Source organism: Oceanobacillus sojae (assembly GCF_007991515.1).
In the GTDB taxonomy this organism is placed as follows: Bacteria; Bacillota; Bacilli; order Bacillales; family Amphibacillaceae; genus Oceanobacillus; species Oceanobacillus sojae.
The window spans coordinates 115,344-173,014 of sequence record NZ_BJYM01000004.1; the positions used below are offsets into that span (position 1 = coordinate 115,344).

Genomic DNA, 57,671 nt, shown 5'->3' on the forward strand with positions numbered 1-57,671 from the left:
ACATATCATGAAAGTCAAGCTCTGTAACTGAAACATTAAAAGACTGACGCAGCTTATTGATCATTCGCTTTAAAACAGATCGTTTCTCTTTTAACGAATTCCCTTCATACAACATACATTCTACTTCTGCATAGAGAATCATTTTCGTTCGATTTCTTCCATTACATAGGCTTCAATAATGTCGCCCTCTTTAATATCATTGAAGTTTGTTAATGTGATACCACATTCATAGTTTTGCTGTACTTCTTTTACATCGTCTTTAAAGCGTCTCAATGCCTGTAATTCCCCTTCATAAAGAACTACTCCATCACGAATCAGGCGAACACTGGAATCTCTGGTAATTTTACCGTCTGTTACATAGCTTCCGGCGATAGTACCAATACGTGACACTTTAAATGTTTCACGAACCTCCGCTTGACCAATCACTTTTTCTTCGTATTCTGGATCAAGCAGACCTTTCATTGCAGCTTCAATTTCTTCAATCGCACTGTAAATAACACGGTGCAGACGTAAATCAATTTTTTCAGATTCTGCAGCTCTTTTTGCATTGACGTCAGGACGAACATTGAAGCCAATAACAATCGCATTCGATGCTGAAGCTAAGATAATATCAGATTCAGTAATCGCTCCTACACCTGTATGAATGATTTTAACATTAACGCCTTCTACTTCTATCTTACGTAGAGAAGCAGCTAATGCTTCAACAGATCCTTGTACATCCGCTTTTACAATAATATTTAATTCTTTCATTTCACCTTGCTTAATTTTTTCAAATAAATCATCTAAGCTTACTGTTGATTGCCCGCCACGATTCTCATCAATTCGTTTTTGTTGACGTGCAATACCAATTTGACGCGCCTTTTTCTCATCAGCAAACGCAAGGAATTGGTCGCCTGCCTGAGGTACATCTTGTAAACCGGTAATTTCAACTGGCGCAGATGGTCCAACTTGATTCACACGTTGTCCTACATCATTTACCATTGCCCGAACTTTACCATACGTACTTCCGACAACGAGCGGATCTCCTACATGCAAGGTACCATTTTGAACAAGCAGTGTTGCAACAGATCCTCTGCCTTTATCTAATTGTGCATCAATCACTGTACCGAAAGCTCTGGCATCCGGGTTTGCTTTTAATTCTTCTACCTCTGCAACTAATAAAATCATTTCCAGCAGGTCGTCAATACCTTCTCCTTTAATCGCTGCAAGGTTAACAAAGATAGTACTTCCACCCCAATCTTCAGGGATCAATTCATGCTCTGTCAGTTCCTGCATCACACGGTCCGGATTAGCGCCTTCTTTATCCATTTTATTGACTGCTACAATAATTGGTACTTCAGCAGCTTTTGCATGGTTAATAGCTTCAATTGTCTGCGGCATTACGCCATCATCTGCAGCAACAACTAAAATAGCAATATCTGTTACCTGCGCGCCACGGGAACGCATACTTGTAAACGCTGCGTGACCCGGTGTATCTAAGAATGTAATTTTCTTACCTTCATTTTCAACTTGGTAAGCTCCGATATGCTGTGTAATTCCGCCAGCCTCGCCAGCAGTAACTTTTGTATGGCGAATAGCATCTAATAATGTTGTTTTCCCGTGGTCAACATGTCCCATAATGGTAACAACAGCCGGACGCTCTTGCAACTTGTCACTATCATCTTCTTCAATATATTTATCAAGGTCAGTATCTTCTAAAATAATTTCTTTTTCAACCTCGACATTAAATTCATCACAAATTAACTCTACAGCATCATCTTCAAGGTCTTGGTTTTTTGTAGCCATAATACCCATAAACATTAATTTCTTGATGATTTCTGCAGGTTCCTTATGAAGTTTTTCTGCTAAATCCTGTACGGTCAATATACCGTGGTACGTAATTTTACTTGGAGTCTCTTTCACTAATGACTGCTCCTTTTGTGGTTTATGTTGTTTACCTTTATTAGAGGTTTTTTGTTTTTTATTTTTCGAGTTATCTTTTTTAGTATTCCGATTTGTATCTGGTTTATTTACTGCATTTTTGTTCTTTTGTTGTTTGTTTTGATTTACTTGATCATTTTTCTTTTTATCCTGTTTTGGCTGCGGATTAAATTTTTCATCCAATTGTTTAATTTCATTATCGGAAATCGTAGACATATGATTGGAAACATCTACATTCTTTTCTTTCAAAAATTGAATGACTTCTTTACTTGCCACATTATTTTTCTTTGCGTATTCATATACACGTATTTTGCTCATACATTCACCCCCGGATTTATTTATCCAACTAGAGTAAGGAGTTTTTTTGCAAAGCCTGAATCTAGTATTGCTATAGCTACACGCTGCTCTTTCCCAATTGCCTGCGATAAGATATCCCGGTTATCAACAAATCGATATGGAATATTGTACGAGGTACATTTATCCGAAAGTTTCTTTTTTGTTTGCGGTCCAATATCTTCTGCCAATAAAACAAGCTTTGCACGACCTTTGCGAATATCCTTTATAATTGTATCTTCTCCTGTTGAGCATTTTCTTGCTCTGACAGCGAGACCAATGATGTTCAAATAATTAGGATTCATGTCAATCTCCCTCTACTAAAGCTTCTAACTCATCGTAGATTGTTGGACTTACTTCTGCGTTCAATATTTTGTTAAGCGCATTGGTTTTCCGAGCCTGTTCAATGACAGACTTATTCTTGGAAAGGTAAGCTCCGCGTCCATTTTTCTTACCAGTTACATCAACGGACACTTCTCCTTCTTTATTCCTCACAATGCGGATCAATTCTTTTTTAGGCTTCATTTCATTTGTAATAACACATTTTCTTTCTGGTATTTTTTTCTTCTTAGCCAAGTGAAATACCTCCTTATTCAAACAAATCTTCACTGTTGTCAGAATAAGTTTCTTCCTCTAACTCTATATCATCCAGTAAACCTTCTGCTCTTGCGTCGGATTCACTTTTAATATCAATTTTCCAGCCTGTAAGTTTTGCAGCGAGACGGGCATTTTGACCTCTTTTACCAATTGCTAATGATAATTGATAATCTGGAACAACCACTGTTGTTGCCTTCCCTTCCTCATCTACAAATACTTTTAATACTTTGGAAGGGCTTAATGCGTTTGATACATAAACAACCGGATCCTCGGACCACTCCACAATATCAATCTTTTCACCTTTTAATTCTGTTACAATCGCTTGAACACGCTGCCCTTTTTGTCCTACGCAAGAACCTACCGGGTCTATTTCCGGATCTGGAGCATGGACAGAAATTTTAGAACGATCTCCAGCTTCACGTGCAACAGATTTAATTTCCACAATTCCATCATAAATTTCTGGAACTTCCATTTCAAATAATCGTTTTAACAAGCCGGGATGAGAACGTGAAATATAGATTTGCGGTCCTTTACTTGTATTCTCAACCTTTGTCACATAAACTTTCAAACGATCATGGATATGATATTCTTCTGTCGGCATCTGCTCAGCCTCTGCCAGCTTTGCTTCAATTTTCCCAAGGTTAACATAGACGAAACGGGAATCCTTGCGCTGAATAATTCCTGTCATCACATCATCTTCTCTATCAATATATTCAGAGAAGATAACGCCGCGCTCTGCTTCACGTACCCGTTGAGTCACCACTTGTTTGGCAGCCTGTGCAGCAATACGTCCAAAATCCTTTGGTGTTACTTCTACTTCTATTATATCATCTGTTTCATAACTCGGATTGATACTTTTAGCTTCATCAAGAGATATTTCCAGCTGTGTATCCTCTACATTCGGCACGACTGTTTTTCTTGCATAGACAGCCATCTTCCCTGTAGTTTCGTTCAACTCTACCCGGACATTCGATGCAGATTTAAAGTTCTTTTTATAAGCAGAAATAAGCGCTGCCTCCAAAGCCTCCATCAATATATCCTTGTCTATTCCTTTTTCTTTTGCTAAATGATCAATCGCATCAAACAACTGCGTGCTCACTTTTTCTTTTCCCCCTTTTAATTAAAACATAACTGCAAGTCTTGCTTTTGCTACTTTTTCATAAGGTATTTCTACGATTTTTTTTCTTGTTTTAATTTTGTATTCAATAGAAACGGTACCGTTCTCCACATTTTGTAAAATACCTTCATATGTTTTTTCGCCGTCAATCTTTTCATATAGCTTTACAAAAACATTATTTCCAATGTTCTTTTTAAAGTCTTCCAGCGTTTTTAATGGTTTTTCTACTCCTGGGGAAGATACTTCCAGAAAATAAGCTTCTTTAATCGGGTCAGCTTCGTCCAATTTTTCACTTAACTGTTCAGAAACTTCACCACATTCTACAATGTCAATACCGCCTTCTTTATCAATATAAACACGCAGAAACCAGTTTTTCCCTTCTTTTACATACTCCATGTCAACTAATTCTAAATTTTTCTCTTCTAAAATTGGGTTAACTAATTCAGTTGTTATCTCAATTACTTTAGAACTCAAGTGTAAACCTCCTTTAACCATGTCCTCACGCCTTCAATCAATATAAAACCCCTGCCTAAAATACGGGCGGGGGAAGCAGAGAGTCTTGTTTAGGCGAGGTATGAATAAAGAGTGGGTGTACACCCACTCTTTTCATTCGTACGTATCGAACATTCTAACCAAAAATAGTATAGCATATTCTATACCCCTTTGCAAACCACTAAATCAAGACTTTAAAGCTTTTTTCCGCTATATAATCCGCTTTTAACAAGAATAGTTTTCCCAAAATCAGGCTGATTTATCCGTAACTCATCTATAAAAAGGATTTCCGTCCTGCAATCATTGCAATTGACGGAAATCCTTTGGTTTAATGAAGTCTTTCTTATTACTCAAAAATAAACCTGCAGAACGCTTCCTAGAATAAAGAAAGTTGATTTTTCTCTTCCATGCCTTCCAGACACCCGTGATTGTCCAGATACTCCAGCACGGTTTTAGAGATTTTACTTCTTTCTCTTAAATCTTCCTTGGATAAGAATTCTCCCTCTTCACGTGCTTTTACAATATTTAGAGCAGCATTCGTGCCCAATCCGTCTACTGCATTAAAAGGAGGCAGTAAAGAATCACCGTCAACAATAAATTCTGTTGCACTTGATTTATATAAATCTACCTTTTTCAGAGATAAACCACGTTCACACATTTCTAATGAAATCTCTAAAACTGTCAGTAAGTTTTTCTCTTTTGGAGAAGCATCATTCCCTTTATAGCTGATTTCTTCCATCCGCTTGCGAATAGCATCGGATCCTTTAATCATCGTATCTAATTCGAAATCATCCGCACGGACTGTGAAATATGCAGCATAGAAAAGAATCGGATGGTGAACTTTGAAATAAGCAATCCGTACAGCCATTAAAACATAAGCTGCGGCGTGAGCTTTCGGGAACATGTATTTAATTTTTTTACAAGATTCAATATACCAGTCAGGTACATTGTTTTTCTTCATTTCATCGATCCATTCATCCTTCAATCCTTTTCCTTTACGGACGAACTCCATGATATTAAACGCCATCGAAGGCTCTAACCCTTTATGCATTAAATACACCATAATATCATCACGGCACCCGATTACATCTGGAAGCTTACAGGTCCCATTATCAATAAGCTCCTGTGCATTACCAAGCCATACGTCTGTACCATGAGACAGACCGGATATAATTAGCAGCTCTGCAAATGTTTTAGGTTTCGTATCTTCAAGCATTTGCCTAACAAATTTTGTACCAAATTCAGGCACTCCCAAAGTTCCGGTCTTACACTGGATCTGCTCCGGGGTAACACCTAATGATTCTGTACCGCCAAAAATTTTCATGACCTCTTCGTCATCCGTCGGAATGGTTTTTGGATCAATGCCGCTTAAATCCTGCAGCATGCGAATGACGGTCGGGTCATCGTGTCCAAGTATATCCAGCTTCAGTAAGTTATCGTGAATCGAATGGAAATCAAAATGCGTTGTCCGCCACTCACTATTCCGATCGTCTGCCGGAAACTGGATTGGCGTGAAATCATAAATTTCTTTATCATCCGGGACAACAATAATTCCCCCGGGATGCTGGCCAGTTGTTCTTTTTACTCCTGTACAGCCTTGCACAAGACGATCAATCTCCGCATTTTTATAGACGAGCTGGTGATCAGAAGCAAAGCCTTTCACATAGCCGTAAGCTGTTTTTTCAGCGACAGTTCCGATTGTTCCTGCCCGGTATACACTGTCAATCCCAAATAGTTCTTTCGTATAGTTGTGGGCTCGCGGCTGATAATCTCCCGAGAAGTTCAAGTCAATATCAGGCACCTTGTCCCCTTTAAAGCCTAAGAATGTTTCAAAAGGAATATCCTGTCCATCTTTTTTCAGTGCTTCTCCACATTCCGGACAATTTTTATCTGCCAAATCATAACCGCTCGCTACAGAACCGTCTGTAAAGAATTCAGAGTGTTTACAGCTTGGGCAAACATAATGTGGGGGGAGCGGATTAACTTCTGTAATTTCTGTCATGGTTGCAACAAAGGATGAACCGACAGAGCCACGTGATCCTACTAGATAACCATCATCCAATGACTTTTTAACAAGCTTATGGGAAATTAAATAAATAACGGCAAATCCATTTCCGATAATACTTTCGAGTTCTTTTTCCAATCGGCTTGTAACAATTTCCGGTATTGGCTCTCCGTACACTCTTTTAGCCATGCTGTAGCACAGATCGCGCATTTCCTGCTCTGCACCTTCAATGTTCGGTGTAAATAAGCCATCCTGAATCGGCGAAATATCCTCTATTTCATTTGCCAGCTGCTGGGTGTTTTGAACAACAATTTCTTTTGCCTTCTCTTTTCCCAAAAAGGAGAAAGCCCCAAGCATTTCGCCTGTAGTACGGAACGGTGTATCAGGCAGCGTTTGCCTGTTTAATGGATTACCAGCCTGCGATTTTATTAAAATCTGACGGTACTGCTTATCAATATCCTGCAAGTAGTGAACATTTCCGGTTGCTGTTACTAATTTGCCCATCCGGTCGCCCAGATTCACAAGCTTCCGTAATATATCTACTACCTGTGCTTCATTTTGTACTAAATCCTTATCTATTAAATGAACGTAGTTACTTGGCGGCTGTACTTCAATATAATCATAAAATTCAGCGACCTGCTCCGCCTCTTCCTCTGATTTTTGCATCATTGTTTCAAAGACTTCTCCTCTATCACAGGCAGTACCAATCAGCAGTCCCTTACGATATTTTTTCAGGACAGATCTTGGCAATCTTGGCTCGCGGTAGAAGTAATCGATATGGGCATGAGAAACGATCTTATAAAGGTTTTTCAGGCCTTCCTGCGTCTGCGCTAAAATTGTACAGTGAAAAGGTCTGGAGCGCTGATAGGCATTATTTTCGCCCATATGGTTATTTAAATCCTGATGATTGGTTATTTCTTTTTCAATTAACCGTTGAACAAGTTTCCATAATAAATAACCGGTCGCTTCTGCATCGTAAATAGCACGGTGATGCTGTGTCAATTCAATATCCATATGCTTGCACAATGTATTCAGACGGTGATTCCTAAGTTCCGGAAGCAGGAATCTCGCCAATTCTAAGGTATCTATCACCGGGTTGGCTGCTTTTTCATAGTCAATCCGTTTAAAACCCTGATTTAGGAAGCCCATATCAAAGCTTGCATTATGTGCTACCAGAATATCTTCTCCCATCCAGGCATGGAAATCTTTTAATACATCACCGACTTCTGGTGCATCCTTAACCATATCGTCTGTTATACCAGTTAAATTCGTTGTCGTCTCCGAAAGCGGATGATGCGGATTAGCAAATGACTCGAATCGATCAACAATTTCGCCATCATGCACCTTGACAGCAGCTAATTCAATAATCGTATCATAAACTGCTGAAAGACCTGTTGTTTCCACGTCAAATACAATATAGTTTGCATCTTTTAACACGCGGTCGCTTTCATTATAAGCAATTGGAACACCATCATCGACAAGGTTTGCTTCCACACCATAGAGCACTTTAACCCCATGTTTCTTGCCTGCATAATAAGCATCAGGGAAGCCTTGTACACCAGCATGATCTGTGATAGCTACAGCCTGGTGTCCCCACTTACCCGCCTGTTCGACTAAAGCTTCCGGAGAAACAACCGCATCCATTTGACTCATTGTGGTATGTGCATGCAGCTCTACTCTTTTTTCATCTTCAGGTGCCTCATCCTGCTTTTCTCTCACTTGAACCTCGTGAATATCCTTCGCCATCATTGCCAGCTCATTGGTATACATATCCGTTTGGATACTGCCGCGGGCTTTTACCCACATACCTTTCTTAACAGATTGAAACTTGCTGACATCCTCATCGCCTTTGGAGAACATTTTAATTTGCAGGGAATCTGTATAGTCTGTTGCTTTTATAATTAAAAGACTGCGTCCTGATCTCAGCTCTCTAATCTCTGAATCAAATACATATCCTTGTACCGTAATACGTCTTTCTTCTTCCAGAATTTGATTCATTTCAACCGGCTCATCCTGAATCTTATAACCGATTGCCAACGGCTGGTTCACCGGTACATCTTTTTCTTTATCCCGTTTTTCTTTTTCTTGAACGGTTTTTTGAACAAGTGCCTGGTCTTCTTTCGCTTTATTATCCTGAAATACCTGCATTTCTTCCTGATTCGTTTTTACTTCTAAATCAATAGCATAAGGCTTGGAGCCAATGCGATAACAAAATTGACTGAAAGCCGGCTCCAGTCTTTTTTTCAAAATATTCGATTCCGTTTCATTTCTGGAAGTTAACATAATTTTATTATCTGTAATTTTTGGTGTTTGCTGCATAATCATTTCCTGATGTGCCGGTGAAAATGTTGTTGTTGCTAAAAAATGCTTCCAGTAAACGCCAATATCATTCTCACTGCATTGTTTATTATCTGTATGTAGTGTCAGCTCTACCTTCTCAGCAATCGATGAGAAGCTTTTTTGCAAGGATTGATACAGATATAGATATTCATCAAAAGGAAGAACATCCTCAATATATATATAGAAATGCCATTTTTTTTCTTGTTTATAAACCTCTACTTTTTCTAAATAGCTTGAGGCAAAATACTTCTGAATTGATGTTTCAGATAACTGAATTTGCTCCAGTAATAATTTCATTTTTTCTTGCTTGGAAATACTCATTTATGTCCCTCCAATTGTAGATGGATTTGTGACTACACAGGAAGAAAAATTCTCCTATAAGTTAAAAACTCGCTATACTTATTATATTAATTCGTACCTCTTAATACAAAGGAATGATTTGATTAAAAATCAAATCGTTTAATAAGAGCCCTTCCGGGAGTACACTGTACCGGGTTACACTGGATAATCATATCTTCCTTATTCTATTTCTATTCTGTATAAATGTCCTGATAGGAATCGTATAATTCAATAATCTGCTCATATACAAACAGGAAACCCTTGTCTATAAATCGACAAGGGTAACTTATTTAGATTTACTATTTTATTTTACAGGAATAGACGTTGAATGTCATTCCATGTGACAACAATCATTAATAGCATCAATAATGCAAATCCGACAAAATGGAAGACACCTTCTTTTTCGGGTGCTATCGGTTTTCCTCTGACCGCTTCAATTAAAACAAACATCAATCTGCCGCCATCTAAAGCCGGAAGAGGAACTAAATTAATAATCCCTAAATTAATGCTTAACATAGCAGTCCACATTAAAAAGTTCGAAAAACCAGATTGAACAACCTGATCGGTTGCATCATAAATTCCTACCGGTCCAGATAAAACATCAATGGAAAGCTGACCCGTTACTAACATGACCAAATTAGTAATAATAAGTTTGGTCGTTTCATACGTTCTTTCAAATCCAAATTTTAACGTGCCAAGGATATCTTTTTCATAGGCTGCCAATACTCCAATTTGACCAACCTCAATAGGATCACCTTTTTCATTAACTGCCTCAACTTCCGCTGGCACAACAGTTAATTCATGCTCCGTATCTCCTCTGGAAATGACCAAATCCAATTCCTGACCAGGGCTTTCCCGTACAATATCTGTAAACTGTTCCCAAGTTGAAATGGACTGATCTCCTATTTGAGTAATAACATCATTTTCCTGAAGTCCAGCTTCTTCTGCAGGACTACCTGATTGAATTTCACCCATTTGTGCCTGCTCTACCGGTACGCCCTGGATAAGCCCCATAAGCAGAAAGATAAAGATAGCCAGTACAAAATTCATCATTGGCCCTGCAAATAGCTGCATAGCTCGCTGTCCGACCGTTTTGGATGCAAATTGTCTATCAAAAGGAGCAATCTGTGTCTCCCGTTCATCAACGACAAACATTGCTTTACGGTCTACATCAAAATGAAGCTTCGTATCCTCGTCGTCCTGCTCATAACCTTCAATAATCAGTTTATGATCAAGGTCAACATTCTCCACCTCAATCGTGCGGGCGTTAGGATGCTTTGATTTGTTATTCACAATGATTTTTGCTACTTTTCCATCATTGTTAAATTCCAACCCAATATGATGTCCTGGTTTTAATTCAACAATTTCCGGATCGTCTCCAGCAACACGGACATAGCCGCCTGCAGGGATTAATCTGATTGTATAAAGCGTCTCGTTTTTAGTGAAGGATAATATCTTTGGTCCGAATCCGATTGCAAATTCACGAACAAGCATCCCTGCCCGTTTTGCAAAGATCAGATGTCCCCACTCATGGATAGATACGAGTACGCCAAACATTAATATAAATGCAATAACAGTTGTCATGACAGCACCTTCCTTTTGTAAAGGTAGAAAGAGGTTATTAAAACTTGGTTTCCTGCAATAATATTACATAACAATAATTTACTTTTTTATAGCATAGAACCTTAGACAAAAGACTATGCATTTATTTTTTTAAGCAGGAACAGAATATAAATGCTTACTTGTCCCATAATTTTAAAATAAAAGGTTGTTATGTATCAAGAAAAGAAAGCTCTTCACCTAGTATATTCGGGTAAGTCGGTTTACTTTACCGATTCTACAATATTCGCTTCAATATGTTAAAAAAAGTGAATAAAATGTAGTAATGGAAAAACAAAAAGCATGCTGTCAAATCGATCTAGAATACCACCATGCCCAGGCAGAATTTTCCCTGAATCCTTCACATTATAAATACGTTTAAATGCAGATTCCACCAGATCACCAATTTGTCCAAAACTTGAAGCTATAACAGTAACAATAATAAGAGTCAGCCATGACTGATCAAAAGGTTCTATCAGATGAAAAATCACAGCAACAATTACTGCTACAAAGATGCCTCCCACAGCGCCTTCGACAGTCTTCTTAGGGCTGATTGTAGGCCATAATTTATGTTTTCCAAGTTTGCGTCCAAATAAATAGGCTCCTGTATCCGTCGCCCAGATGATACAAAATGCGAACAGTATATTTCTCAGTGCATTTTCTCCATCTCTGGTCTGCAATAAATAAAAGAATCCTAATCCAACATAAAACGCTGCGAGGATAACAAAACCAACCTGATCAAAGGTAAACTCATTTTTCACAAGCACCGTATACGCTAATAAAACAAAAATAATAACAGAAATCAATTCATACTTCGTGAACCATTCTATATTAGTAAAAAATTCATTAGGTAATAAAATGACCCATGTTAATAAAGCTGATAAAACATATGGAAAGAAGTTCTTATCTGGATGCCGCATCCGGATTAATTCAAATAACCCGATTGTAGCTAACAGATAGACAAAAATGGTAAACGGCAATCCACCAATAATAATGATTGGCACAAATATAAGTAGAGCCACTATAGCTGTTATCGTTCGTTGCTTCATTAAATCATCATCACCTTATATACCTCCATATCGTCTTTTGCGCTGCTGATATGCAAGTAATGCTTCATGGAATGTTTCTTCTGTAAACTCTGGCCAGAGCTTATCCGTAAACCAGAATTCTGTATATGCAAGCTGCCAAAGCATAAAATTACTTAAACGGTATTCGCCACCAGTCCGGATTAACAGATCCGGATCCGAAACACCATTTGTATATAGATGCTTTGAAAATGCTTCTTCATCTAAGCTGTCAATATCTATGTTTTCTTCTTTCAATTCTGTTGCAATCTGCTTGACTGCTTTTAAAATTTCATGACGACTGCCGTAATTAATTGCAAAATTTAAAATTAACCCATCATTGTTCTTCGTTTTTTCCATTGCATAGTTTACTGCTTCCTTCGTATAGCCAGGCAACGACTGAAAATCGCCTATCGTCTGGATACGAACATTATTTTCCATCAAGCTTGGTAAATATACATGCAAAAATTCTTTTGGAAGTTTTAAAATATATTCCACTTCTTGTTTTGGTCGTTTCCAGTTTTCTGTTGAAAAAGTATAAAGCGTTAAAACCTTCACATTTGCTTTCACTGCGGTTTTAACGATTTTGTTTACCGTAGATACACCTTCTTTATGACCAGCAAACCTGGGTAATCCCCGTTTTTGCGCCCATCTCCCGTTCCCATCCATGATGATAGCAACATGATTAGGAGCATTTTCTTCAGAAAGTGAATCAGATTCTTTTGGTTGTTTTGATAAAAAAGGAATTTTAATAGACATTTTCCGTCCCCCGAATGGTTGTTTGTTCATAACCCTATTCTTATTTTTAAAATGCGTGTGCAAAGAGAAATCAAATTAATTTTGAACTTCTCATAAAAGAATAAGGGATGAAAGGCATGACCATGCCAATAAATATTATGACTGTATCCAGTTTAACATGTATTATACGAACATGATTGCCAGTGGTATTAATACAAAAACCCCCTTTAATAAGAGGGCTTAATGGCATCTTACTACGTTAGCAGAAAACTGTCACCTTTAAACAAAAAATTTTTGCCAGGATTTATACGACGAAGGTTAATAGAAATGAAGTATTCCTTCTATTACACTTCCATAATTTCATTTTCTTTTGTGTTTGCTAAATCTTCAATTTGTTTGATAAAAGTATCCGTAGTTTCTTGAACATCATCTTGAAATGCTCTTAAATCATCTTCCGTCATATCGCCATTTTTTTCAGCCTTCTTTAGCTGATCATTTGCTTGACGGCGCAGATTTCTAATTTGTACACGAGATTCCTCAGCATACTTTCCAACAACTTTTACTAAGTCTTTTCTTCTTTCCTGTGTAAGTGCAGGAATGTTGATGCGAATAATGTTCCCGTCATTCGATGGAGAAAGACCCAAGTCTGCTTTTTGTATTGCCTTATCAATATCACCTATTGCAGATTTATCATATGGTGTAATTGTTAATAACCTTGCTTCTGGAGCACCGACCTGAGCTAATTGATTAAGTGGTGTGGAAGCACCATAATAATCAACATAAACATTGTCTAAAAGGCTGGGATTTGCGCGCCCAGCACGAACAGAGGCTAAATTTTTTGAAAAAGCCTGAACTGCCTGAGCCATTTTTTCTTTCATATCTTTAATTACTGATTCTGACATTCTTAGTTCCCCCTTATCGTTGTTCCGATATTTTCACCTTGAATAACTCGTTTAATGTTACCTTCTTCCATAATAGAGAAGACAATTAAAGGCAAGTCATTATCCATACATAATGAAGAAGCTGTAGAATCCATAACACCTAATCCTTCATTTAACATTTCTAAATAGGTAAGAGAATCATATTTCTTTGCTTCTTTGTTAATTTTAGGGTCATCTGTATAAACACCATCAACATTATTTTTTGCCATTAAAATAACTTCTGCTTCAATTTCTGCTGCTCGTAATGCCGCTGTCGTATCTGTAGAAAAATAAGGATTTCCAGTTCCGGCAGCGAAAATAACAACACGCTTTTTCTCCAGATGGCGAATCGCTTTCCGCCGTATGTATGGCTCAGCAACCTGCCTCATTTCAATAGAAGTTTGCACTCTGGTTTGTACACCAATTGTTTCCAGACCATCCTGCAGGGCAAGTGAGTTCATAATTGTTGCAAGCATACCCATATAGTCAGCTGAAGCTCTATCCATTCCCATTTCTGATCCTACTTTGCCGCGCCAGATGTTTCCGCCGCCAACAACTACAGCAACTTCTACACCAAGATCCACAATTTCCTTAACCTGTTTTGAAATGGATTGAATCACTTTAGGTGAGATTCCGTAGCCTTCATCTCCACTTAATGCTTCTCCACTTAATTTTAACACAACTCTATTATAATGTGCTGTCGTCATAATAACCTCCAGAGAAAAAATGTATTTAGATTAGATTATATAGTTACAAAAGAGGGAACAAATTAATGTCCCCTAATTTGTAAAACTTATTTTTTAATTTGGCTCATTACTTCTTCCGCAAAGTTATCTTCGCGTTTTTCCATTCCTTCGCCTACTTCATAGCGAACGAACGCTTTTACAGAAGCGCCTTTATCTGCAACATATTTTTTCACTTTTTGGTCTGGGTCTTTTACAAAGCTTTGTTCTAAAAGAACAATCTCTTCAAAGAATTTACCTAAACGGCCTTCAACCATTTTTTCAACGATTTTTTCTGGTTTACCTTCGTTTAATGCCTGTGTCTTAAGCACTTCACGCTCACGGTTTACTTCTTCCTCTGCAACTTCTTCACGAGATACGTAACGAGGATTGATAGCTGCTACGTGCATAGAAACGTCTTTAGCTACATTTTCATCAGTAGTGCCTTCTAATAAAGAAAGTACGCCAATACGCCCTCCCATATGAAGGTATGCACCAAAAGCATCATTATCTGTTTTATCTAATACAGTGAAACGGCGAAGAGAGATTTTTTCTCCGATTTTAGAAACGACACTAGTAATTGCATTTTCAACTGTTTCAGAACCGTCTAAAAGATTTTGCTGTAAAGCTTCTTCAACAGATGCAGGATTATTCTTCACAATATGCTTTCCAAGATCCGCAAGTAATTGCTTGAATTGATCGTTTTTTGTAACAAAGTCTGTTTCACAGTTTACTTCAATAATTGCAGCTCTGTTTCCATCAACCTCAATATGAGTTAATCCTTCAGCTGCAACACGGTCTGCTTTTTTAGCAGCTTTTGCCATACCTTTTTCACGAAGAAAATCAATTGCTTGTTCCATATCTCCGTTCGTTTCTGTTAGTGCTTTTTTACAATCCATCATTCCAGCACCTGTTTTTTCACGTAATTCTTTAACCATTTGAGCAGTAACTGCCATGTTAATTCCTCCTTAAAATATTCGATTATACAAGCTGAATTTCTTTTCTAAGAAAAACCAAGAAAATCGCTTGGTCTTTAACATACTGATGTTCTTGCCAAGGAGATGTCCGCTGCGACGGTTTTCGATGGGACGAGTAATCGCAGCCCCAGAAGAAATACACGGAGACTCCTGTGGGAATGCGCAAAACGGAAGGAAGTTCGGTTAAGTTCTCGACATCCTGTCGCAACACCGAACTGACATACGTCCTGTATGCCTCCGCAGGAAAAAAGTGCTCTTCTTTTTTTCGAAGAGGCTGAGCTCAAGCCCACGGAAAGCGTAGTGTATTTCTGGGGTTGCGATTACTCACCCCATGAAAACCGCTGGAGCGGCTATCCTCAACATTTTATACTTTCTTACTCTTTGAAAAAAGGGTGATAAAAGGCTTCTATCCTCTTATCACCCTCACCTTTTAAAAGATTACTCTTTGGAAGCAGCTTCTTCAGCAACTTCTGCTTCTAATTGGTCTTGTTCAGAAACAGGTTCTTCTGTTTCTTCACCTTGTTTTACTTCCAAAATAGCATCTGCCATTTTTGAAGTAAGAAGTTTCACTGCACGGATTGCATCATCGTTTGCAGGGATAACATAATCGATTTCATCCGGATCACAGTTTGTATCAACGATTCCGATGATTGGAATGTGTAGTTTATGTGCTTCTGCAATTGCAATACGCTCTTTACGAGGATCAATTACAAATAAAGCATCAGGAAGTTTTTTCATTTCTTTAATTCCGCCTAGGAATTTAACAAGACGATCTTTTTCTTTTAATAAATTTACTACTTCTTTTTTAGGAAGCACTTCGAAAGTACCGTCTTCTTCCATTTTTTCAATATCTTTCAAACGATTGATACGTTTGCGAATTGTTTGGAAGTTAGTTAACGTTCCGCCTAACCAGCGTTGGTTTACAAAGAACATTCCAGAACGGATTGCTTCATCGCGCACTGAATCCTGAGCTTGTTTTTTTGTACCGACGAAAAGAATTGTACCGCCGTTTGATGCGATTTCCTTAACGTAGTTGTATGCTTCATCCACTTTTTTAACTGTTTTTTGTAAGTCGATGATATAGATGCCGTTACGCTCCGTAAAAATGTATTTTTTCATTTTTGGATTCCAACGACGAGTTTGGTGACCAAAGTGTACACCAGCTTCTAGCAATTGTTTCATTGAAATTGCTGCCATAATAAATTCCTCCTAATTGGTTGTATTCCTCCGCATTTATCTTCTTTATAAGAATACTGTCATTTCAGCACCAATCTTATAAATCCAAATGCGTGTGATTTTTATCTAACTAATTTATAGATAGACTATTTACACCAAAAGTTACTATACCATAACCTTCCTATGTAAGCAAGTAATTTCTATGACTTTTTCTGATACATTTTGATAATTATTTCAGCTTCTGTTTTTCCACAGTTTAATTTTTTAGCAATATCATCTATTGTTTCACCATTCGTATGAAGCTGAAGCACTTTTGCTTCTAAGGAGGTTTCTACTTCATCCTGATATGCAGCTGATTGAGGAATTTCAATATCAGGCCATTCCATCTCTGATTGTGCATCATTTTCTTTATTTTCTATTTGAGGCTTTAAAGATTCTGGTTTTACTTTTTCATTATTAAACGGCTTTTTATCTGGCTGCTTCTCTTCCACTAAGAGATTTTGCAATGTCCTGTTTTCCCTCTGAATTTCTTCCAGTGTCTCTTTCAATATCTTTTCCGTCTGTTTATTGCCGCCGGCGTTCTGTCTGTCTTTTAATAATAAATAAATAGCTAAAATGGAAATGCCGTGTAATAAAAAGCTGATCATCCATAATAATGTTGACATATACATTCCCTTCCATACCTGCTTTATATTAAATCTGGCTGATTTTCTGAAGCGTTGTACGTAATTTAACAATACTTCGTTTATGAATTTGTGAAATTCGGGACGTCGTTAAGCCCAGAACCTGTCCAATTTCCGTAAAGGTTAACTCTTCCTGATAAAAAAGACTGATTACAAGCTGTTCTTTATCATTCAGTGACTTGATGCCTTCTATTAATTCCTGCTTCCATTCTTCCTGGATAAGCCGGGCTTCCGGCCTTAAATCCGGTTTATCTGTTACGCTGTAGCCAATGCCTTCTTTGAGGTCATTCTCATGCCCTTTCGGCTTATCTTCAATAGAAAGCATGTTACTCATTACTGCATCCCGTAATGTGGTCTCTACGTCTTGTACAGTCATTCCAGTAATTTCAGCAATATCTTCCGGCTGCGCCTCCCGTTGATATTTTTGCTCAAAAGCTTCACTTGCCTGTTCTACTTTTTTTGTTTTTTCACGGATAGACCGGGGCAGCCAGTCCTCTTTTCTTAAGCCGTCCATAATCGAACCTTTTATTCGAAATGAAGCATATGTATCAAACTTCAAATCACGTTTCAATTCAAATTTGTGCAACGCATCATAAAGTCCAAGCAAACCATAACTGCGTATTTCCTCACGGTCAACACTGTTCGGCAGTTGACTTACAATTCTTTCCGTGTGAAAGGAAACAAGATACATATAGTTTTCAATAAGTATATTTGCTGCTTCATTATCTTGACTGGTCATCCATTTATTCCATAACGCTTGCTCTTGTGAAGGGTCCAATGAACTCAAAGAATGACACGCTCCTTTCAAATCGGTTAAATCGTATAAATATCATGATTGCGTTTTCTAATCGAAAGCCTTGACGTTTCTGGATCAAATTCAATTGTTCTTCCCAGATTCCCGCCAACGTCTGAGGAAACAATCCTTATATTTAATTTCCGAAGTGCTTCCTGTACAGCTTCTATATTTTTGTCACCAATTCGCATAAAGCTGGTTCCCTTTCCAGCTTGAAACATTTGAGCCCCGCCGGCCATTTTAGCTTTAATATCTCTGGCGCCCTGGTCCTGTAACATTTTTAAAAGCTGTGGAATGGCAGTATCTGCATATTTCATAGGATTAGAATTAGCTGCTCTTGCCTGATTAGAGTCTGGCAGTAAAATATGTGATAATCCCGCTATTCTGCGTTTCTCATCGTATAGTACCGTACCGACACAGGAGCCAAGTCCTAAAGTGCGAATCGTATTGGGGTGTTGAACTGTTTTCGTATCTGCAATACCTACATTGACAATCGTTTTTGTAGTAGTCATATTAATTCCATCCTAATTTGGCAAAGAGCTTTTGAAAGGATTCTGGATCAGGAATAAACAGGAAATTACCTTTAATATTTTCATGATTTTCTTCCTCTTGCCTTATTTCCGTATCAATAATAATTGCATAGTCAGTCACTTGAGAAACTTCTAATAGCCCCAATGTCATAATAGCACCTGCCATATCTATTCCCAGATGGGGCACAGAAGGCTGCAGATTCATCCCTGTAAAATCAGATAGTGCTGTAAGATAAGATCCTGTTAAAATATTTCCGATTTCACTTAATGCAGACATAGCAATTTCTAATTCAGTTCCATTTGTTTGTTCAGATAACCGGAATTGATCGTTATGAGTCAGCTTTTGTACCAGATACTCCGCCTCATCAATTTCGACGACAATGGCCATCACACCAGTGATTTCACCTTCTATCTGAAACATTAATCCGACAATGGGCTGTTCCGGGCCGCCAACTAATTCAATGACTTCATTAAAATCAGCAATCTCTACACTTGGAACCATCATGTCTATTTTTTGTCCAAGCAGCATCGACAGAGATGTCGCAGCATTTCCAGCACCGATATTACCTATTTCCTTTAAAATATCCTTTTGAAAAGTAGTTAATTGAAATGCATCCATGATTAATCATCCGTCTCTTTTGTCTTTATTTCTTCTAAATTTAATAACTTATAAATATCTAATAAAATAATAAGACGGTCATCAAAATTAACAACAGAATGCATATATTCTTTTTTAGCCATGCCAATTGTTTCCGGCGGTTCTTCCAAAAGACCGGACGGGATGTCTAAAACGTCATTGGCATTATCTATAATCAAGCCTACCTGCGTATCATCAATTCTGGTAATAATAATCTGGTCATCTGTACCATGTGCCTTCTGTTCCCCCAGGCGAATTCGCAGGTCTATTACAGGAATAATCTTTCCTCTTAAATTAATAACACCTTTAATGTAGCTTTTCTCGTGTGGAACACGGGTAATCGGCAACGATGTCTCGATAGATTCCACAAAGTTCACCGGTAAACCGTATTCACTGCCATTTAAATCAAAAATAATTGTTTTTTCCAGTCTTTCTGTAGTTAACTGTTCTTGTTCCATTCCAATCTATCCCTTCAAGTTATTTAGTCTACAAGATTGCTCAGCTGGCTGGCCATTTGATTCAAAGGTACTTGATAATCAGCTAACCCTTCATTGATAATTGATTTGGGCATTCCATAAACAATTGCCGTCTCTTCTGTTTCAGCAATAGACAATACATGTGGATTGGCTTTTTTCAGCTCTTTCAGACCGAGTGTTCCATCATTTCCCATTCCTGTTAAGACACATGTAATAATTTGATAGTTCTTCAACGCACACAAAGAGCGGAATAAAGTATTTACAGAAGGGCGATGTCCGTTATCTGCCGGTTCCTGGTTTAAAGAGACAATTAACGCCATGCCACTGCTCTTCACTTCCATATGATATCCACCAGGCGCGATATAAACAGTTCCCTTTTTCATTAACTCCCCGTGCTCTGCCTCTTTTACGGTCACCTTACTAATTTGGTTCAACCGTTCAGATAATGATGCTGTAAATCCAGGGGGCATATGCTGTACAACTGCCACAGGTGCACGAAGATTTTTTGGCAAAGCGGTAATCACTTCCTGCAACGCTCTGGGACCCCCGGTGGACGTTCCAATTGCAACTAATCTTTTAACGTTGAGTGATGGCTTCTCAGACAGGCTTATCGGCTGCCGAATATGCTCTATTGGTACATGCTTTTCTGCATTATTTATTTTTTTATGTACTTTGACTGCAGCTGCAGTGTATACTTTATTGCAAATTTCTTTTTCTACCGTTTTTATATCTAATGAAATAGCGCCAGACGGCTTTGTAATAAAGTCAACAGCACCAGTGGAAATGGCCTGGATGGTCTGATCTGCGCCTTTTCTTGTTTCACTGGAAAGCATAACTACCGGGGTAGGACATTGTTCCATAATCTGTTTTAGAGCTTCTAAACCATTAAGCTTCGGCATTTGAACATCCATCGTAATTACGTCAGGATGCAGTTTTTTTACTTTATTTACACCGTCCAAACCATGAACGGCTGTTCCAACAACTTGAAATCTGCCATCCTCTGTTAAAATTTCTGAAATCATTTTTCTCATAAATGCAGAATCATCTACGACAAGTACATTAACCAGAGTCATTCTCTCACCTCTCCATAAAATGTTTTATCCGCTCCATGAAACTGCCAGACCTACGTAAAGGCCCGCTTGTTTGATTTACATAGGTATGCAGAATTGAATCTACAGCTTTAGAAGCCTTTGTTTTCGGATATAGTATAGTATATGGTTTTTGATGCATTACTGCTTTCATAACATTTCCGTCTTCTGGAATGAACCCCAGACCTTGGGCTTCTCCATCTAAGAAACGGTGAATAATGGTATGAAAATTATTTAAAATATTTTGCCCATCCCTGCTATTTCTTGAACGGTTTAAAATAGTGTAAATTGGCATATCTGCCTGATTTAATAAAATATGCTTTATCATCCCATATGCATCTGTAATAGAAGTAGGCTCGGGTGTGGTTACGATAAAGCATTCATCTGCTGACATGATGAAAAATAACGCCGTTTCTGTAACACCGGCCCCCATATCAAACAGAACATAATCATATTCTCTTAATGTCAGCTCCAGCCCTTGATAAAAAATAGCTTTTTTATGCTGATCTATCTCTAAAAAGTCACGCAGACCAGAGCCCCCGGGAACGTAGTCAACGCCGTAGTTGCTTTTTACAATAGCATCTTGAATGGAGATTCGATTATTTAAAACATCTGCTATAGAATGCTTTGTCTGCATACCAAGAAGCAAATCAATATTTCCCATGCCAACATCCAGATCAAATACTAAAATACGATGTTTTTCTTTTGCAAGTTTAATAGAAAAATTCAAAGTGAAATTTGACTTTCCTACACCACCCTTACCGCTGCATATGGCTATCGTTTTCGCTGCTCTGTGCGGAGCAAGCTGGTTTCTTAGTTTTTCAGCCTGATCATAACTCATTGTTCATCACCTGCAATAAAACGACTAAGCTGCTTTATTGTTGGATCGACCATATCCTCCGGAACATCCTGACCATTTGTTATATACCCTATCCGAATGCCTGAATAACTTGATACCGCATTTAGGATATTGCCGTATTGTTCTGTTTCATCCAGCTTTGTCAATATAAGGCCATGTATTCCAATCGCATCAAACTTCCCGTAAATATCCAGAAAATCTTTCGGCTTTGCAGTCATGGACAAGACAAGATAATTTGTTACCTCGTCAGGGTTTATCCAGTCTGCTAAATCGTTTAAGTAAGCATCGTCCCGATAATTTCTGCCTGCTGTATCTACTAAAATCACATCATAGTCCTGTAATTGTTCTATATACTTGCGATATTCTTGTTTATTATAAGCCACTTGTACAGGTATATGAAGAATCTTCGCATATGTTTTCAGCTGTTCAACAGCTGCAATCCGGTACGTATCCAGCGTAATAAACGCTACTTTTTTATTCTCAGCTAGTTGCATCCGTGCAGCAATTTTTGCAATAGTGGTCGTCTTCCCTACACCAGTTGGTCCAACAAATTGAATCACCTTATGATTATAGGTGAAGCCTAATTCCAGACCTTCTAAACGTTTTTCTATCTTTTCGTGAACAGCTTGCTTTAATGTACTTGAATCTTCTTGAGAGGCAGTTCCTGGGTCGTTTCCTTCCTTCACGATATTCAAAGCAATATCAGGAAGTACTTCCTGCTGTATTAAGCCATCATAGATTATCTGTTCCTCTGGCGTTAACCTGAACTGCAGCTGTCTGCTTTGCGCTTCTAACAGTTTATAAACCTGTTCCATTTCTTTAGAACGCGGAGCATCTTTTATTTCTTCCCGGACCATTTCTTTCTTAAGAACAGGAGCTTCCTTTCGAATTGCAGCTTTTTTAGCAGGTTTCACCGGCTCTGGATCATAACCGGCAACAACCTCGATATAATTTTTTTTAAAGAGCCCTAAGATACCGCCTGATTTAATTTGTCTTGATTGTAAAATCACTGCATCTGTGCCAAAATCTTTTCTAACTTGCTTCATCACTTCCGGCATAGATGGAGCTTTATATTTTTTTATTTTCATGCGATATTCACCACCCCAACGCTTTGTACCTCAACAGTAGGTTCTAATTCATTATACGACAATACAACAACTTGAGGTAAAAACCGGTCTAACAATTGTTTTAAATACATCCGGACTGCAGGAGAGCAGATAATAATAGTTGTTTCTTCCTGTAAGGATACTTTTTCAGCTTCTTTATGAATTGCTTGAATAATAGCCTGCTGCTGATCTGGATCTAATGATAGATAATTTCCATGCTCTGTTTGTTGAATATGGTCAGCAATTGCTTTTTCGACTTTGCCGGAAACAGTAATTACCTTTAACAAGTTATCATCTTTCACATAGCTTTTTGTAATTTGTGATGCCAATGCTTGTCTAACGTATTCTCCTAAAACATCAGTATCATTTGTCAATTTAGCAAAATCAGCAAGCGTTTCAAAAATCACTGGCATATTTCGAATAGATACACTTTCTCTTAGCAGTTTTGCCAATACTTTTTGAATATCACCAATAGATAAAGGTTCAGGAGTTACTTCTTCCACTAAAATTGGGTTGGTTTCTTTTAAATGATCGATAAGCTGTTTTGTTTCTTCTCTTCCCAAAAGCTCAAATGCATGCTTCTTGATAACTTCTGTAAGATGAGTGGACACAACTGAAGGTGGATCAACCACTGTATAACCAGACAATTCTGCTTCATCTTTTACATTTTCACTAATCCATTTTGCCGGCAGACCAAAAGCCGGCTCTTTCGTATCAATTCCCTCTACATCATCCTCTAAAAAGTCAGGTGCCATTGCTAAATAATGATCCAGCATTAACTCCCCGCTGGCAACCGTGTCACCTTTTATCTTTAATTGATATTCATTCGGCTGGAGCTGTATATTATCCCGTATTCGGACTACTGGTATGACCATCCCTAATTCAATAGCAAGCTGTCTCCGAATCATAATTACTCTATCCAGCAGATCACCGCCCTGAGATGTATCGGCTAAAGGAATTAACCCATAACCAAATTCAAATTCTATCGGATCCATATTTAAGAGATTTATAACATTCTCCTGCTGTTTTAAAGCAGTTGATTCCGTTTCTTCTTCCTCTTCTTCTGTAACCTCTTCTGGTTCCGTCGTTCTTTTTTCCATCCAATAGCCGCTAAAAGCCAGGAAGGCTGCAAGAAGCGTAGTTAAGAAAAAGTTTATCGGTGTTAGACCAAGCAAGAAAATAGCTCCTGCTGCAATATATAAAAGCTTTGGGAACTGCAGCAGCTGATCTGTCACATCAGCGCTTAAATTACTTCCTCTGGCGGACCTTGTAACAACAATCCCGGTTGCGGTTGAAATTAGCAATGCTGGAATTTGGCTCACCAGGCCATCCCCGACAGTAAGTCTCATAAATAAATCAACAGATTCCTGCATGGACAGACCCATTTGCACAACACCAATAATCATTCCAAAAAGAATATTGATAAGAACAATAATAATTCCGGCTATGGCATCTCCTTTTACGAATTTACTTGCCCCATCCATGGATCCATGGAAATCTGCTTCATTTTCGATTTTTTCCCGTCGTTCCTTTGCCTGACTTTCCGTAATTAAACCGGCATTTAAATCAGCATCGACACTCATCTGCTTCCCTGGCATCCCGTCAAGGGAGAACCTGGCAGCTACTTCAGATACACGCTCTGCACCCTTGGTAATAACAATAAAATTAATAATAACCAAAATAATAAATACGACAAATCCGACTAAAGGATTGTTTCCAATTACAAAAGAGCCGAATGTTTCTACGACTCCTCCTGCATCACCTTCAGAGAGAATGGCCCGGGTCGTTGACACATTTAAAGCTAACCGGAATAATGTCAAAAGCAAAATCAGTGTTGGAAACACCGAAAACTGCAACGGTTCCGTTGTATTCATTGCCACTAAAATAACAACCAATGCAAGTATTATATTAATTAATATGAGAAAGCTTAAAAGTCCTCCTGGCATTGGTATAACCAGCATGACAATTACTAGTATAACGCCTAAGAGAACCGCAATATCCCGGACTTTCATTTCCATTCTCTCCTAACTTCTTACGCTTTTTTCTCCATTTGATAAACATAAGCAAGAACTTCTGCAACCGGCTGAAAGTATTCCTCTGGAATGACTTCGCCAATTTCTGCTGCTGCATATAATGCTCTTGCCAGAGAACGATTTTCTATCATATGTACATTGTGTTCCTTTGCAATTTCTTTGATACGCTGCGCAATGCTGTCCGTTCCTTTCGCAATAATAAACGGTGCCTCTGCCTTTACTTCATCATATTTAATTGCAATTGCATAGTGGGTGGGATTTGTAATAATAACATCCGCGCCTGGAACTTCACTCATCATTCTTCTTGTTGCTATCTGCCGCTGTTTTTCTTTCATTTTTGATTTAATTAAAGGATCCCCTTCAACATTTTTATACTCATCTTTAATATCCTGCTTGGACATACGAATGTTTTTCTCAAAATCATACTTTTGATACATATAATCTAAAACACCTAAAAAAATTAATAAAGCAATAGCCGAAAATGCCATTATTGCTGTAACCCGTGCAAAGAATCCCAATGCTCCCTCTGCATCTAAAAAAGCTGTCATGAGCATCTGATCTTTATTCATCCAAATTACTGTAAATGTTACCGCACCAACCAATGTAATTTTTAATAAAGATTTTAAAAACTCCACTAACGCACGTATGGAAAAAATCCGTTTTGCTCCTTTAATAGGATCAATTTTTTTCAAATCAAACTTCAAGGGCTCTGTTGTAAATAAGAACCTGACCTGAAGCAGGTTAGCAGCCAAACCGGAAATAATGGCAATCAGCATGATGGGAGCAACCATTAAAACTGCTTGAAGAAATGAATCATTAAACATCGTTTGAATCGAATTATTAGTCACTTCCCAATGAATGTATTCCGTAAATGATTTTTTATAAAATCCTGTCATATACTGAAGTATATAACCGCCAAAAACAAACAAACCGATAAAACATCCAAGCAGCAGGACGGCTGTATTTATATCCTGACTTTTGGCAATCCGCCCTTTTTTGCGTTCATCCTGTCTTTTCTTTGGAGTGGCTTTTTCTGTTTTTTCACCCGCGAAAAATTGTAAGTCTAATGTCAAAAACACATTAAGCACCTCCAAATAAAGCCATTAATTCCACCATTACACGATACATTGCCTCAAAAACATATTGTAATAAGCCTATGTAAAGTGCGAGAAAAACAAGGATTGCTGCAAAGCTCACAAGAATTTTTATTGGCAAGCCGACAACAAAAACATTCATTTGCGGTACCGTACGCGCTACGATCCCCAAAGCAACATCTACTAAAAACAAGCAGCCTACAATGGGGATAGCGATTTGAAAAGCAATGAGGAACATCGTATTAAATGTCGTCAGTACAAGCTCAATAATACTCTCTTCGCCAAATGGGATAAATTGATCTAATGAAATATAAGAAAAGCTGTTCATCATTCCATTTAAAATCATATGATGGCCGTCTACAGATAAAAAAAATAATAACGCAATAATATAAAAATATTGACCTGTCAATGGACTTTGTGCACCTGTTTGCGGGTCTACAACATTGGCAATAGCAAAACCCATTTGGAAATCAATAAAACCGCCGGCAACTTGAATAGCAGATACTAAAATAAACGCAATTAATCCAATACAAATACCGACAAGCGCTTCTTTCACCAGCAGAAATATATATAAATCATTCAGGGCAACATTACCGATGTCCACTGAGGAAATTAAAATGATTGTCAGAAAAAAACTGATTCCTATTTTAAATTGAACCGGAACTGACCGATAAGAGAACAGAGGCATAATTACAAAGAATGCCATAATACGAACAAAAATCAGAATGAATGCCGGAACAAGATTCCAGTTTATAATATCAATCATTCGTACTACCCTATATATTGATTAATATTCATATATAAATTGGAAGTGAATTCAACGATTGTCGTTAACATCCATGGTCCGAAGAATACTAAACCAAGTAACACTGCTAAGATTTTTGGAATAAATGCCAATGTCTGTTCTTGAATTTGTGTTGTTGCCTGAAAAATACTTACAAGTAGTCCGACTGCTAAAGCCAGCAGCAGTAACGGGACTGTTATTAACAAAATTGTAAAAATCCCCCGTTCAGCCAGGGTTAATACCAATTCACTACTCATTGATTCTACCCCTCTCACTTCCAATACGTGTTAAAAAAGGGCGATAAAAAGGACCAAGAAGTTCAAGGCAGCGCAGCTTTGAGTAGCGGAATGTATGTTTGTTAATACATGAGCAACGGAAAAGCAAGCTAACGCAGAAATTCGCCGTGTCATTTTTGGCGACCTTTTTTAACATCCTCATCTAAAAACCACCGAGTAGTGACTGCGTAATTAAATACCAGCCATCCACCAGTACAAATAGTAATATCTTAAACGGCAATGAAATCATTACCGGCGGCAGCATCATCATCCCCATTGACATAAGAATACTTGCGACAGCCATGTCAATAATTAAAAATGGGATAAATATCATAAAACCCATCTGAAATGCTGTTTTTAATTCACTGATTGCAAATGCAGGAACTAAAGTGGTTAAAGGGATATCCTGTACGGTTTCTGGAGGTTCTGCCTCTGTATAACGCATGAATAATTGCAAATCCTTCTGTCTTGTATGCTGTGCCATAAATTCCTTTAAAGGAACACTTGCATTATCATAAGCTTCATCCAAGGTAATCTCCTCAGCAAAGAGCGGCGACAAACCTTGCTCATAGACTTCTGAGAAAGTCGGAGCCATGATAAAGAAAGTCAAAAATAACGCAATACCAATGAGCACCTGATTTGGGGGCATCTGCTGCGTTGCTAAAGATGTACGTACAAATGACAATACAATAATAATCCGTGTAAAGCTGGTCATTAAAATTAAAATTCCCGGAGCCAGAGAAAAAATCGTTAATAACAGCAATAGCTTCACTGATGTTGCTATATTCGTTGGATCAGAACCTGAAAATATATCTATAAATTCATTCATTTAAATCGTCCTTATGCTTCTTAATAAGATCTTGGCGATTTTTGCGGATTGACTGCAGCTCCCTAGTAAGTAATTGATTAAAGGATTTGTCAGATGACTTACTAGATTTTTCATTTTTTCCTTTTGAAAATAAGGATAAGGTATCCGGATTCTTTTCTTCCGATTGATCAATCAGCTGTTCAATCGTTTCAGGATCATCGATTTCCTCTAACAGCTCCACATTATCTCCAACACCAATAAGATAATATCTGTTTCCAACACGGATAATTTGCACAGATTTATTTGCTCCTACAGATACTCCACCCACATTGCGCAGGAGGCCTGGCTGCTGATTAAACCCATTTCTTTTTCCTAAGAGCTTTAATACTATATAGACTAACCCCAGTACCAGAGCCAGACCAACAATTAACCGGACAATTTGCCAGCCCATCGATGTATTTGAAGAATCATCTTCTATCAAAAATCCATTGTCATTTTCCAGGATACTGTCTTCCTCATTCGTATCCGGCTGCTCATTATCCATATTTTGTTCATCGTTACACTCCTCACCATTTTCAAGGCAGTCTAACACATTTGTTTCTGCGCTTATACTGACCGGGAGCAACATAAAAAACAACACTCCCGCTCCCAGTACAAATATACGCCATGATTGCTTCTTCAATCTCGTCAACTCACTTTTTAAACACACTTGGGGAGTAAATACATCCCTGTGATACCCCTGCCTTCACTTCATACGGGTGGACGCTGTTCCCCATTCATTAGTGAGAAAAGATATATCCGTCTCACTAAATGAAGTTTACTTATCCAAGTGCTTTTTGAATAGCTTCAATAACACGTTCTGCCTGGAATGGTTTAACAATAAAGTCTTTTGCTCCGGCTTGAATAGCATCAATAACCATAGCCTGCTGTCCCATTGCTGAACACATAATTACCTTTGCTTCTGGATTTACTTGAAGAATTTCTTTTAAAGCTGCCAACCCATCTTTTTCTGGCATCGTAATATCCATGGTCACTAAATCAGGTTGACTTTCCTTAAATTTTTCAACAGCTTCATTACCGTCTTGTGCTTCAGCAACTACTTCAAAATCATTTTTTGTTAAAATATCCTTAATCATCATTCTCATAAAAGCTGCATCATCTACGATTAAAATCTTTTTGCTCATTTTTTTCTCTCTCCTCATTATACTAATCTACTTTTTCAAATGTTGAATTCTATCTAACTGACTAACAATATCCGTTACACGTACTCCGAAGTTTTCGTCGATAACAACAACTTCCCCTTCAGCCACTAATTTTTCATTTACAAGAATATCTACAGGCTCCCCGGCCAACTTATCTAATTCAATAATGGATCCTGCTCCAAGTTCTAAGATTTCCTTAATGGACTGCTTTGTTCTTCCTAACTCAACAGTGACTTTTAAAGGGATATCCATCAGCATATCCAAATTACGTTGTCCCTGACTGCTTAAAGGGGGCTGTTTAAAATCTGAAAAAGCTGCCTCCTGTATATTTGCTTCATGCAGGCTGCCGTGTCTGCCCAGAATGTCATCATTTTTTTGATGTGTTGATTCTGTGCTTGCTGCTGTCCGGCTGACAGACTCTTCCGCTTGAATGTTTTCCTGCAGTGGTGCTGAAGGAGTATTTAAGCTTGTATTTACATTCGTTTCAGGGATATCAGCCGGTTCGCTTGCTGCTGCTTTCTCTGGCTTCTTTTCTGCCGAACTTTCTTCTGTAGCTGCAGGAGCCGGATTCATTAATTGCTGTACTAATTCTTTAGCAAAATCAATTGGAACAAGCTGTACCATATTAGAATCTATTAAATCTCCAACCATTAATTTAAAGAAGACTTTGACATAAACGTCATCTTCAAATAGACCTTCTTTTCTTTCATTCCCCAATCCATGAATAATCTGCGGAGGAGAAATGTCAATTTTCTTATTAAATACTGTGGACATACTTGTGGCAGCAGCACCCATCATCTGATTCATTGCTTCCTGAACTGCACTGAGGTGCATTTCGTTCAGTTCCTTATCCGGGCTTGTCCCATCACCGCCAAGCATAATATCAGCAATTACTGCTGCATCCTCTGATTTAATGAAAAAAACATTATTGCCAGTAAAGCCTTCTATGTAATTTACTTGAACACTTACAGGTTTAAATGTCACTTCTTCTTCTAATTCATCTTTTGTAATTGTTGTAACAGCTGGTGTTGTAATCTCTACCTTTTGGTTTAAAAGTGTAGACAGAGTAGTAGCGGAGCTTCCAAAGGAAATATTTCCAATCTCTCCTAAAGCGTCTTTTTCTATACTCGTCAGGAACTCGTCCCCACCCGTTTGCTCCTGCTGGTTTTCATCCTCTTTATTTTCAGATACATTAAGCAGTGCATCAATTTCTTCCTGCGACAGCTTGCCGTCATTCATCATTTTCCATCACCCCATTCAGTTCCTCTAATACTTGAACAGACATTTTATGCCGATACTTACCTGGCTGCACAAGAAACTTAAACTCATCATTCACAGCCATCTTTAACGGCGAATCAATCGGCTGATCTAATGCAATCACATCCCCGGCAGAGAACTTCAAAAATTCATCAATATTAATTGTTGCTTCACCAAGGATTGCTTTTACTTCAACATCCGTATTTTGAAGATACTGTGACATTCTTTGCAGACTTTTTTCATCTTTATTTTTATTCGTCTGCATCCAATAGCTTGCAGAGAGCTTTGGTATAATTGGTTCCAAAATAATATGCGGAATACATATATTAATCATACCTGATACTTCTCCAATCATAGCTGTTAAAGAAACAACAACAACTGTTTCTGTTGGTGCAACAATCTGCATAAATTGGGGGTTCTCTTCAAATTCTTCTAAAACCGGTTCAATATCTGCAACAGATGACCAAGCATTTTTTAAACTGTCTTCAGCTTTCTCAAACAATTGTGTGAGCAAAAGCTTTTCAATTTCTGTCAGACTGCTTTTTTTTGAATCACTGGAACCTTTTCCGCCCAGCAACCGCTCCAATAATGCGAAAGCGATATTCGGGTTAATTTCCATAATCAAATTTCCGTCCAACGGCTGCAAACTATAAATATTAAGCACTGTCCGTTTCGGTACAGAGCGTATAAATTCCTCATAAGGTACCTGGTCCACAGAGGTAACATTTATATTTACATACGTTCGGAGCTGCGTAGCAAAAAAGGTTGTAAGCAATCTTGCATAGTTTTCATGAAGCCTAGAAATGCTTCGTATCTGGTCTTTAGAAAAACGTAACGCTCTTTTAAAATCATATACGCGAATACGTTTTTCATCTTCTTCCTTTTTCAACTCTTCTGCATCCATTTCTCCTGATGTTATCGCTGAAAGCAAGGCATCAATTTCATTTTGTGATAATACCTCATCCATAAAATTTGGTCACCTCCTAGCATGATATAATCTATTGAAGTATTTTCTTAATGGTATATACTTCGGTAACCGTTCCTTCTGTCATCATTTCATTTAAATTTGTTTTCAGCGTCTCCTCCAGATCATCAAGACCTGTTTGAAAATCCTCTTCTTCCATAACAGCCAATTCTTTAATTAATAGATTGGTGATTTGGAAGTCTCTTTTTTGTAATTCTTCCATCGCTTTTTTATCATCTGTAATCACTTGAAACTGAACCTGTACATATCTATCATCTTTAATATCTGTTGTTACTTCCGGCGTTTCATAGGAATGACTGACCATATCATCAATAGATTGCTCGCCGGATGTTTCTTCCGGTTCATTCACATAGATGACAATAATAAGCGTAGCTACAACACCAACAAGTAAAGTAATGATTGACGTTACAGCTATTTTTAATATTTTACTCATCTTTTTCACCTGCCTTTAAAGGAAGTGCAGGAAACCCAATCTCGTGATAAAAGGCTGTTACCTTTTTAATAATTTCTTCTTCACTTTCTTTTACAAACACTTTTTTTCCATTTAACAATGAAATACTTGTATCTGCATGGGCCTGAACTTGCTCAATCATTATTGCATTAAGAACAAAAGGTTCATTATTTAATCGGGTCAATCGAATCATGATTTATCGGGACTAGTCTGAGCATGTTAGTTCATGCTAGCCCCTTCCTCCCTTGCTTATCGTTTTAGATTAACAAGCTCCTGTAAAATTTCATCAGATGTTGTAATTATTCTGGTGTTCGCCTGGAATGAACGCTGTGCTGTAATCATTTCAGTGAATTCTTCAGATAAGTCTACGTTGGACATCTCAAGCTGACCAGTTCTAAGTACGCCAGCGCCTTCCTGTTCCGGTGTAAAGAATTCTGCACCTCCTGGGGCAGGCATTATACCAGAGTTATCTGTTGCACGATACAAATTACCGCCTAATTTTTCTAAACCATTAGGATTGGAAAAACGGGCCAAGCCTATATTAACGTTATTATCTACAACTTCTCCGTCTGCATCTATATACGTAACTGATCCATCTGTTAAGATACTGAAATCCTGTGAACCTGGTGGAACCTGAATAGCTTCTCCCTCGCTATCTAATAAATAAAGACCTTCCGCGTTTACAATATATCCGTTATCATCAAAACCAAAGCTCCCGGCACGTGTATAGTATCTATCATTTGGATTGGTTGTCACTGTTGCTCCTGCCCCTTCACCAGTAACCTGACCACCGCCTACAACAAACATACCATCTCCATCAATCATAAAATCTAACGGATAATTTGTAGTTTGTGTAAATCCCTGTGTATGGACATTATTAATCGCTCCTTGCTGTGAACCAAGACCAACCTGTTTGGCATTAACACCGCCTCGATTCCCGCCAGCACCCTGTGCTCTTGATGATGTTTGGCTCAGCATATCCTGAAAATTAATCGTTGCTTTTTTATAACCATTGGTATTAACGTTAGCAATATTATTTCCGATAATATCTAATTTTGTTTGTGAATTTTTCATTCCTGAAATACCTGCATACATTGAACGTAACATGATTATTTCCCCTTTTTCCTTTTAATTTGACCGCTTCTGTCATTCCACGGTTACAGACTTCCCTTAAAGGGTCCAGCCTTTTTGAATTTACAATAAAATTGTTCCATCGATATTAGTAAATACTTTTTTATCTGCCTCGGATTGATTCAACGCAGTAATCACTGTATTATTTTTGACACTGACAACCATTGCGCTTCCATCAACAACAACCAAAGCATCCTTAACTCCCATTTGTTTAGCTTCTTTTACTTTCTCATGAATAGATTCCCATTCCTTGTTGCTAAACTGGATATTCCTCTCCCGCATTCGATCTGCTGCATGCTTGCTGACAGCCAGTCCTTGTTGCTGTTGGAGAATATCGCCAAAGGATACATTTCCTTTTTTCGGTGCCGCTTTTTGTATATATTGCTCCTGTGATATAGCTGGTACGATTGGTTGAATTGGGCGAACCATTATTTTTCCTCCTCATTCTCAGAAGGGTCTGTTACATTATTTTCTGATTCATCATCTGTTTCCTGTCCTGATGTTCCTACCTCAATCACTGTATCAGCATAGATTTTCTTACCATTTTCCAAATGGAAAACAGCCCATCCATCCTGCTGAGATACAGAAACAATTTTACTTGATTCAATACCTTTTTCTCTTCCTGTTTCCTCGTCAAATGTTCTATAATTCACCGTTTCGCCGATCATATGGCTATACTGGATAGCTGGAGAAACAAGCTGATTATTAACCAGAAGCTCCATCGACTTTGACATATTCATCATTTGCTCCAAGGAAGAAAAAGTTGCCATTTGGGCAATAAATTCACTTTCATCCATTGTGTTCATTGGATTCTGATTTTGCATTTGCGCAACCAATAATTTTAAAAATTCATCTTTTCCTAATTCAGATGAAGGTGCCCTTTGCGTCGATTGATTACTTAAATATAAAGATGGATCTATGGAAGTAATTATTGTCACCGCCTTTCAAAAATGGATAAGAGCCATTACAAGCTAGGTTAACTCTGTATCTGTTCTTCTTCATTTTGAGATAATAGCTTCTCCATAAACGATTCAAATGACTCTGTTTCAGAATATTGCTCCTGTTCATTTGACTCAGAAGACTCTTCAAAATGATCTGCCTGCTGCTGGTCATTTTGATTTTCTTTCGAATTTTTAGATGCATCCGTTCCGTTGGAAAGCATCACATTATCCTGCTTTTCAATAGTTACCTGATGCGGAGAAAATACATTTCTCAGCTGATGCAGATTAGATTCTAATACTTCTTTTACGGCCTTAGAGGATACGAGCATCTGTACTGTCAATTCACCATTTGTCTGAACAAAACGGATTGTCATTTCCCCTAAATTATCTGGCCTTAATTGAATAGATATCGGATTTTGTCCTTGTACAAAGTTGTGCAGACGCTGGCTTTGAACAAGACTTTCAATCTTATCAATCAATTCTTTTCCTGATAAAGCCTTTGACAAATCTGTTTGCCCCATATTGACAATAAATTGCTCTACTTTTGAGATAGGCAGGCTCTCTTGTCTGAAAACATTTGGAGATGCACCTTGAATAGTTGTTTGCAGCCAGGCAGCTAATTTCGGCTCTATACGCTGTGCAGCTTCAGATACTGTTTTTGCCGATTGAGCTTCTGTTTGATCTGCAAAATTAACATTACTGTTCTGCTTAATAACTCCTGGAGCTACCTCTTTAAAAATTGATTGCAGCCATGTTACTATTCTGGCTTCTGTGCGCTGTGATCCTTCCATAACTAATTCAGATCTAACTGCTTTTTGCGGTTGAATCAGTATTTGTTCTACCAGCTTCCAGTCTTGCAATTGTTTCATTATTTGCTTTACCATTTGCTCTGCTGTTGCAGAATCAGCTCTTAATATGAATTGATTTAAATCCTGCAAAGCTTTATTTACCTCTACTGCTTTAGGATTCAATTCATCATTTGTCTCTGTTCCTTCAGGCAGATTGGCATCAAGCAATTGATAAACCATCTGGTTTACTGTCTGACTAAAAATGAATGAGTCAGCTCTTTGCATGTACTGATGAATATCGTCCAAAGCTTCTTTTTTATCCAACTCAGGATTTTCCTGGAAAAACTGATCCCAATCCTGCTTTAATTTTGCTAACAGACTGGCTGTATCATCTATAACCGCCATTTCATCTACACTTTGCAACAGATTTACTATTTCATTGTAAATATCTGCAGCTCCCTGTAAATCTGCTTTTTCTTCTGAAGGAGATAGATGCTGTTTAAGCAGTTTTTGAATAAGTAATTTCTGCTGCTCGTCATCATCATCCATAGAAACTTCTTGTTGAGAAGATAAGCTTTGCATTACTAATGTAAGTATTTCTTCTTGCAAGCCATCATTTTCTTGCAAAATAGCGAGTACTTCATCTGGTAATAGCTCCTTCAGCTGTTGATACGTTTTATCCAGCTGTTTCTTTTTATTTTCTTGCATTGGGACTGATATATCATCGGATACTGGTACTGTTTGCCGTAATAATAAATCACGGAAACCCGAATTCTGGTTCATTCCCTGTCCGGTATGCATCTTCTGATTGGAAAGCATAAATTCAGGCATACTTAATATCATCGGATTCATTTATTCACCTCCCTTCAATTTTTTATAAATAAAGAAAATCTATGATTCTAACATAAAATCGTATTTATTAAGGAACAGCTACGTCCAGCTCAATCAACATTTTGGTATAGGTTGTTGCTGCTTCCAATTCCATTTTCTGTAAAATATCACCACGATCACCCGTTGACATTTCTTCTAAAATATCAACAGCTAAATCATCCTCTAAATTTTCGAGGATAGCGGCTGCTTCTTTACTTTTCATACCTTCCAGCGTTTTCGTCATAGAACTTTTTTCTGAAGCATTTGCCTGCCCTTGCGGATGTTCTACCTCTTGCTCTCCATCCGCATTTTCTTCTGCATCAGCACTTGCTGTTTCTTCCAGTTCATCCTGCAAACTGCTGATCTGGCTTTCCAGTTCAGTGACGGTATCCTCAAGACCTTGAATTTGTTCATCCTTGTTATCAATAATTTTATCTTTGCTTTCCAGCTGATTCTGTAGTGCCTGGATGTCATTGCCAGCATTTTTTTCTTCATCATCTATGAACATTTCTCCAACAACAGGAATGGATTTCCCCTGTTCCTTCAGCCAATCCAACGTATTAAATCCTGCAATATGTAAAACAAAAACAACAATGACAGCCAGGATAAAGAGTGGCATAGCTATTAAAAACAGCTTCATAAAGACACCACTTGAAGACTTTTGAACTTCTGTTTCGCTTTGTTTTTTATTCTTCATTTTTTTCACCTTTGCTTTTGTCTCAGATACTGTTGCATTGACATTTCATCCATAAAACTGGCTTCCTGTCTTCTTACAATTGCTTGAGCTTCTTCTTTTTTCAATTCAATAATCTTGTCATATTTTTTATATTCAATATAAGCTTCAGATAATTTGCTTTGTTTCTTATTCATATCGTTTCTTGCTCTTTGAACTAAAAGCTGGACAGTTTGAATTTGATTTGTCAGTTTCTCAATATAGGCAGACTGTTCTTTTATTTTCTCGATCGATGTAGACGCTTGAATGGCAGTTTCAAAGGAGTTCTCTGCAACTTCTTTTTTCTGCAATAGATTATACAGCTCCGTAGCAATCTTTTCGAACGTTTCTTGTGACTGCACATAAGCCTTCTGAGCTATTTGCTTCTCATTATCATGTATATCTCTTATCTTTGCTAAACTGGATATCCCAGCCATAAAAACAACTCCTTTATTCAACCAGATTTCTCATCATTTGAATGGTTTCTTCAAAGCTTACCTGCTCATACACCCCTTGTTTTAAAAAAGAAACAATTTTGGGATAAGATGAAACAGCTAAGTCTACCTCAGGATTTGTTCCTTTTTTATATGCGCCAATAGAGATTAACTCATTATTTTCTTCATACGTTGCAAGAAGTGTTCTTAAACCTGTCGCTATCTGTTTATGCTCATCTGTTGCAATAACATTCATCACCCTGCTGATTGACTTTAAAACATTAATTGCGGGATATTGACCTCTTTCTGCAATTTTACGGTCCAGAACAATGTGACCATCAAGAATACCTCTTACTGCGTCAGCAATCGGTTCATTCATGTCATCTCCATCAACCAGCACCGTATAAAATCCAGTTATTGAGCCTTTTTCATCCGTCCCGGCCCGCTCTAACAACTTAGGTAAAATAGAGAATACGCTTGGAGTATATCCTTTTGTCGTCGGCGGTTCGCCAACAGCTAAACCAATTTCTCTCTGTGCCATAGCAACACGTGTAACAGAATCCATCATTAAATTCACATTAAATCCTTGTTCTCTGAAATATTCACTGATAGCAGTCGCTGTATATGCTCCGCGAATTCGCATGAGTGCAGGCTGATCAGAGGTTGCTGCAACAATAATGGATTTTTTTAATCCCTCTTCACCTAAATCATGCTCAATAAATTCCCGAACCTCTCTTCCACGCTCTCCAATCAGTGCAATAACATTTACATCCGCATTACTATTCCTTGCAATCATTCCTAATAATGTACTTTTTCCGACACCGCTACCGGCAAACAGGCCGACACGCTGACCGATTCCCATTGACAAAAATCCATCAATAGCCCGCACACCAATTTGTAATGGCTGTCTGATTGTCGGGCGGGAAAGCGGGTTAGGAGGCTTTCTCTCCGTCTGGTATCTTGTTAAGCCCTTTGGTAATGATTCAGAATCAGAAAGCGGCTTTCCCAAAGGATCTAATACATGACCTATCAGACTTCTTCCTACCTTCACCATTAATGGATTTCCAGTAGCCTCCACTAAACAGCCTGAACCAACTTCATTAACTTCCCGATAAGGCATCAAAATAATTTTTTCGTTCTGAAAGCCTACTACTTCTGCTAAAATGAGATTACCATCGTTTGTACTGGTATGTATGTAACAAACCTCACCAATATTCGCAGCCGGCCCTTCTGATTCAATCATTAAGCCTACTACGCGAGTAACTTTTCCAAATCGTTTATATGAATCAGTTTTTTCAATTATTGAGATGAGCGCCTCTGTATTCATTGCATATCCTCCATAACATAATCCATCAATGCCTCTCTTATTTTCTGCAGCTGTGCATTGATACTTGTTTCCACTTGCCCATGAGGGTATTGAATAATACAGTCTGTTGACTCGATATGTACGTCTGCATGGATAGACAGCTTAGTATCGTCGCCTATTAGACGCTGCAGCTCATCCTGATGAGAATGAACCTCTTCATAATAATCCGGGTGAACAATGATTGTAATGGACGGCTGGGACTTCACATCTTCAATCGCCGCCTTGATTAATTCCATAATATAATCTGGTTTTCCCTTTAACTCCTGATGCAGGATTTTATTCGCAACTGTCATGGATATCTCCACAATGCTTTCTGTTTGCTTTTCCAAGGTTTGATGATAATCCTCTTTTGCTATATCAATGATATGATTAGCTTTGTTCAGCCGACTTTCAAACTGCTGAAAAGCCTCTTGCCTTCCATCCTCATATCCTTTTTGAAATCCTTGCTCCTGTGCTTCCTCCATTAACTTTTGTTTTTCTTCTTCCCACTTGCTGCGAGCTTCTTTTATCTGATTATCAGCTTCTTCAATCCGTTTGTCCTGCTGCTCTTCAATAGAGGCTAACTCTTGTTTTCGTAATAAAATGGTCTCAGATAATTGCTGATGCACTTTATTTGCGTCCTCTTGATGCGTATCTGCCGGCGGAACAATGGATTCAATCGGTTTAATCGATATTTGTTTTTTGTAACTAGACAATAATATCGTCTCCTCCGCCTCGCGCGATAACAATTTCTCCTTTTTCTTCCAGACCACGTATTACATTGACAATTCGTGTTTGTGCCTCTTCTACATCTTTTAAGCGCACTGGTCCCATATACTCCATCTCTTCTTTAAAGGTAGTCACCATACGTTCAGACATATTATTGAAGACAATATCCTTCACCTCATTGCTGGCAACTTTAAGAGCTAATCGTAAATCATCATTATCCACTTCTCTGATGACACGCTGAATGGCACGATTATCCAAGGTAACAATATCTTCAAATACAAACATTCTTTTCTTAATTTCTTCTGCTAAATCCGGATCCTGAGACTCTAAAGCATCTAAAATTGTTTTCTCTGTTGCACGGTCTACTCCATTAAGCACCTCTACCACCGTTTGAATACCGCCAGTCTGTGTGTAATCCTCAGTCATAGAAGAAGATATATTTTTTTCTAACACCTGCTCTACCTGGCTGATAATCTCTGGTGATGTGGAATCCATCGTAGCGATTCTACGGGCAACATCTGCCTGCACATTTTTAGGCAGGGCAGAAAGGATTTGGCCACTTTGCTCAGCATCTAAATATGAAAGGATAAGCGCAATGGTTTGCGGATGCTCTCCTTGAATATAATTCAAAACCTGCTGCGGGTCTGCCTTTCTTGCAAAATCAAATGGTCTTACCTGCAAGGAAGAGGTCAGACGATTGATAATGCTCGATGCCTCCTGCTTCCCGAATGCTTTTTCCAATACTGTTTTGGCATATCCTATACCTCCTTGAGAGATATAATCCTGTGCAACTGCAATCTGATGAAATTGATCTAATATATCTTCTTTTAAATGTGAATCTACCTTTTTCACAGAGGAAATATCTAAGCTGAGCTTCTCAATTTCTTCTTCTGATAAATACTTATACACTTGTGCTGATACATCCGGACCTAATGAGATTAAGAGAATGGCTGCTTTTTGTCTTCCTGTGAGTGTATTTTTTCTTGCCATAAATAAAACCTCCTAGTCTTCATTCATCCAGCTCCGTAATAATTTCGCAAATTCTTCTGGTTTTTCATTTGCAATTTTCTCAAGCTGTTTTCTTCTGATAACTTCTTCTGTATCTTTTGCGGTAGTAAGATCTGGAATAACCGGTTCCTCGTTATTGGTTACAGATGTTAATGGCCGTTCTTCCTGTATTTCTTCTTCCAACCATTCTTCCTCAGCACGATTTCTTCTGAGCATAACTATTAAAATAACTATGACAATTAGTAATATTCCGCCGGCAATATACAGCCATAAAGGAATTCCTGCTCCAGATGGTTCTTCTTGTTCTCCGGCAGAAGCGCTGAATTCCTGGAAAACAATCGATGTATTAGCACCGGCCTCTTCATCCTGTAAATCACCATCAACCGATGTTTCGATGATAGAATTCAAAATGGATTCGACACCTTCTTGAACATCTGTCTGTTCTTGCTGGTTTAAAAATTCTGTTTCTCCATCTGCACTTTGTCTTGCGCTGTTAACCGCCACCTGTATACCAAGGTCTCTGACTTGGTAAGGACTTTCTACTATCTCACGACGGATACGGTTAAACTCATAATTAATGGTTTCTTTATCTAATTCGTATTCACCGTCGTCACCATCACCGGCAGGAAAGTTAGCAACATCTTCCTCTCCAGTGCCCGCAACACCATCCGGGCCTCCCTGGCCTGCATAAGACTCTTGTATCGTTTCTAAGCTGACAGGAATACCTTCCATTGCTTCTAAATCGACAGGCTCTACTAAGTCTTCTGTTCGATTCTCCTGTGAAAAATCAATATCTGCAGTAACGGAAACAACAATATTTTCATTTCCTAACATTGTACCGAGCATCTGCTGTAATCTTCGTTGAATATCCCGCTCTACATCTTTCTTAATAGATTGCTGATTTGAATATGTATCCTGACCTCCGGCAAATTGCGTATCCCGATCATAGTATTCAAAGTACTGGTTCATAATGATGATATCTTCCGGATCTAAATTAGGGACTGCCTTCGATACAAGATGATAAAGTCCTTCTACCTGATTTCCTTCAAATTGATATCCTGGCTGTGTATGCAGCATGATAGCAACACTTGCTTCTCCAGATGCTTCATCAGCAAATACAGGCTGCTCTGGCATGTTGATCATGACATTTGCATCTTGTATGCCATCGATACCGGAAATCAAATTCCCAAGTTCAGTTTGCATTGCATCCAATTTCATAACACTAAATTCATTCTCTGTAATACCCCAGGAGGCATTTTCACTAAAAAAAGAATAATCTATACTTCCGCTGCTTGGAAGACCCATAGAAGCAAACTCCAATAATAACGAATCAACCTGTTCCTCAGGAACCAGAATAGAGGCTCCGCCATTTTCAAGCTCATATGGAACAGCTCTCGTATCCAGCTCAGCTGTAATCTGGCCAGCCTCTTGCAGGGATAAATTATTATACAGAGGAACAAATTTCGTATTTGCAGTAAAGAAAACCATCGCAGCAATCAGCATAATGATCAGAACTGCTCCACCAATCATTGTTCCTTTTTGTCCCTTAGATCTGGATTTCCAAAAAGTAAAAGTGGATTCTCTCCATCTTTGTAATCTCTCTTTCATATACACTACCCTCACTAAATTCAAAAAACTGTAATCTTTATTATTACTTACGGTATTCACTCCAAAATATGGAAACAAATTTCATCAGACGAGTACCCATAAACTTTCGCCAGTTAGTTTAATTACCATCAGAATTAAATTATATTAATCTGATAACATTGGTAACCATAGTCCAGGCTCCAGTTCTGTATTAACTTCACACTGTCATAGTGACTTATGCACCAGCTATATGATATTCGTAATTCATTATTCCAATGCTTGTCATTTAGGAACTTTTTTAACATCCTCTTATAATTATCTTTACACCTGCATTCGCATAATTTCGTTGTATGCGTCAATTACTTTTCTCTGTACCTGTACTCCAGTTTCCAGTGTAATACTTGCTTTTTGAGCTGAGATCATTACATCGTGAAGGTTCTCCACATTACCATTTGCTAATCCTTCTGTCTGCTTGTCCGATTCTAATTGAATATGATTTAAATCCTCTATAGCACTTTTTAACATGGAGGAGAAATTACTTTGTACTTCGTTTGGAGTTATACGCGAAGGTTGATCATTTCCAATTTCATTCAAAGAAGGAAAATTAGTTCCAGCTATATTCATTCCACTATACCACCTTTATTTTAGTTTTTTCCTATTTCTAATGCTTTCATCAGCATTCCTTTACTGGCATTGAAAGCTGTCACGTTTGCTTCATAAGAACGGGAAGCGCTCATCATATCAACCATTTCTTTTAAAGGATCCACATTGGGCATCTCTACATAGCCATCCTCATTTGCATCTGGATGCTCCGGATTATATACAAGCTCAAATGGCGTCTGATCCTCGACAATCCCTGTAGCTCTCACACCATCACCAGAGTTATTGCCACCTTCAGCGTATTTTAACATTTGCTTAAATGAAGGCTGTCCCGTACCAAAGGTAGCCATTTTCCGACGATATGGCTCGAATTCCCCGTCTGCATTCTGTGTAGCCCGGGTTGTCTGCACATTTGCCAAATTGGAAGATACTAAATCCATGCGCAGTCTTTGAGATGTTAGTCCGCTTGCGCTGGTATTCATCGACTGAAAGATAGACAATTTTAATTTCCTCCTCGGATAACTGATTGTAAACTGCTGAATTTCCCATTCATACGATCAATAAGACTATTATAATAGATTTGATTTTTAGCCAGTTCTGACATTTCTTTATCAATATCGACATTATTACCGTTATGATTATATGTAGTTGATGAATCTTTTACAATACGAAAAGCTTTATTTTCTCCATCATTAAAGCTCAAATGACGTTCATTAGTTTTTTTTGCTTGAAGAGCACCCAGTTCATTTTCTAAAGCAGATCTAAAGCTTACTTTTTCAGCTTTATAATTCGGTGTATCTGCATTTGAAATGTTATTGGAAATAGCATTATTCTTTGCAGAAGCATACTGTATCGAATTTTCTAACTGGCTAATAGTTCCACTAAATAAATCCATTTGTATTTCACACCTTCTTTTTTAACATTAACACCCATAAAAGATATTCATTATACGAATTAATTTTAAATTAAGTGATTGATAAAGTCTATGCAATTTCTACATAATTCTTGACAAATATCAAAATGAATCGTTTGGACTAGAACAAAACACCCAACTTCTTGATATTTTGTAACAAATTATTACAAAATAATACAGAAAATAAAATTAACCTCACTTTTTCCAGCATAAATGAACAAGACTTTTTAATTAAAATAAAGCTATATATCAAATTTCGATCAAAAAACAGGTAATTAGACCTCTTTTTTCATTTTACCCTTTCTTGCTTAGGAATTCAATATACTCATTTTAAATTATATTTAAATCTAATTTACTATAAATATATATTTATTTCTTATTACACATTAGAAAGCTTCCATTTTCACTTTTTCTTAAATGTTTTACATTAAGAATTTTACTGCACTGCGTTAAGTTCTCCTTTGAAACAGCCCTTACTTTTCTCCTCATAACCTGTTGCAGTGATACCCGAAAATCATAATTAAATCTGATTTATTCATCATAGATCTTTACAGAAGAACGATTTTGAAACTTTTCCAATCATTTTCTCACACAAAAAAAGCAGTGGGAGAATATTCCTCCACTGCTTTTTAACAGTTTATTTAGCGTGTACGGATTTTTTCCAGTTCTACTAAGAACTTATCATTTAATACTTTAATATAAGTTCCTTTCATACCCAGAGAGCGGGATTCAATAACTCCTGCACTTTCCAGCTTACGTAGTGCATTAACAATTACAGAGCGTGTAATCCCTACACGGTCAGCAATCTTACTTGCAACTAATAAGCCTTCTTTTCCGTTTAATTCTTCAAAAATATGATCAATTGCTTCTAGTTCACTATAAGACAGAGAGCTAATTGCCATTTGTACAACAGCTTTGCTTCGAGCTTCCATTTCAATTTCTTCTGTTTTCTCATGAAGAATTTCCATACCTACTACAGTTGCGCCATATTCAGCCAATAATAAATCATCATCATTAAATGTTTCATTTACGCGGCCAATGATTAATGTGCCAAGACGTTCTCCACCACCGATAATTGGGACGATTGTAGTGTAGCCATCTTTAAATAATTCTTTATTTTCAACAGGAAACACTGTGTGCTTATTGTCAATATCAAGGTTTGCAGTAGTCTCGCGGATTTCCTGTAATCCTTCTGTATATTCTGCAGGAAATTGCTTCTCTTCAAGCATTGATTTCATACGATCATTTTCTACCTCTTGATTTACTGCGACACCTAATAATTTTCCGCGTCGGCTGACAATATAGACATTCCCGCGAATCACGTCACGTAATGACGCTGACATTTCATTAAAGTTTACCGACTTCCCTGTTGCTGTTTGTAACATTGCATTAATTTTTCTTGCTCTAGTTAATAAATCCATTTGATATTCCTCCATTTTAGAATTTTAAATTATAGTATAAATTGACTGAGATCCTTGTTTTGAGCAATAGTCGAAAGCTTATCATTAACATACCCTCCGGTAATTTCAACTTCTGTCATTGAAATATCAGGAGCTTCATAGGATAGGTCTTCTAATAATTTTTCTAAGATAGTGTGCAATCTGCGTGCTCCAATGTTATCTGTATTCTGATTTACATCAAAAGCAATTTGCGCAAGTCTTTCTATAGCTTCGTCCGTAAATTTAAGTTTTATACCTTCTGTTTCTAGCATTTTCTTATATTGTTTTAATAAAGCATTGGAAGGCTCTGTTAAAATTTGCTTAAATTCATTGATTGTAAGCTTTTCTAGCTCTACACGAATCGGAAATCTGCCTTGCAGTTCAGGAATCAAATCAGATGGCTTAGACATGTGAAAAGCTCCTGCTGCGATAAACAGGATATGATCTGTTTTTAGTGTTCCATGTTTGGTGACAATTGTTGATCCTTCCACAATCGGCAGAATATCTCTTTGTACACCTTCTCTGGAAACATTCGCAGAGCCTTCCTGTTTTCCAGCCACTTTATCAATCTCATCAATGAAAATGATACCTGTCCGCTCAGAACGTTTAATGGCTTCCTGGGTGACCTCATCCATGTCGACAAGCTTTTGTGCCTCTTGACGGGTCAGCACTTTTCTCGCCTCTGAAACCGTCAATTTGCGTTTCTTTTTCTTCTTGGGCATAAACTGACCGAAAGCATCCTGCATATTCATCCCCATTTGTTCCATTCCCGATCCTTGCAGCATGTCAAACATAGAAGGTGGAATTTCTTCGATTTCAACAGAAACATAATGGTCTTCCAACTCGCCTAAAGCTAATTGATGAGCTATCCGCTTTCTCTTTGATTTAATTTCTGATTCTTCATTAGAAGTATCATCCTCTTGATCTTCTTCTGAACCAGAAGCTTGAAACAGCATTTCAAAGGGGTTTTTCGCAGAATTTTTTGATTTTGTTTGAGGGACGAGCAATTTTATAAGCTTTTGATTCGCTTCTTGTACTGCTAAGTCCATAACATCTTCCATCTTTTCTTCTTTAACCATTCGAACAGCCTTTTCAACTAAATCACGAACCATTGATTCAACATCTCTGCCGACATAACCAACTTCGGTAAACTTTGTAGCTTCTACCTTAATAAATGGGGCACCTACCAGTTTTGCAAGACGTCTTGCAATTTCAGTCTTTCCTACACCTGTCGGACCAATCATTAAAATATTTTTGGGCACAACCTCATCTTGAAAATCTTCATCCAGCTTCATGCGTCTATAACGATTTCTAAGAGCTACAGCCACAGATTTCTTGGCCTGCTTCTGCCCTATTATATATCGATCTAACTGAGTCACAATTTGCTTTGGCGTTAAGTTTGCCGTCATCAAAAGTATCCTCCTTTATCAAGACCTCATTAAAAGCATGCAATCACTTTAAAGAAAAGTCCAAAAAATCAGCAGCTTATCATTTAGGAAAATATTCGTAACCCCAAATGATAAGCTTTAATCTTTTTTGCTGATCTGTTTTTGAACACTTATTTATAGTTTTATTCTAACACCTTTAATGTAATCTGATCATTGGTAAACACACAAATATCTCCTGCAATTTCTAATGCTGTCTGTGCAATTTCAGCAGCAGACAGCTGAGGTGCTTTTTGAAGCAACGCTCTGCCGGCACTTAACGCATAATTGCCTCCAGAACCAATAGCTAAAATACCGTCATCCGGTTCGATAACTTCACCTGTACCGGATACAAGGTACATATTCTCTCTATTCATTACTATCAGCATAGCCTCCAGTTTTCTAAGAACTTTATCAGAACGCCATTCTTGTGCCAACTCAACAGCTGCTCTTGTCAAATTACCATTAAAAGCCTGTAACTTATTTTCAAATTTCTCAAACAACGTGAAAGCATCTGCAACAGAACCGGCAAAACCTGCCAGAACTTTACCATTATACAAAGTCCTTACCTTTTTTGCAGTATGCTTCATAATAACGGCATTACCCAGTGTAACCTGACCGTCACCGCTCATTGCACACTTTCCATTATGCTGCACTGCAAATATAGTTGTGGCGTGCATTTGGGAATCCATATATCCACCTCATCTAATTTTTAATAGTAAAGTAAGAATACAATTTTTGCAGAATTTATTTCTGTTTCGAGAATAGCCGCATCCAGCTCCGAGTGCCCAACAACTACCGCAACTTCCCTCAGCTCCGTACGATACGTCAACATCGACTCCTACCGTCGTCGTGTTTCCTTTATCTCCTGCGCCTCAGTCCAGTTCGTACGTTGCTGAACGGGCGCTCTTCGCTTTAGATTCTCACTTGCGCGCGGATGGCTTTTCATATAAGCCTTCTTCAAATGCTCTTTAGAAACATGTGTATATATTTGTGTAGAGGATAAACTTTCATGCCCTAACAATTCCTGTACTGACCTTAAATCGGCCCCCTCATTCAGCATATGTGTTGCAAATGTATGTCTGAGTTTATGGGGATGTATTTGAATATTTAAAGAAGCTTTTTCTACTATTTTATTTAAAACAGTACGAATACCTCTTGTTGTTATCGGATTTCCTCTTGCATTTAGAAATACATTCTCTGTCATGTTATTTGATTTATTCAGTAAATTTTCTCTTCCATTAATCAAATACTTTTCTAAAGCAGCTGCTGCAAAACTGCCAAAAGGAACATAACGCTCTTTACGTCCTTTTCCTTTGACAAAAATAGTTCCTATTGAAAAATCAATATCCTTCAGCTGCAGCTGCTGACATTCGCTGACACGGATTCCGGTTCCATACAAAACCTCCAGCAGCGCCTGATCACGCTGTCCCAGGTCCGACGTCAAATCACTCACACAAAAAAGATTCTCCAATTCTTCTTCATATAAAAAACCAGGTACAGGCTTTTCTGCTTTAGGCAAAGTGAGCTGTTTAAACGGATTCTCCAGAACGAGGTTTTCCCGTTCTAAAAAACGGTAAAAACTTCTTAACGAAGATATTTTTCTGGAAACAGACCTTCTGCTTAATGCAGCATCATATAATTCTGTGAGAAATATCCGAACTTCCCGATAACTTACTTCTCTTAAATCATTTATGCCTTCTCTTTGCATAAAAGCTTCGAATGTTTCTAAATCGCTCCGATAATATTGCACAGTATACGGTGAGGCATTTTTTTCAATTTGTAAATACTCTATAAATTGATCCATATATGCTTTTAATTTCACAAAGAATTCACCTCATCATCGTATAACGGATAAAGCATAGCATAATCCATATTAGAATGCAATGAATTTAACGAAATTGTAATAAAATTCTGAAAGGTGCTTACGTTTAAGAAAATTCAATGAAATGAAGAAACAGGTAACCAGGTAATTAAAAGTTATATATATCCCCTCTGCCTTATTTATCTGTGAAATGATTGAAGAGAATCACCCGCTATAGTATAAGAATCTCTCTAAAGTTAAGGGATATGAATAACTGTTCAAATAATTGAAGGTAATATTTTCATTTGGCATATCGTTTATCTTCTGTAAAGGTAATTACCTTACCAACTAGTGATTATAATAACAAATGTATTTTAAGTCAACTTTAATGTTCTTATATTTGTTATTACCTTTGAAACTAGATTGTTATCTTCAAATCCATATTTTCCACTCACAACAAAAATAGCTAATTAAATAATCAGCTATTTCTGTGCAACTTCCTTATATTCACAATTCGAGCATTGAACCTGCGTTTCTTTTTTACTTTTCTTTTCAACAAGCATGGAGTCACATTTCGGACAGCTTCTGGCGATAGGTTTATCCCATGAGACAAAATCACATTCCGGGAATTGATCACAGCCATAGAATGTTCTTTTTTTCTTTGATTTTCTTTCTACTACTTCACCTTTATGACACTTCGGACAGGTGACACCGATTTTCTTTAAAATAGGCTTTGTGTTTCTGCAATCAGGGAAATTGGAACATGCCAGGAATTTGCCGTATCGTCCCATTTTATACACCATTTCGTGACCGCATTCCTCACAAGTGATACCAGCAGGCTCGTCACGTATTTCTACCTTCTCCATTTCAGCGTCTGCTTTTTCAAGCCGTTTGCTGAAGTCTTGATAAAATGCATCAATAATTTGAATCCAGGCTGTTTTCCCTTCTTCTATAGAGTCTAAATCTGTCTCCATTTTTGCAGTAAATTCTGCATCAATAACTTCCGGGAAAAATTCTTCCACAAGCTCACAGACAATAGTACCCAGTTCAGTAGGAATAAACCGTTTATTATCAATAGATACATAACCTCTGCGTTGAATTGTATCAAGAGTCGGAGCATAAGTAGATGGGCGGCCTATGCCCATTTCTTCCATTGTTTTTACCAGCCTTGCATCTGTGTAGCGTGGAGGCGGCTGAGTAAAATGCTGATTCGGTTTCACTTCTTTGGATTCAACCTTTATACCTTCCTCCAGCTCAGGTAATATTTTATCTTCTACTTTTTTATTGTCGTCATTTCCTTCTACATAGACCTTCATAAAGCCTTTAAACTTTATTTTTGAACCGGTTGCACGAAACTCTACTCCGTTATTTAACAAGTGCACCGTCATTGTATCCATTACTGCCGGAGCCATTTGACTGGCAACAAAACGTTCCCAAATCAACTTATACAGTCTAAGTTGGTCTCTTGATAAAATATTCCTTAATTCTTTTGGGTCACGTAAGGTCGATGTCGGACGAATTGCTTCATGGGCATCCTGGGCGCCACTCTTATTTTTGGCAGGGCCCTGTTTGCCAAGAAAACTTTCTCCATAATTCTCTTTGATATAGCCTTTAACTTCTTCTTTAGCTCCATCTGAAATTCGTGTGGAGTCGGTACGCATATATGTGATTAAGCCTGTAATTCCGCCGGAAGAACGGCCCAGGTCAATTCCTTCATATAATTGTTGAGCGATCATCATTGTTTTCTTCGCCCGGAAGTTAAGTTTTCTTGCTGCTTCCTGTTGAAGTGATGAAGTAGTAAATGGAAGTGCAGGATTTCGTTTTCTTTCCTTCTTGTTCACACTGTTAACCGTAAACTCTTTCCCATTCAGCTTCTTCTTAATTTCATCAACATCTTCTTTTGTTTTAAGCTTTGTTTTCTTACCATCAACACCATAAAAAGATCCTTCAAACGTTTCATTTCCTTTTGCAAATACCGCATCAATGGACCAATATTCTTCAGGTTTGAAATTCTCAATTTCTTTTTCTCGATCAATAATCATTTTTAAAGCAACAGACTGCACACGTCCTGCACTCAATCCTTTTTTTACTTTCTTCCATAATATAGGACTGATGTTATAACCTACTAACCGGTCAAGGATACGGCGCGCCTGCTGTGCATCAACTAAGTCTAAATCTATTGGACGGGGATGCTTAAAGGATTCTTTAATGGCGTCCTTCGTAATTTCATTAAACACCACGCGGCATTTTGAATTCTCATCAACATCAAGAATATGCGCTAAATGCCATGCAATCGCTTCTCCTTCACGATCCGGATCGGCTGCAAGATATATTTTTTTTGCTTTTTTTGCTGATTTTCTTAGGTCTTTAAGTATATCTCCTTTTCCTCGGATAGTAATATACTTTGGTTTATAATTTTCTTCTACATCTACTCCCATTTGGCTTTTTGGCAAATCACGAATATGCCCCATGGAAGCCTTTACTGTATATTTTTTTCCTAAATACCGTTCAATCGTCTTCGCTTTTGCTGGCGATTCAACGATAACAAGATAATCTGACATGTACGTTCCTCCCATAATGAGGTTGACAATTTACGAATAGAAATCGCTCCTAATATTATAGATAGAATACGATTTTGTCAAACACTATTTATTGAATAATTCAAGAAATGCGCAGAGCACCCGTTTAAAAACGCAGAGATTGGAGCGTGGAGCGACACTACTGAGATAAAGGAATCATGCCCCTTTAGGGGTATGCCGACGTTAGTCTTTAGCCCGGGTTTAGTCGGCTTTCCTTCACCTCGAACTGATGATGACATTCACCCTCAGGGCATAAGTTTGACTAAGGCTCTGTCTGCGCCTGACGGCTTGCTCATCGCCAAGTCTTCTTTATCATAGGGCGCTTACGTGTTAGCTCCCTAGTTTTGGCGCTTGGAGCTAGACAGCTGCATCTCTAGCCTGAAGATAAATTTATGAAAAAAGTCAATACTTTCTTTATTTATGAAAATAATTCCACTCTGTGTAAATATCCTCGGCAGATTGGATTAATTTTGCGCCATTTTGAATAAGCTCATTACAACCTGTGGACTGTTTTAAAAATGGATTACCCGGTACAGCGAACACATCTCTTCCTTGATCCAGAGCTTGGTCAACAGTAATCATTGTTCCGCTCTTCTTCATTGCCTCAATAACTAAAGTCCCCATTGTCAAACCGCTTATAATCCGATTTCTTTCTGGAAAATGATATTTTTGAGGTGGCTGGTCAGGAGGATACTCTGATAGAACCAGCCCTTCTCTTGCTATTTGTTGGTACAGAGGAATATGCTCTCGTGGATATATTGAATGAAATCCGCTGCCCAAAACAGCAATCGTATTTCCTCCCCGCTCTAACGTCAAGCGATGTGCCATACTATCAATTCCCCGGGCCATCCCGCTGACAATAACCCATTTATTGTCTATAAGAGGAGTTACTGTAAACTTAAGCTTTCTAAAAGCTTCATTAGATGGATTTCTTGTACCAATAACACTAAGTGTCGGCTGTTTTTTTAAAAGACCGGGATTTCCTGCTCCATATAAAACTAGCGGCGCGTCTTTAATTGTATTTAACATACTGGGATAATATTCGTCAACTAAAGTGATGATATGAAAATCTCTTATTTCTGCCAAAATCTTCTTTTTTAGTACGTTATTATGAAGGTCTTTCAAGAGGATTTGTGCTTTTTTCTGAGGAATTTGAATAATTTTTGACAATTCTTGAGAGGAAATTTGATAAATCTTTTTTAAATCAGAATCTATTTCAAGCCATTTTCGAATAAAAGCCCGGGTAGCGTAACGGCACCGGCTGAGATGAATGAAGTCTAGTCGATCAATATGATTATTCAATGCATATAATTCCCCTTTCACCTAAAATGAGAAGCCTGGACAGAATTTTGCTTCTATCCTAACAGTAAGATAGAAGCTTCATATTCTGACAGGCTTCTTTAAAGCATACTATAACAGGCTTAGTGCGTTTTACATTTTTCTTCCAAACCATTTTCTTTTAATGCTTCAATCATTGTTTCTCCCATTACAGAAGGTGTAGCTGCTACTTTAATCCCGCAGGACTCCATAACACGGATTTTTTCATCAGCTGTACCTTTTCCTCCAGAGATAATCGCACCGGCATGACCCATACGTTTTCCTGGAGGTGCTGTAACACCACCTATAAATCCGACTACTGGTTTTGTCATATTAGCTTTGACCCATTCAGCAGCTTCTTCTTCAGCTGTACCGCCAATTTCACCAATCATAATAACAGCTTCTGTTTCAGGATCATTATTAAATTCCTTCAACACATCAATGAAGTTGGTTCCGTTAACGGGATCACCGCCGATACCAACTGCTGTCGTTTGTCCATAACCAGATTCTGTTAGTTGATGAACTGCTTCATATGTTAATGTACCAGAGCGGGAAACAACACCGATATGACCTTTTTTATGGATATATCCAGGCATAATTCCAATTTTTGTTTCATCAGCGGTAATAACACCTGGGCAGTTAGGTCCGACAAGGCGTGTTTTCTTGCCTTCCATATAACGTTTTACTTTAACCATGTCCATTACTGGGATATGTTCTGTAATACAGATAACTAAATCAAGCTCCGCATCTGTTGCTTCAATAATTGCATCTGCAGCAAAAGGTGCTGGTACATAGATAACAGATGCAGTTGCTCCAGTAGCTTTTACAGCATCTTCAACTGTATTAAAAACAGGAACTCCTTCTACTTCAGTACCTGCTTTTTTAGGAGTAACACCACCAACAATTTTTGTACCATATTCTAACATTTGCTTTGTATGGAAACGTGCAGTTCCACCTGTAATCCCTTGGACTATTACTTTTGTATCTTTATTAATATAAACACTCATTCTAAGTCCGCCCTTTCCTATTATACGTCCTTTATTTGTAAGTAATCATACGGTAACTACTTTATTTCACTGCAGCAACAATCTTTTCTGCGCCGTCTGCCATAGAAGCTGCAGAAGTAATATTCAGACCTGACTCGTCTAAAATTTGCTTTCCGCGTTCTACGTTTGTACCTTCTAAACGAACAACTAATGGAATGGTTAAGCCAATTTGTTTGGTTGCTTCTACAACACCTTCAGCAATAACATCACATTTCATAATTCCGCCAAAAATGTTTACAAAAATTCCTTTTACATTTTTGTCTGAAAGAATGATTTTAAATGCTTCTGTTACTTTTTCAGCTGTAGCACCGCCCCCCACATCAAGGAAGTTAGCCGGATCCCCGCCATAGTGTTTAATAATGTCCATTGTAGACATTGCTAAACCGGCACCATTTACCATACATCCAATATTTCCATCTAATGAAACATAGCTCAAGTCATATTTAGATGCTTGAATTTCCTTCTCATCTTCTTCGCCTAAGTCACGTAATTCCGCTATATCTGGATGACGGTACAGCGCATTATCATCAAAGTTTAATTTTGCATCTAAAGCAAGCACTTCATTATCACCTGTTGTTACCAGTGGATTGATTTCAGCGATAGAGCAATCCTTTGCAACAAAAGCTTCATAAAGTGCTGTCATAAATTTAACTGCTTTCCCTAGTAATTCATTCGGAATATTAATATTAAATGCTAGTCTTCTAGCTTGATAAGGTGCTAAACCGACAACAGGGTCAATCACTTCTTTGAAGATTTTTTCAGGTGTTGCTTCTGCTACCTCTTCAATTTCTGTGCCGCCTTCTTCAGACGCCATCATAACAACCCTGGATGTTGCCCGATCCAGTACTACCCCTACATAATATTCTTTTTGAATATCACAGCCTTCTTCAATAAGTAAACGTTTTACTTCTGTACCGTCAGGACCGTTTTGATGTGTTACAAGTGTCTTTCCTAAAATTTCATCCGCATATGTACGAACTTCCTCCAGGCTCTTTGCAACCTTTACACCGCCAGCTTTTCCACGTCCACCTGCATGGATTTGCGCTTTGACAACGGTTACAGGTGAGCCAAGCTTTTCTGCAGCTTCTACAGCTTCGTCAACTGAATAGGCAACATGACCGTTCGGAACTTTTACACCAAATTCTCGTAAAACTTGCTTACCTTGGTACTCATGAATGTTCATCTTCCATCCTCCTATCAAAATCAATGCAATACTATTGTATTAAAAATATATAAAATAAACAAGAAATAGGGAAAACAAATTCAATATTATTTCTCTATTTCATTTTAAACGGGCTTATCTGCTTTTTTCTTTTCCAGTTTGTTTATCTGTCCGATAAATAAAGGCAAACACCTCTGAAACTACTTGAAACAGCTCTTCTGGAATCTTTTTATTAATATCCAGTTCTCCCAAAAGCTCTACTAAAGATGGATCCTCTAAAATTGGTATATTGTGCTCAATAGCTCTTTCTATGATTTCATCAGCAATAAATCCTTTCCCGGATGCTGTCACTTTTGGGGCATCGTCCATATTTTGTTCATAGCTTAAGGCTACTGCTTTTTTCCGTTTCTCATTCACACTCGAAAATCCACCTTTCCCTGGCCAGCCATTTCATCAGCTTTTCTTCCTGGCTGCTGCTGTCTATCAGCTTCTGTATAAGGTTTACAGACAATAGACGCTATCTGATAATTTATTTGCTCCAGCGCTTTCTGCAAATTGGGTCGAAATTTGTCTATTAACCCCGGTGTAGTAGATTGATCATTATAAATAGTAATAGATAGTGCCTTCTTTTGAACATGAAGGTCAATGATTGTCTCTTTCATACTTTGCAGCTGCAAATCAAAAATAATACGGCAATATTCAGGATCAATGTTTCCATCAGCAGTTTTCTTTCCTTCAAAATGCAGATTAATATCCTTCGATAAACCAAGCTTTTGACTTGGGATCTGTATATTAGCCTGAACAAAATAACTGCTGTCATTTATATTATTTAATTGCATGCCATTTAAAAAGTGTAAAGCCTGCTGAGCATTCTCTCTTCCTGCCCCTCTACTGTTATTCTGAAGCATTTCCAATAATAAATGCTTCATCTGCATGGAGCTTGCATCATCTGTTTTTAATGAGCTTTCTGCATTTAAACCGGCATCGCGAAGAACCCACTGAATCTGGTGCAGGAATTGCTCCTTAGGATTATTAATTATATTTTCATTTGACGCTGTCCAAATATTCATAAGCCGTTCTATCGCTTGATAACTTTTCGCTTCTGCTAACGATTCCAGTAATGGACGGATTGCCCCCTCATTTCCTTGCGTAACCTGAACTGGGTTTGTAAAGTACTGCGGAAATTGAGCAGTTAAATTTGCTTTTGGATGTTCAGAAGAACTGGTCCCTTGTATCATTGCTCCATGTAACACTCTGGCTTCTGTCATTAATTGCTTTTGATTTTCCAAAATAGACTGCAGCTGCTCCCTTACTCCTTCAAAGCTTGTAGTAAATGGCGGAGTTACTGTACCTTGATTTTGCGCTCCAGGAGGATTCCATTGCTGTAATGTATTGGCCCACACTTGCTTGTCCAGTATCTTTGAAATAAATCCTAAATCCTGCAAAAGAGGAAATAGTATCGGTTTTGCCTGCTTTGCATCAGTAGTCAGCACTATTTTTACAGCTTTTTCATTAGAAAACTCCAAAATATTCATGAGCCGCTCTAACACTTGAAAATTTTTAGGTTCTGATAGAGCTTCAATAACCTGGCGGGCAGCTCCTTGATCTCCTTGTAAATGATTTGAAAAATATTTTGGGAATTGAGCTGCTAAATTCGGCCTGTCCTGTGCTGGGACAGAGCTTCCCTGTGCAGCGTTAGCTTCCATTATCAGCTGCTGTTGATTCGCTAGAATAGATTTAATCTGCTCCTTCATCCCTTCAAAGCTGGCAGTAAATGGTGCAGCTGCTGCTTGATTTTGTGAGACTGGTTGGCTCCATTGCTGTAAGGCACTCGTCCACCCCTGTTTATTCAGTGCTTTGGAAACAAGTCCAAAGCTTTGGAGAAGTGGAAATAAAACAGGTTTTTCCTGTTGTATATCAGCAGTTAAAATAGCACGTACGGCACTTTCTTCAGATACAAAGCCTTTTAAAACATGCTCTAAATTAGCTTGCAGCATTGGCTGCTGACCAGGTGGAAGTGAGCGTTGAAGTACTGCTAAACTTTCACCTAAATCACCGTTCTGATACGCTTGTACTGCCTGGAAAGAAGCTGCCGTCACTGGAATACGCAATTTCATCAATTGCATTAGAATGGGCTGAGCCTGCTGCGTTGAAATTTTATTATCCTGAATATATTGAATTGCTTGCAGCAGGTCCCTTCTCTGCATCGGGATTTGTTCTCTGACAAGCATACTGACCAATTGAGAAGATAGCCTGGTTTCTTTTATACCAAGCTGTTGCAGCAGATTACCAATTAATTGTTTTCCATTTTGCTGTTCACCTGTCATTACTTTCAATTCAGGCATTTTTCCTTCATTGGACGTTACTTGAAAAAAATACTTTCCTCCTACAGAAAGAGAAGCCTCAAGCTGGGCAATAAGCTGATTGCCCTGCATTTGTATGACTGCCTTATGATTTGGATAAAGATGCTTTACAGTGCCTTGTAAAACATCCCCTGATTTCAAATTGTTAAGCAGGCTTGCTTTTGATGAATCCAATAATTTTCCCGCTGTCGTGTTTCCTTGAATCCTCATAGCTTCTCCTCTTTTTCTTTATCATTTTCCAAGAGTCTTAATTGGTGCAAATGATCTTCTGTGATAAGGTGTCACTCCAAATTCGGCTAATCCATCTAAATGGACTTTTGTGCCATATCCCATATTCTTATCAAATCCATAGCCGGGAAACTCCTTATGCAATTCCTTCATAAACTGGTCACGAGCCACCTTTGCCAAAACACTGGCAGCTGCAATACTGATGCTTGACGCATCTCCCTTTATAATTGCTTCCTGGGAGCAGTTTAAATTCGGTAAATGGACTGCATCAATCAATACATGATCAGGAGATGCTGTTAATCCAGATAAAGCTTCATACATTGCTTTTTTTGTAGCTTCATAAATATTAATTTGATCGATAACCTGATTATTTATAAATGAAATATGATAACTGATGGCATGCTCCTTGATATAAGCACTATATTCTTCCCTTACATTTTCCTTTAGTTTCTTAGAATCATTTAAGCCGATTAACCGGAAATCTTTGGGCAGTATAACTGCCGCTGCAACAACAGGACCTGCAAGCGGTCCTCTCCCTACCTCATCTACACCTGCAATTCGTTCTGCGCCATTCTGAAAAGCTTTCTTCTCATATTGCTGCATTTCTTCAAACTGATTGATTAAAATTTTCTCATGTTCTTTTTTTCGCTGATATGATTTTAAAAGTGTCTGCACACCTTTTCTATCATCTTGAACGAGTATTTCCCATTCTTCAGATGTCAGATTGTCTTCATTAAGTAATACTTTAATCTCGGCGATAGACTGCTTCTTCATAACTTTCCTACTTTCTTTTATTATCGTCATTTTATCAGACATATTAAGTCATCTTATTTCTTAAAATAAGAAAATAGCCTACAAAGAACAATCCCTTGCAGGCTACCGGTTGAATAAATTTATTTTTTTGCTTTATCTGGAAATTTGTAGAGTTCGGCAGGAAGTGAATTACGGTTGTTCTAACGTAAATTTCCCCAGCTTTCCTGAACGTAAATCCTGAAGTACAATATCTGATACCTTATCAAAATTCACATGTCCTCCGCTTTCCAAAGCTCCACGTTTTCTTCCTATCCCTTCAAATAACTCTACCATATCAGAGCTATCCTCAATGTCATAACGGTCCTTCAGAAGAGTGGGATATTCTTCAAACAGAAAACGAATAACAAATGCTGTTACATCTTGTAGAGGGAGCAGCTGGTCTTTTATCGTCCCTATCGCTGCAAGCCGGTATCCTACAATCTCTTCCTCAAATTTCGGCCATAAAATACCTGGCGTATCGAGTAGTTCAAAGTCTTTCTTTATTTTAATCCATAATTGTTGTTTTGTAATTCCAGGGCGGTCCCCTGTCTTAGCAATTTTTTTATTGGCAAGCCGATTAATTAATGTAGACTTCCCTACATTTGGAATACCGACAATCATTGCTCTTGCAGGTCTTGGTTTAATTCCTTTAGCTTTTAGCTTTTCCATTTTCTCCTGACCCATTGCTTTAGCCAGCTGAACAACTTGTTGAATATCTCCCTTTTGGTTCACATCAACTGCAGCTGCCTGTACCCCTTTTTCCTGATAGCTTTCTATCCACTCAAGCGTTCTTGAAGGGTCTGCTAAATCCTTTTTCATTAAGAGAACAAGCTTTGGTTTTTGACCTAAAACTTCCTGCAGCATTGGATTTTGTGAGGAGTATGGGGCTCTTGCATCTACTAATTCAATGACAAAATCAACGAGCTTTAATTGCTCCTGCACTTCTCTCCGTGCTTTCGCCATATGACCTGGAAACCATTGTATAGGCATTTAGATTCACGATTCCTTTCACTCCTGAGAGTCTTTAGTACTTTTTATCTTTAATTGGTAAATCTGTAA

At 38.0% G+C, this 57,671-nt stretch carries 59 protein-coding genes (1 of these 59 only partly in view); all 59 read right to left on the reverse strand.

Annotated elements, in window-relative coordinates:
- On the reverse strand, positions 1–142 hold the 5' portion of the coding sequence (locus OSO01_RS05890) for a DUF503 domain-containing protein (protein ID WP_147209516.1). The gene continues 137 nt to the left of window position 1, outside the view; only the first 142 of its 279 coding nucleotides appear in the window; it begins with the start codon at positions 140–142; the stop codon falls past the left edge of the window.
- Positions 139–2,238 (reverse strand): translation initiation factor IF-2, encoded by a 2,100-nt coding sequence (infB, locus tag OSO01_RS05895; RefSeq protein ID WP_147209517.1) that lies wholly within the window; start codon positions 2,236–2,238, stop codon positions 139–141. Before infB ends, OSO01_RS05890 begins: the two co-directional genes overlap by 4 nt.
- Positions 2,239–2,258: 20 nt before the next feature.
- Positions 2,259–2,558: a YlxQ family RNA-binding protein gene (locus OSO01_RS05900; protein ID WP_077601201.1), complete on the reverse strand. Its 300-nt coding sequence runs from the start codon at positions 2,556–2,558 to the stop codon at positions 2,259–2,261.
- Position 2,559: 1 nt separating this feature from the next.
- A complete protein-coding gene (rnpM, locus tag OSO01_RS05905) occupies positions 2,560–2,829 on the reverse strand; it encodes an RNase P modulator RnpM (RefSeq protein ID WP_077601200.1) in 270 nt (89 codons plus the stop codon).
- Positions 2,830–2,842: 13 nt separating this feature from the next.
- A complete protein-coding gene (gene nusA / locus OSO01_RS05910) occupies positions 2,843–3,949 on the reverse strand; it encodes a transcription termination factor NusA (RefSeq protein ID WP_147209518.1) in 1,107 nt (368 codons plus the stop codon).
- A 21-nt stretch (positions 3,950–3,970) separates the two neighbouring features.
- Complete coding sequence (gene rimP, locus OSO01_RS05915) at positions 3,971–4,441, reverse strand: ribosome maturation factor RimP (RefSeq protein ID WP_147209519.1); 471 nt, start codon at positions 4,439–4,441, stop codon at positions 3,971–3,973.
- Between the two features lie 394 nt (positions 4,442–4,835).
- A complete protein-coding gene (locus OSO01_RS05920) occupies positions 4,836–9,125 on the reverse strand; it encodes a PolC-type DNA polymerase III (RefSeq protein WP_147209520.1) in 4,290 nt (1,429 codons plus the stop codon).
- 327 nt (positions 9,126–9,452) lie between these two features.
- On the reverse strand, positions 9,453–10,727 hold the full coding sequence (rseP, locus tag OSO01_RS05925; protein ID WP_147209521.1) for an RIP metalloprotease RseP: 1,275 nt from the start codon (positions 10,725–10,727) through the stop codon (positions 9,453–9,455).
- Positions 10,728–11,002: 275 nt separating this feature from the next.
- Positions 11,003–11,791 (reverse strand): phosphatidate cytidylyltransferase, encoded by a 789-nt coding sequence (locus tag OSO01_RS05930; protein WP_147209522.1) that lies wholly within the window; start codon positions 11,789–11,791, stop codon positions 11,003–11,005.
- 15 nt (positions 11,792–11,806) lie between these two features.
- Positions 11,807–12,565: an undecaprenyl pyrophosphate synthase gene (gene uppS, locus OSO01_RS05935; RefSeq protein WP_147209523.1), complete on the reverse strand. Its 759-nt coding sequence runs from the start codon at positions 12,563–12,565 to the stop codon at positions 11,807–11,809.
- Positions 12,566–12,888: 323 nt separating this feature from the next.
- Positions 12,889–13,446, reverse strand: a complete 558-nt coding sequence (gene frr, locus OSO01_RS05940; protein ID WP_147209524.1) for a ribosome recycling factor — start codon at positions 13,444–13,446, stop codon at positions 12,889–12,891.
- Between the two features lie 2 nt (positions 13,447–13,448).
- A complete protein-coding gene (gene pyrH / locus OSO01_RS05945) occupies positions 13,449–14,171 on the reverse strand; it encodes a UMP kinase (protein ID WP_147209525.1) in 723 nt (240 codons plus the stop codon).
- 86 nt (positions 14,172–14,257) lie between these two features.
- Entirely contained in the window at positions 14,258–15,142 is an 885-nt protein-coding gene (gene tsf, locus OSO01_RS05950; RefSeq protein WP_147209526.1) for a translation elongation factor Ts, read from the reverse strand.
- Positions 15,143–15,601: 459 nt separating this feature from the next.
- Complete coding sequence (rpsB, locus tag OSO01_RS05955; RefSeq protein ID WP_077601189.1) at positions 15,602–16,360, reverse strand: 30S ribosomal protein S2; 759 nt, start codon at positions 16,358–16,360, stop codon at positions 15,602–15,604.
- Between the two features lie 179 nt (positions 16,361–16,539).
- Complete coding sequence (locus tag OSO01_RS05960) at positions 16,540–17,004, reverse strand: DUF6115 domain-containing protein (protein WP_147209527.1); 465 nt, start codon at positions 17,002–17,004, stop codon at positions 16,540–16,542.
- A gap of 28 nt (positions 17,005–17,032) precedes the next feature.
- The gene (locus tag OSO01_RS05965) at positions 17,033–17,809 is read right to left on the reverse strand and encodes a FliA/WhiG family RNA polymerase sigma factor (RefSeq protein ID WP_147209528.1); all 777 of its coding nucleotides are present in this window, start codon (positions 17,807–17,809) and stop codon (positions 17,033–17,035) included.
- A 26-nt stretch (positions 17,810–17,835) separates the two neighbouring features.
- Positions 17,836–18,327 (reverse strand): chemotaxis protein CheD, encoded by a 492-nt coding sequence (locus OSO01_RS05970; protein ID WP_147209529.1) that lies wholly within the window; start codon positions 18,325–18,327, stop codon positions 17,836–17,838.
- 1 nt (position 18,328) lies between these two features.
- Entirely contained in the window at positions 18,329–18,964 is a 636-nt protein-coding gene (locus OSO01_RS05975; protein WP_147209530.1) for a chemotaxis protein CheC, read from the reverse strand.
- A gap of 2 nt (positions 18,965–18,966) precedes the next feature.
- Positions 18,967–19,440, reverse strand: a complete 474-nt coding sequence (locus OSO01_RS05980; RefSeq protein WP_147209531.1) for a chemotaxis protein CheW — start codon at positions 19,438–19,440, stop codon at positions 18,967–18,969.
- Between the two features lie 23 nt (positions 19,441–19,463).
- Positions 19,464–20,531 carry a protein-glutamate methylesterase/protein-glutamine glutaminase gene (locus tag OSO01_RS05985; protein WP_147209532.1) on the reverse strand — a complete coding sequence of 356 codons (1,068 nt, stop codon included), beginning with the start codon at positions 20,529–20,531 and terminating at the stop codon, positions 19,464–19,466.
- Between the two features lie 4 nt (positions 20,532–20,535).
- Positions 20,536–21,387 (reverse strand): MinD/ParA family protein, encoded by an 852-nt coding sequence (locus OSO01_RS05990; RefSeq protein ID WP_147209533.1) that lies wholly within the window; start codon positions 21,385–21,387, stop codon positions 20,536–20,538.
- Entirely contained in the window at positions 21,384–22,493 is a 1,110-nt protein-coding gene (flhF, locus tag OSO01_RS05995) for a flagellar biosynthesis GTPase FlhF (RefSeq protein WP_147209534.1), read from the reverse strand. The genes OSO01_RS05990 and flhF overlap by 4 nt, the downstream gene beginning before the upstream one ends.
- Positions 22,490–24,523 carry a flagellar biosynthesis protein FlhA gene (gene flhA / locus OSO01_RS06000; protein ID WP_147209535.1) on the reverse strand — a complete coding sequence of 678 codons (2,034 nt, stop codon included), beginning with the start codon at positions 24,521–24,523 and terminating at the stop codon, positions 22,490–22,492. Before flhA ends, flhF begins: the two co-directional genes overlap by 4 nt.
- Before the next feature lie 20 nt (positions 24,524–24,543).
- Positions 24,544–25,623 carry a flagellar biosynthesis protein FlhB gene (flhB, locus tag OSO01_RS06005; protein ID WP_147209536.1) on the reverse strand — a complete coding sequence of 360 codons (1,080 nt, stop codon included), beginning with the start codon at positions 25,621–25,623 and terminating at the stop codon, positions 24,544–24,546.
- 1 nt (position 25,624) lies between these two features.
- Complete coding sequence (fliR, locus tag OSO01_RS06010) at positions 25,625–26,404, reverse strand: flagellar biosynthetic protein FliR (RefSeq protein ID WP_147209537.1); 780 nt, start codon at positions 26,402–26,404, stop codon at positions 25,625–25,627.
- Between the two features lie 5 nt (positions 26,405–26,409).
- Entirely contained in the window at positions 26,410–26,679 is a 270-nt protein-coding gene (fliQ, locus tag OSO01_RS06015; RefSeq protein ID WP_040980134.1) for a flagellar biosynthesis protein FliQ, read from the reverse strand.
- Between the two features lie 181 nt (positions 26,680–26,860).
- Positions 26,861–27,526: a flagellar type III secretion system pore protein FliP gene (gene fliP / locus OSO01_RS06020; protein WP_077601177.1), complete on the reverse strand. Its 666-nt coding sequence runs from the start codon at positions 27,524–27,526 to the stop codon at positions 26,861–26,863.
- Entirely contained in the window at positions 27,519–28,187 is a 669-nt protein-coding gene (fliO, locus tag OSO01_RS06025) for a flagellar biosynthetic protein FliO (RefSeq protein WP_147209538.1), read from the reverse strand. Before fliO ends, fliP begins: the two co-directional genes overlap by 8 nt.
- 139 nt (positions 28,188–28,326) lie before the next feature.
- Positions 28,327–28,689: a response regulator gene (locus OSO01_RS06030; RefSeq protein ID WP_147209539.1), complete on the reverse strand. Its 363-nt coding sequence runs from the start codon at positions 28,687–28,689 to the stop codon at positions 28,327–28,329.
- A gap of 27 nt (positions 28,690–28,716) precedes the next feature.
- Positions 28,717–29,949, reverse strand: a complete 1,233-nt coding sequence (gene fliY, locus OSO01_RS06035; RefSeq protein ID WP_147209540.1) for a flagellar motor switch phosphatase FliY — start codon at positions 29,947–29,949, stop codon at positions 28,717–28,719.
- Positions 29,939–30,931: a flagellar motor switch protein FliM gene (gene fliM, locus OSO01_RS06040; RefSeq protein WP_147209541.1), complete on the reverse strand. Its 993-nt coding sequence runs from the start codon at positions 30,929–30,931 to the stop codon at positions 29,939–29,941. Before fliM ends, fliY begins: the two co-directional genes overlap by 11 nt.
- A gap of 31 nt (positions 30,932–30,962) precedes the next feature.
- Positions 30,963–31,382 carry a flagellar basal body-associated protein FliL gene (gene fliL / locus OSO01_RS06045; protein WP_147209542.1) on the reverse strand — a complete coding sequence of 140 codons (420 nt, stop codon included), beginning with the start codon at positions 31,380–31,382 and terminating at the stop codon, positions 30,963–30,965.
- Positions 31,375–31,593: a flagellar FlbD family protein gene (locus OSO01_RS06050; RefSeq protein ID WP_147209543.1), complete on the reverse strand. Its 219-nt coding sequence runs from the start codon at positions 31,591–31,593 to the stop codon at positions 31,375–31,377. The genes fliL and OSO01_RS06050 overlap by 8 nt, the downstream gene beginning before the upstream one ends.
- A 56-nt stretch (positions 31,594–31,649) precedes the next feature.
- Entirely contained in the window at positions 31,650–32,507 is an 858-nt protein-coding gene (flgG, locus tag OSO01_RS06055; protein WP_147209544.1) for a flagellar basal body rod protein FlgG, read from the reverse strand.
- A gap of 87 nt (positions 32,508–32,594) precedes the next feature.
- Entirely contained in the window at positions 32,595–32,960 is a 366-nt protein-coding gene (locus OSO01_RS06060; RefSeq protein ID WP_147209545.1) for a TIGR02530 family flagellar biosynthesis protein, read from the reverse strand.
- Positions 32,960–33,469, reverse strand: a complete 510-nt coding sequence (flgD, locus tag OSO01_RS06065) for a flagellar hook assembly protein FlgD (RefSeq protein WP_307725834.1) — start codon at positions 33,467–33,469, stop codon at positions 32,960–32,962. The genes OSO01_RS06060 and flgD overlap by 1 nt, the downstream gene beginning before the upstream one ends.
- 38 nt (positions 33,470–33,507) lie before the next feature.
- Positions 33,508–35,112, reverse strand: coding sequence for a flagellar hook-length control protein FliK (locus OSO01_RS06070; protein ID WP_147209546.1), 1,605 nt, complete (start codon positions 35,110–35,112; stop codon positions 33,508–33,510).
- A 67-nt stretch (positions 35,113–35,179) separates the two neighbouring features.
- Positions 35,180–35,827 (reverse strand): MotE family protein, encoded by a 648-nt coding sequence (locus tag OSO01_RS06075; RefSeq protein ID WP_147209547.1) that lies wholly within the window; start codon positions 35,825–35,827, stop codon positions 35,180–35,182.
- 5 nt (positions 35,828–35,832) lie between these two features.
- Complete coding sequence (fliJ, locus tag OSO01_RS06080) at positions 35,833–36,279, reverse strand: flagellar export protein FliJ (RefSeq protein WP_147209548.1); 447 nt, start codon at positions 36,277–36,279, stop codon at positions 35,833–35,835.
- Positions 36,280–36,292: 13 nt separating this feature from the next.
- Positions 36,293–37,603: a flagellar protein export ATPase FliI gene (gene fliI, locus OSO01_RS06085; RefSeq protein WP_147209549.1), complete on the reverse strand. Its 1,311-nt coding sequence runs from the start codon at positions 37,601–37,603 to the stop codon at positions 36,293–36,295.
- A complete protein-coding gene (gene fliH / locus OSO01_RS06090) occupies positions 37,600–38,337 on the reverse strand; it encodes a flagellar assembly protein FliH (protein ID WP_186813572.1) in 738 nt (245 codons plus the stop codon). The genes fliI and fliH overlap by 4 nt, the downstream gene beginning before the upstream one ends.
- On the reverse strand, positions 38,330–39,340 hold the full coding sequence (fliG, locus tag OSO01_RS06095) for a flagellar motor switch protein FliG (protein ID WP_147209551.1): 1,011 nt from the start codon (positions 39,338–39,340) through the stop codon (positions 38,330–38,332). The genes fliH and fliG overlap by 8 nt, the downstream gene beginning before the upstream one ends.
- Before the next feature lie 12 nt (positions 39,341–39,352).
- On the reverse strand, positions 39,353–40,966 hold the full coding sequence (gene fliF, locus OSO01_RS06100) for a flagellar basal-body MS-ring/collar protein FliF (RefSeq protein ID WP_147209552.1): 1,614 nt from the start codon (positions 40,964–40,966) through the stop codon (positions 39,353–39,355).
- Between the two features lie 300 nt (positions 40,967–41,266).
- Positions 41,267–41,569 carry a flagellar hook-basal body complex protein FliE gene (gene fliE, locus OSO01_RS06105; RefSeq protein WP_147209553.1) on the reverse strand — a complete coding sequence of 101 codons (303 nt, stop codon included), beginning with the start codon at positions 41,567–41,569 and terminating at the stop codon, positions 41,267–41,269.
- Between the two features lie 20 nt (positions 41,570–41,589).
- On the reverse strand, positions 41,590–42,045 hold the full coding sequence (gene flgC, locus OSO01_RS06110) for a flagellar basal body rod protein FlgC (RefSeq protein WP_147209554.1): 456 nt from the start codon (positions 42,043–42,045) through the stop codon (positions 41,590–41,592).
- A 2-nt stretch (positions 42,046–42,047) separates the two neighbouring features.
- Entirely contained in the window at positions 42,048–42,440 is a 393-nt protein-coding gene (gene flgB, locus OSO01_RS06115) for a flagellar basal body rod protein FlgB (protein ID WP_147209555.1), read from the reverse strand.
- Between the two features lie 659 nt (positions 42,441–43,099).
- The gene (gene codY, locus OSO01_RS06120) at positions 43,100–43,879 is read right to left on the reverse strand and encodes a GTP-sensing pleiotropic transcriptional regulator CodY (RefSeq protein WP_077601158.1); all 780 of its coding nucleotides are present in this window, start codon (positions 43,877–43,879) and stop codon (positions 43,100–43,102) included.
- A 29-nt stretch (positions 43,880–43,908) separates the two neighbouring features.
- Entirely contained in the window at positions 43,909–45,306 is a 1,398-nt protein-coding gene (hslU, locus tag OSO01_RS06125) for an ATP-dependent protease ATPase subunit HslU (protein WP_147209556.1), read from the reverse strand.
- Positions 45,307–45,467: 161 nt separating this feature from the next.
- Entirely contained in the window at positions 45,468–46,013 is a 546-nt protein-coding gene (gene hslV / locus OSO01_RS06130) for an ATP-dependent protease subunit HslV (RefSeq protein ID WP_147209557.1), read from the reverse strand.
- A 20-nt stretch (positions 46,014–46,033) separates the two neighbouring features.
- On the reverse strand, positions 46,034–46,156 hold the full coding sequence (locus OSO01_RS23910; RefSeq protein WP_281289825.1) for a hypothetical protein: 123 nt from the start codon (positions 46,154–46,156) through the stop codon (positions 46,034–46,036).
- 6 nt (positions 46,157–46,162) lie between these two features.
- Positions 46,163–47,128 carry a tyrosine recombinase XerC gene (xerC, locus tag OSO01_RS06135; RefSeq protein ID WP_147209678.1) on the reverse strand — a complete coding sequence of 322 codons (966 nt, stop codon included), beginning with the start codon at positions 47,126–47,128 and terminating at the stop codon, positions 46,163–46,165.
- Between the two features lie 479 nt (positions 47,129–47,607).
- Positions 47,608–49,686: a type I DNA topoisomerase gene (gene topA, locus OSO01_RS06140; RefSeq protein ID WP_147209558.1), complete on the reverse strand. Its 2,079-nt coding sequence runs from the start codon at positions 49,684–49,686 to the stop codon at positions 47,608–47,610.
- A 432-nt stretch (positions 49,687–50,118) separates the two neighbouring features.
- Entirely contained in the window at positions 50,119–51,006 is an 888-nt protein-coding gene (dprA, locus tag OSO01_RS06145) for a DNA-processing protein DprA (protein ID WP_246145066.1), read from the reverse strand.
- Between the two features lie 119 nt (positions 51,007–51,125).
- Positions 51,126–52,028 carry a succinate--CoA ligase subunit alpha gene (sucD, locus tag OSO01_RS06150; RefSeq protein WP_147209559.1) on the reverse strand — a complete coding sequence of 301 codons (903 nt, stop codon included), beginning with the start codon at positions 52,026–52,028 and terminating at the stop codon, positions 51,126–51,128.
- 61 nt (positions 52,029–52,089) lie between these two features.
- Positions 52,090–53,250, reverse strand: a complete 1,161-nt coding sequence (gene sucC / locus OSO01_RS06155) for an ADP-forming succinate--CoA ligase subunit beta (RefSeq protein ID WP_147209560.1) — start codon at positions 53,248–53,250, stop codon at positions 52,090–52,092.
- Between the two features lie 114 nt (positions 53,251–53,364).
- A complete protein-coding gene (locus tag OSO01_RS06160; RefSeq protein WP_147209561.1) occupies positions 53,365–53,646 on the reverse strand; it encodes an EscU/YscU/HrcU family type III secretion system export apparatus switch protein in 282 nt (93 codons plus the stop codon).
- Positions 53,643–55,802: a TP0910 N-terminal domain-containing protein gene (locus tag OSO01_RS06165; protein ID WP_147209562.1), complete on the reverse strand. Its 2,160-nt coding sequence runs from the start codon at positions 55,800–55,802 to the stop codon at positions 53,643–53,645. The genes OSO01_RS06160 and OSO01_RS06165 overlap by 4 nt, the downstream gene beginning before the upstream one ends.
- 21 nt (positions 55,803–55,823) lie before the next feature.
- Entirely contained in the window at positions 55,824–56,594 is a 771-nt protein-coding gene (gene rnhB, locus OSO01_RS06170) for a ribonuclease HII (protein WP_147209680.1), read from the reverse strand.
- A 168-nt stretch (positions 56,595–56,762) separates the two neighbouring features.
- Positions 56,763–57,602 carry a ribosome biogenesis GTPase YlqF gene (gene ylqF / locus OSO01_RS06175; protein ID WP_147209563.1) on the reverse strand — a complete coding sequence of 280 codons (840 nt, stop codon included), beginning with the start codon at positions 57,600–57,602 and terminating at the stop codon, positions 56,763–56,765.
- Positions 57,603–57,671 lie beyond the last annotated feature (69 nt).

Bases quoted from the DNA above. Each gene is read 5' to 3' on its own strand.
- infB (WP_147209517.1), bottom strand. From the start codon at position 2,238: ATGAGCAAAATACGTGTATATGAATACGCAAAGAAAAATAATGTGGCA.
- OSO01_RS05900 (WP_077601201.1), bottom strand. From the start codon at position 2,558: ATGAATCCTAATTATTTGAACATCATTGGTCTCGCTGTCAGAGCAAGA.
- OSO01_RS05920 (WP_147209520.1), bottom strand. From the start codon at position 9,125: ATGAGTATTTCCAAGCAAGAAAAAATGAAATTATTACTGGAGCAAATT.
- rseP (WP_147209521.1), bottom strand. From the start codon at position 10,727: ATGACAACTGTTATTGCATTTATATTAATGTTTGGCGTACTCGTATCT.
- OSO01_RS05930 (WP_147209522.1), bottom strand. From the start codon at position 11,791: ATGAAGCAACGAACGATAACAGCTATAGTGGCTCTACTTATATTTGTG.
- uppS (WP_147209523.1), bottom strand. From the start codon at position 12,565: ATGTCTATTAAAATTCCTTTTTTATCAAAACAACCAAAAGAATCTGAT.
- frr (WP_147209524.1), bottom strand. From the start codon at position 13,446: ATGTCAGAATCAGTAATTAAAGATATGAAAGAAAAAATGGCTCAGGCA.
- pyrH (WP_147209525.1), bottom strand. From the start codon at position 14,171: ATGACGACAGCACATTATAATAGAGTTGTGTTAAAATTAAGTGGAGAA.
- tsf (WP_147209526.1), bottom strand. From the start codon at position 15,142: ATGGCAGTTACTGCTCAAATGGTTAAAGAATTACGTGAAAAAACAGGT.
- rpsB (WP_077601189.1), bottom strand. From the start codon at position 16,360: ATGGCAGCAATTTCAATGAAACAATTGCTAGAAGCTGGTGTACACTTT.
- OSO01_RS05960 (WP_147209527.1), bottom strand. From the start codon at position 17,004: ATGTCAACATTATTATGGATGATCAGCTTTTTATTACACGGCATTTCC.
- OSO01_RS05970 (WP_147209529.1), bottom strand. From the start codon at position 18,327: ATGACTACTACAAAAACGATTGTCAATGTAGGTATTGCAGATACGAAA.
- OSO01_RS05975 (WP_147209530.1), bottom strand. From the start codon at position 18,964: ATGGATGCATTTCAATTAACTACTTTTCAAAAGGATATTTTAAAGGAA.
- OSO01_RS05980 (WP_147209531.1), bottom strand. From the start codon at position 19,440: ATGGAACAAGAACAGTTAACTACAGAAAGACTGGAAAAAACAATTATT.
- OSO01_RS05985 (WP_147209532.1), bottom strand. From the start codon at position 20,531: ATGACTCTGGTTAATGTACTTGTCGTAGATGATTCTGCATTTATGAGA.
- OSO01_RS05990 (WP_147209533.1), bottom strand. From the start codon at position 21,387: ATGAGTTATGATCAGGCTGAAAAACTAAGAAACCAGCTTGCTCCGCAC.
- flhF (WP_147209534.1), bottom strand. From the start codon at position 22,493: ATGAAAATAAAAAAATATAAAGCTCCATCTATGCCGGAAGTGATGAAG.
- flhA (WP_147209535.1), bottom strand. From the start codon at position 24,523: ATGAAAGTCCGGGATATTGCGGTTCTCTTAGGCGTTATACTAGTAATT.
- fliR (WP_147209537.1), bottom strand. From the start codon at position 26,404: ATGATTGATATTATAAACTGGAATCTTGTTCCGGCATTCATTCTGATT.
- fliQ (WP_040980134.1), bottom strand. From the start codon at position 26,679: ATGAGTAGTGAATTGGTATTAACCCTGGCTGAACGGGGGATTTTTACA.
- fliP (WP_077601177.1), bottom strand. From the start codon at position 27,526: ATGAATGAATTTATAGATATATTTTCAGGTTCTGATCCAACGAATATA.
- OSO01_RS06030 (WP_147209539.1), bottom strand. From the start codon at position 28,689: ATGAGCAAAAAGATTTTAATCGTAGATGATGCAGCTTTTATGAGAATG.
- fliY (WP_147209540.1), bottom strand. From the start codon at position 29,949: ATGATGAATGACGGCAAGCTGTCGCAGGAAGAAATTGATGCACTGCTT.
- fliM (WP_147209541.1), bottom strand. From the start codon at position 30,931: ATGGATGAGGTATTATCACAAAATGAAATTGATGCCTTGCTTTCAGCG.
- fliL (WP_147209542.1), bottom strand. From the start codon at position 31,382: ATGAGTAAAATATTAAAAATAGCTGTAACGTCAATCATTACTTTACTT.
- OSO01_RS06050 (WP_147209543.1), bottom strand. From the start codon at position 31,593: ATGATTCGATTGACCCGATTAAATAATGAACCTTTTGTTCTTAATGCA.
- flgG (WP_147209544.1), bottom strand. From the start codon at position 32,507: ATGTTACGTTCAATGTATGCAGGTATTTCAGGAATGAAAAATTCACAA.
- OSO01_RS06060 (WP_147209545.1), bottom strand. From the start codon at position 32,960: ATGGTTCGCCCAATTCAACCAATCGTACCAGCTATATCACAGGAGCAA.
- OSO01_RS06070 (WP_147209546.1), bottom strand. From the start codon at position 35,112: ATGAATCCGATGATATTAAGTATGCCTGAATTTATGCTTTCCAATCAG.
- OSO01_RS06075 (WP_147209547.1), bottom strand. From the start codon at position 35,827: ATGAAGAATAAAAAACAAAGCGAAACAGAAGTTCAAAAGTCTTCAAGT.
- fliJ (WP_147209548.1), bottom strand. From the start codon at position 36,279: ATGGCTGGGATATCCAGTTTAGCAAAGATAAGAGATATACATGATAAT.
- fliI (WP_147209549.1), bottom strand. From the start codon at position 37,603: ATGAATACAGAGGCGCTCATCTCAATAATTGAAAAAACTGATTCATAT.
- fliG (WP_147209551.1), bottom strand. From the start codon at position 39,340: ATGGCAAGAAAAAATACACTCACAGGAAGACAAAAAGCAGCCATTCTC.
- fliF (WP_147209552.1), bottom strand. From the start codon at position 40,966: ATGAAAGAGAGATTACAAAGATGGAGAGAATCCACTTTTACTTTTTGG.
- fliE (WP_147209553.1), bottom strand. From the start codon at position 41,569: ATGAATATAGCTGGAACTAATTTTCCTTCTTTGAATGAAATTGGAAAT.
- flgB (WP_147209555.1), bottom strand. From the start codon at position 42,440: ATGGATTTATTTAGTGGAACTATTAGCCAGTTAGAAAATTCGATACAG.
- codY (WP_077601158.1), bottom strand. From the start codon at position 43,879: ATGGATTTATTAACTAGAGCAAGAAAAATTAATGCAATGTTACAAACA.
- hslU (WP_147209556.1), bottom strand. From the start codon at position 45,306: ATGACGGCAAACTTAACGCCAAAGCAAATTGTGACTCAGTTAGATCGA.
- hslV (WP_147209557.1), bottom strand. From the start codon at position 46,013: ATGGATTCCCAAATGCACGCCACAACTATATTTGCAGTGCAGCATAAT.
- OSO01_RS23910 (WP_281289825.1), bottom strand. From the start codon at position 46,156: ATGTTGACGTATCGTACGGAGCTGAGGGAAGTTGCGGTAGTTGTTGGG.
- xerC (WP_147209678.1), bottom strand. From the start codon at position 47,128: ATGGATCAATTTATAGAGTATTTACAAATTGAAAAAAATGCCTCACCG.
- topA (WP_147209558.1), bottom strand. From the start codon at position 49,686: ATGTCAGATTATCTTGTTATCGTTGAATCGCCAGCAAAAGCGAAGACG.
- sucD (WP_147209559.1), bottom strand. From the start codon at position 52,028: ATGAGTGTTTATATTAATAAAGATACAAAAGTAATAGTCCAAGGGATT.
- sucC (WP_147209560.1), bottom strand. From the start codon at position 53,250: ATGAACATTCATGAGTACCAAGGTAAGCAAGTTTTACGAGAATTTGGT.
- OSO01_RS06165 (WP_147209562.1), bottom strand. From the start codon at position 55,802: ATGAGGATTCAAGGAAACACGACAGCGGGAAAATTATTGGATTCATCA.
- rnhB (WP_147209680.1), bottom strand. From the start codon at position 56,594: ATGAAGAAGCAGTCTATCGCCGAGATTAAAGTATTACTTAATGAAGAC.
- ylqF (WP_147209563.1), bottom strand. From the start codon at position 57,602: ATGCCTATACAATGGTTTCCAGGTCATATGGCGAAAGCACGGAGAGAA.